The organism is Stenotrophomonas sepilia, assembly GCF_003244875.1.
GTDB classification, from domain to species: domain Bacteria; phylum Pseudomonadota; class Gammaproteobacteria; order Xanthomonadales; family Xanthomonadaceae; genus Stenotrophomonas; species Stenotrophomonas sepilia.
On the sequence record NZ_LXXZ01000076.1, the window covers coordinates 1 to 54,332 of the forward strand.

Genomic DNA, 54,332 nt, shown 5'->3' on the forward strand with positions numbered 1-54,332 from the left:
TGGAAGTGCTGACCGACGGCGCGTCGGCCGTGTACGGTACCGACGCGGTGGCCGGCGTGATCAACGTGATCACCAAGCGCAACTTCCAGGGTGCCGAGATCAGCTTCACCAACGACACCTCCTCGCGCATCGATTCCTACGGTGAGCGCCAAGCCAGCATCACCGCCGGCTTCGGTGACCTGGCCGAGAACCGCTTCAATATCTATGGCGCGGTCAACATGTACCGTCGCGACGCGATTCCGCTGAGCGATTTCTACGACAAGCGTCCGGACCAGTACTACGTCAACAACCCGAACTACCTCAACAACCTGCGCCTGGGCGTGGGCAGCAAGCCGGGCGAGTTCAACCCGGGCACCTACTTCGCCTTCGATCCCGTTACCGGCCGCCGCGTACAGGAAGCTGCGCCGGGCTGCAGGAACGTGCTGACCAGTGAAGCGGCCGGCCCGCGTTGCGTCTGGGAAACCTGGATGAACAACGAGATCGATGCCGGCGCCAAGTCCGAGCGCAACACCGCCTACCTCAACGGCACCTTCCTGGTCGGTGACAACACCGAGATCTTCGCCGAGGCGACCTATACCGACATCGACCTGCGCGCCAACGGCGGCACGCCGCGCACCTATGGCACCACGACTGGCAACCCGACCAGCTGGTTCTCGCGCAACACCGGCAACACCGTCAACCAGTTCCTGTACCCGTTCCTGGGCCCGAACAACGAGTACAACCACGCCAGCCCGCAGTTGAAGGCCATGATGGGCGGCGTGGTCGGCCTGAACTACCTGCTGCAGGATGCCGGCCCGAACTACTTCGGCCAGCGCAATACCGACAAGAGCTATCGTGTGCTGGCGGGCGCACGTGGCAACGCGGGTGACTGGAACTGGGAAACCGCATTCGCCAGCGCTGGTACCCACTCCACCACCTACCAGACGATCAACGTCAACACCAAGGGTTTCGAGAAGGCGTTCGGGCCGTACACGATCGATCCGGGCACCGGTCGGGTGATCATCTCCGACCACCCGGCGTACAAGTTCGGCGAGATCAGCGAAGCCAACGCCGCGTTGATACGTGAAGCGTTCCCGACCTTCGACATCCAGTCGTGGACCCGCCTGCATACCCTGGACGGCAAGATCGAAGGACCGCTGTTCCAGCTGCCGGCGGGCGAGATGCGCGCCGCGTTCGGCTTCAACGCCAGCCGTGAGACCTTCTACACCCCGGGCAATGCCGATGCGGCCAATGGCCTGATCACCCAGCAGGGCGGCTCGTGGTTCGACGGCAAGCGCAACACCTACGCGCTGTTCGCCGAGACCGTGGCGCCGATCACCGACAAGCTGGAACTGGATGCGGCGGTGCGCGTGGACAAGTACCCGAACTTCAGCGCCAACATCGCGCCGAAGATCGGCTTCAAGTACCAGGCGTTCGATCAGCTGATGCTGCGCGGCACCTATTCCACCGGCTTCCGCGCACCGAGCCTGGCCGAGTCCGGCAACGGCGGCGTGTTCGCCCAGCTCGGTGGCTTCCGTGACGAACTGCGCTGCGGCGAGACCAACGCCATCGCCAACCTGCTGCTGAAGTCGCAGCGGCCGGGTGACGTCGACCTCGGCAAGACCCTGCTGAACGTCGACTGCAGCCGCACCGTGGCGCGCATGACCCAGCCGAACAAGGACCTGAAGCCGGAAAAGGCCAAGATCGCCACCCTCGGCTTCGTCTACGAGCCGGCAACCTGGCTGTCGGTGTCGGCCGACTACTGGTTCATCTACCGTGACAACGAAATCGTCGCGCCGGACTATCGCCGCATGGAAGACATCATCTCGATGTCGCGCTCGCCTATCACCGACAGCGACCGCGCCAACCTGGCGCAGCTGGCGGCAATGTGCGCCGATCCGGCCAGCGGCGTGAGCTGCCCGGCCACCCTGCCGGGCTACTCCGCCGGTAACGTGGCCAGCGTGGTCGGCCAGTACAAGAACCGCGGCAAGACGCTGATCGACGGCTTCGACATCGACGCGCGCAGCCGCTTCTCGCTGGGCGACTGGGGCAACCTGAACATCGGCCTGGCCGCCACCATCGCCAACCGCAACCGCTTCTACATGGACGCCGAGAACGGCTGGTACTACGGCGACGTGGTGGGCTACTACAACAACCCGCGCCTGCGTGCCACGCTCAATGCAGACTGGACCTACAAGCAGGTGACCACCAGCATGTTCGTCAACTACGTGGGTGGCACCAAGTGGGCCACCGACCAGATCGACGAAGAGAGCAACAACAAGGAAACCTGCACCGGCGGCTACCTGGCCCTGCAGAAGAGCAAGTGCGATGGTGCACCGTCGTGGTGGACCGCCAACATGAGCGTCACCTGGCGCCCGGATGATGCGTGGAACCTGAGCTTCACCGTCAAGAACCTGTTCAACCGCCTGCCGTTCTACGATCCGAACAGCTTCCTGGGTGACTCCAGTGACTACGCCACCATCTTCGGCCGTGGTTACAGTGTGACCATCGGCTACCGGTTCAAGTAATTCCGTTTGCGTGACCTGGCGTGCCGGCTGCGGCCGGCACGCTGCCAAGAGGAGAGATGTTTGCCATGAAGCGTAGGGAATTCATCGCGGCCAGTGCCGCTGTCGCCGCCAGCAGCCTGCTGCCGCAGACCCCGGCATGGGCACGCGGGCGCAAGGTGCGCCTGGCCATGATCGGTACCGGCATGCGCGGGCTGGTGCTGCTGAAGGAGCTGGTACGTCGCGACGACGTCGAAGTGGTTGCCCTGTGCGACATCGAGCCGATCATGCTGGGCCGTGCCACAGAGATGGTGGCGAAGGCCGGCAAGCCCACGCCGAAGACCTATGGCCAGGATCGTGATACCAACGCGTGGAAGCGCCTGCTGGAACAGAAGGGCATCGATGGCGTGATCATCGCCACGCCGTGGGAGTACCACGCACCGATGGCGATTGCCGCGATGCAGGCCGGCGTGGCCGTGGGCTGTGAAGTGGTGGCCGGCATCACCCTGCAGGACCACTGGGACGTGCTGAAGACCCAGCTGAGCACCGGCACCCCGTACATGCTGCTGGAGAACGTCTGCTACCGCCGCGACGTGATGGCGGCGTTGCAGATGGTGCGCCAGGGCCTGTTCGGCGAGCTGGTGCATCTGCAGGCCGGCTACCAGCACGACCTTCGCGGCGTGAAGTTCAATTCCGGCGATCCGAACCAGCCCTACGACAGCGGCGTGGAGTTCGGTCCCAAGGGCTGGAGCGAAGCACGCTGGCGCACCGAGCATTCGGTGCAGCGCAACGGCGAGCTGTACCCCAGCCACGGTATCGGCCCTTGCGCGATGTATACCGGCATCAACCGTGGCAACCGCTTCACCCACATCAACGCCTTCGCGACCAAGGCACGCGGCCTGCACGAATACACCGTGGCCAAGAGTGGTGGCACCACCCACCCCAGTACCCAGGTGAAGTTCAAGCTGGGCGACATCGTCACCACCACGCTGGCGTGCGAGAACGGCGAGACCATCCTGCTGCAGCACGACACCTCGCTGCCGCGCCCGTACTCGATGGGCTTCCGCGTGCAGGGCACCAAGGGCCTGTGGATGGACGTGAACCATTCGATCCACATCGAAGGCCGCAGCCCGCCGCACCAGTGGGAAGAGTTCAAGAAGTACCAGGACGAGTACGAGCACCCGCTGTGGAAACAGAATGCCGACACCGCCGCCAGTGCCGGCCACGGCGGCATGGATTGGTTCGTCATCCATGCATTTGTGGAAGCACTGAAGGCCAAGGCACCGATGCCGATCGACATCTATGATGCGGTGACCTGGAGTGCGATCACGCCGCTGAGCGAGCAGTCGATCGCCAACGGCTTCCAGACGCTGGAGTTCCCGGACTTTACTGCTGGTGCGTGGAAGACGCGCAAGCCGATCTTCGCGTTCGACGGGAAGTACTGATCTGCTCTTGTAGAGTCGAGCCATGCTCGACTGCTTTGAAGCCAACGCCGGGCCATGCCCGGCGTTACTGCATCGGCCGTATGCTGTGGCAGCCATCAGGAAGAGGAACGGAGGCTGCGCATGCAATGGATGACCTTCAGCTGTCCGCTCTGCGGCGCTGCCGGGCAACGGTTTCCACTGCGCTCTGCAGGCAAACGCCAGGCGAGGACGGCATGCCGCGGGTGTGGCGTGGTGCTGCGCTCGGACCCACGCCTGGGCATGCATTCGCTCTATCTGCTGTACACACAGTTCATCGCCATGCTGGCTGTATTTCCCATGATCTGGGCCTACACCCTGGGTCGATGGTTCTGGCTGACGGCGATCTGGGCCCTGGTATCGGCGCTGTGCTGGCTGCCCGGCATGATCAGGCATGCACGCAGCCGGATCTGCCGCGCCACGCCGGATCCGAATCGAAGCTACGCTCGACGCAGGCCCTAGGGACCGGAACGGGGGGATAGAAAGAACATGGCGCGCCCGGAGGGATTCGAACCCCCGACCAATGGCTTCGGAAGCCACTACTCTATCCGGCTGAGCTACGGGCGCGTTGTAGAACCGCCGCGCCGTCGGCCAGTGCCGGGGCGGGCATCGCACCGCCATGAAGCGGTGCGGGACGGGCATTCTATCCAGTTTCGCCGAACAAATCTCCCCCCACCGGCAAAGCCCTGCCAGAGGGGCAGGAGTATCCTATCGCCATGGCTGATACCCCCCTCACTTCGCCGCAGTCGCCGGCGACGCCGCGTTGGCGGCATTACTGGAGTCTGATGCGCGCTGATCGCCCGATCGGCACGTTGCTGCTGCTGTGGCCCACGTGGTGGGCGTTATGGCTGGCTGCCGGCGGCCTGCCGCCGCTGTGGACGCTGTTCGTGTTCACCGCCGGCGTGTGGCTGACCCGCTCGGCCGGTTGCGTCATCAACGACTACGCTGACCGCTGGCTCGACCCGCATGTGGAGCGCACCAAGGCGCGGCCGCTGGCCACCGGCGCGATCAGCGGCCGTGCCGCGCTGGCGTTGTTCGCCGTGCTGATGCTGGTGGCGTTCGGCCTGGTGCTGACCCTGAACGGGCTGACCATCGGCCTGAGCTTCATCGGCGTGTTCCTGGCCGCCAGCTATCCGTACCTGAAGCGCTACACCCATCTGCCGCAGGTCTACCTGGGCATGTCGTTCGGCTGGGGCATCCCGATGGCGTTCGCCGCCGTGCAGGGCGAGGTGCCGATGCTGGGCTGGCTGCTGTATGCCGGCAATATCCTGTGGTCCACCGCCTACGACACCTGGTATGCCATGGTCGACCGCGAGGACGACCTGAAGATGGGCTCGCACTCCACCGCGATCCTGTTCGGTGATCTCGATCTGGTCATCCAGGGCGTGCTGTACGCGCTGTTCCTGGCCACCATGGCGCTGGTTGGCGTGCGCGGCGGGCTGGGGGGCTACTACCTGGCCGGCGTGGCCGTGGCTACGGTACTGGTGGTGTACGAATTCTGGATCTGCCGCAACCGCGAGCGCGGCCCGTGTTTCAAGGCGTTCCTGCACAACAACTGGGTCGGCGCCGCGCTGTTCGCCGGTATCGCCGTGGACCTGGCGTTGCGTTGAACCTACGGTGGGGTAGAGCCGGCCGCTGGCCGGCTGCACCCGTGTGTGATTCCGAGGTTGCCGGCCAGCGGCCGGCACTACCCTTCTCCGCCACTACGACCAATAGGTGGCAGACAGCCCACACCCCACCGCCCAGAATCGGTCCATCGAACCTGGGAGGGTAGGCGATGGCCTCGACGGCAGCAGTACAGGACGGCTGGATGGCGCGCGCAGCGCTGCGCTCGGCCGCCTGGGCGGAAAAGTGGTTCCCCGATGCGTATGTGTTCGCGGTGCTGGGCGTGGTCATTGTCGCGCTGGCCGCGATGGGCTTCGGTTCGACCCCGCAGGCCACCGCCAGCGCCTTCGGTGACGGCTTCTGGAGCCTGATTCCCTTCACCATGCAGATGGCCTTCGTGGTCATCGGCGGCTACGCCGTGGCCACCGCGCCGGTGGTCGCACGCTTCATCGACTTCCTGGCCCGGGTGCCGCGCACCGGTCGCGGTGCGGTGGTGTACGTGGGCCTGGTCAGCATGCTCGCCTCGCTGCTCAGCTGGGGCTTCTCGCTGGTGTTCGGTGGCCTGCTGGTCCGCGCGCTGGCCCGTCGCACCGAACTGCGCATGGACTACCGCGCCGCCGGTGCGTCGGCCTATCTCGGCCTGGGCGCAGTGTGGGCGATGGGGCTGAGCTCGTCGGCCGCACAGTTGCAGGCCAACCCGGCCAGCATGCCGCCGGGCCTGGTGGAGATCACCGGCGTATTGCCGTTCACCGAAACCATCTTTCTGTGGCAGTCGATCGCCCTGACCGCAGTGCTGATCCTTGTCTCGCTGCTGATCGCCTGGCTGACCGCGCCTGCAGCCGGCAGTGCGCGTACCGCCGAGGAATTTCCCGGCGCTGCGCAGGCCGAGCCGGAACCGCTGCAGCGACGCACGCGCCCGGGCGAATGGCTGGAATACAGCCCGCTGCTGACCGTGCTGCTCTCGCTGCTGGCGTTCGGCTGGCTGTTCAACGAGTTCGCCAACAAGCCGGTGGTCACTGCCATCGCCAACCTCAACACCTACAACTTCCTTTTCATTTCGCTGGGCCTGCTGCTGCACTGGCGCCCGCGCAGCTTCCTCAACGCGGTGGCCAAGGCGGTGCCGAGCACCACCGGCGTGCTGATCCAGTTCCCGCTGTACGGCGGTATCGCGATGATCCTCACCCACGCCGCCGGTGGTGACGGGCAGACCCTGGCGCACCGGCTGTCGAGCCTGTTCGTGCACGTGGCCAGCACCGATAGCTTCGCGCTGGTGATGGGCATCTACTCGGCGGTGCTGGGCTTCTTCGTGCCGTCCGGTGGCGGCAAGTGGATCATCGAGGCGCCGTACGTGATGCAGGCCGCCAACGAGCTGAAGGCGCACCTGGGCTGGGCAGTGCAGGTCTACAACGCGGCCGAAGCGCTGCCGAACCTGATCAACCCGTTCTGGATGCTGCCATTGCTGGGCGTGCTGGGGCTGAAGGCACGCGACATCGTGGGCTTCACCTTCATCCAGTTGCTGGTGCACATCCCGCTGGTGCTGGGCCTGTTATGGGTGCTGGGCATGACCCTGGCGTATGTGCCGCCGGTGATGCCGTGAGTGCAGGGCTGGCGTCCGTGCGCGAGCAGGACGCCAGCTCCGTTCAGCGCGTGTTTCCAGCAGAGCACGCCATGAATGCGCGCAGTCGGGCTGACGGCATGAGCACATGCCGAACCCATATGAATCCTTCATCGGCTTGTGCCGCAAGGGGCTTTGCCCGTTCATTCACGCGCGTACACACCAATGTAGCCGCCCACCAACGCGCGATTAACTCTTCGCTGCAGACGATGGTCCCGTCCACCGCATTCCGCGTGTGGCTTTGGAGATCGGACATGGCACAGCAGAACCAGAACCCGAACCAGAAGCAGCAGGGCCAGCAGAACCAGCAGGATCAGCAGCAGGGTCGTGGCCGCGACCAGCAGCAGCAACAGCAGCAGGAACAGCAGCAGCGCAACCAGCGCAACCAGCAGCAGGGTGGGCAGGACGAGGAAGAGTGACTTCGGCACCCACTTCCTGTGATGCGCGAAGCCCCGCCCCGTGCGGGGCTTCGCTTATTCCAGCACGCCGATACGGTGCAGCACCGGTGCCGCCGACATGTCGTTCGGATTGGTGCCCGGCTGATCCTGCGGCACCTCCATGCCCATGGCGCGGTAGAGATCGACCCAGTGCTGTGCGATCTGCCCGGTCTGCGGGTTGCGGAAGTTCATCGGCTGCAGTGCGAACACATGGTGCGCACGGAACGCGCGTTCGATGAAATCCGAACAGTAGTAGCTGTCCTCATTCAACACATACGACGTGTTGTAGGGCTTGCCCAGCATCGTGCGTGCGGTCGCGACCGCATCCTTGATGGCAGCCTGCTGCGATGCGCGCAGTCGATAGACGACGAGCTGCCGCTGCTTGCCTCGGGCGTCCTCGCGGAACTGATCCAGCGTCTGCCGGCGCGAGCCTTTCTCATCCGCATGCAGTACCTCCCAGCCGTCTGGCGCCGCAGCGACCAGGGCCACGTGATCGAAGCTGGGTGCGCCCTGCTTGCCGGTGGCATCGTCGATGGCCGCGCTCAGGCCGGCATGGCCGGCGGTGACGAACAGCAGATCGCCTTCCCGGACCTCCAGCGCGGCCGCACCACCAGGCCACAGCGTTGGCAGCAGCAGGGAGAGGGCAAGCAGGAATGCGCGCATGGGGCCAGGGTCGAAGCGTGTGCGGCGTAGTCTAACGGCTGCTGCGATGACGTTGATTTCAGTATTAGTGTGATATTAGTCTCAATTCAGCATGTCGGGATATTCCTGACAGCGGATGTTGAAACTGAATTGACCGAGGCATGGCTATCCTTGCCTCCCTACCGCGCCGGAACCGCGCGCGACCGCCCGGAATCAGGAGGATCCCGTGAACCAGCTCCGCCCCGTTGCCCTGCTTGCGCTTGCCCTGGGGCTTGCGCTGTCCGGCTGCAAGCCTGCGCCCCAGGCAGCCCCCGCTGACGCCGCCGTACCGGCTCCGACCAGCACAGCCGCCGCCACGGCGCCGGCCACGCCGGTTGCCGCAGTCCCGGCAGACGCGTCTGCCAGTTGCCCCCATCCGGTCTTCGACGACTTCCTCAAGCATTTCGGCAACGAGATCGCGCTGCAGGAAACGTCCACTGCCGATCCGCTGCTGGACAGCCACATCGACAGCGAAGCCGAGCCGGAGCCACGCAAGGTGGAGGAGAAGGTGCCGCTTGCCAAGGTCGAATGGCCGGTGATGCCGGACCCGGCCACGCTGCAGCGCCAGGGCCGCGAGATGCAGGTCACCCGCCTGCCCGATGGCCAGGTACAGGTGCAGATGCGCACTCCCGATACCAGCGACCAGCAGATCTACACCTTTGCCCAGAAGCCGTGCTGGCAACTGGTCAAGCGTGAGGACGAATCGATCTGACCCCTGAGCAACCGCCTGCGGGCGGTCGTGTGATTCACCCAAGGAGCCCCGCATGCGTCTGTCTCCCGTTGCCCCCGTACTGGCCCTGATGCTTGCTGCCTGCAGCGGCCCTGAGGCGGCTGCACCGGCGGCCCCTGCTTCCACTGACCCGGCAGCGACGCCGGCCGCACCTGCGGCTGCCGTTGCGGACCATTCCACCTCTCTTACGCGCGACGAGACCGGCATGCATATCGATTGCCAAGGCACCCGCCTGCACCTGGCGGCCCAGCCCACCCAAGACACGGACGCTTCCCGGCTGACCACGCTGGAAATTGAAAAGGACGGCGCACGCCAGGCCATTGCTGCGCCCAAGGAGATGGACGGCTATACCGCCGTTGGCCTGGCCTGCGTGCAGGACCGCAGCGGTACGCCGTACTTCGTCGTGCAGTACGGTGAACTGCCGTTCGGCTGCAGCTTCTGCGAGTGGTACTACCTGTACGACGCCAGTGGCCGCCAGTTGACCCACAGCACACCGCCGCTGCGCGGCGCGGAAGGCGAAGAGCAGGAGCCCAACAACGACGAGTACGAGAAGTTGATCGACTCGCTCGGCATCAAGCACCCGGAGGTGAACTACATCGAAGACTGAGCGCAGCGGCAGGACGTCGCACGCGCGCTGTGAACGCAGCACCGCAGTACCGCAGTACCAGAAGTACCAGGAGCAGTACCCCTTAAGGAAATTCCCTTTTTCATAGAATGGATAGCACAGAAATGGCAGACATCTACCAGGACATGGTCCAGCCCCGCGGGGCGGCCTACAGCAGTGACCGCATCAAATCGTGGAGCCACTACCGCGAGCCGATCGACCAGAGCGACGGCCGCCTGCATGGCAACTCCCGCCGGTGGGGCGATGCGACTCCGGAAGTACAGTCACGGGTGATCGACACGATCATCGAGTCGGCGCGCGAGAAGGGACTGACCCCACGCGAAACGGCGCACGTACTGGCCATCGCCCGCGTTGAATCGGGTTTCAACCCCGATGCCGCCGCTGGCACCACCTCGGCCTCGGGCCTGGGCCAGTTCATTGACAAGACCGGCAACCACTACCACCTCAACAACCGCAACCGCTTCGACGTCGGCGCACAGTCCGACGCACTGGTTGACCATTACATCGATAACCGCACGCTGGCGCACAAGCGCGGCCAGGGTGAGGAGTACATCTACAAGTACCATCACGACGGCCCGACCCGTGATTACGGCGGCCTCGCCCTGTCTGAAAAGAAAGTGATGCCGTACGTGGACAAGTACGAGCGGTTCGTGGAGCAGCGCCTGGGACTGACCCACGGCCAGTCCCAGGGCAGCCACGCGGCCCCCGCCGTAGCTGCGGCCACGCACGCGCAGGCCAAGCCGGCAGCGGTGCATGCCGAAGGCCAGACCCGCACCTTCGAGCAGACGATGCAGGTGATGCTGCCCCCGCAAAACGGGGTCAAGCCGCACATTACCGGTGAGTTCGGCGAACACCGCGCGCACAAGCCGCACGGTGGCACCGACTTCAACTATGTCGGCGGCCAGCACGGCCGTAATCTGCAGCACCCGACCGTCAACGCGCCGATCTCCGGAACGGTGACGTTCGTCGGTGGCGACTACGGTACGGTGAAGATCAGGGATGCACAGGGCAACTCGCACGAGATCCTGCACCTGCAGTCGACCCAGGTGAAGGAAGGCCAGCCGATCAAGGCGGGTGAGCCGATCGGTACCATGGGCGGCCGTGGCCCGGGCGGTGCGGGTCAGTATGCCCAGCACGTGCATTACCAGTTGAAGAATCCGCACGGCAAGCTGATCAGCCCGCAGGACTTCTGGGACCACGGCAAGCTGAAGGAAACCGGCAAGGGTGGCCATTCGCATGACGCCGACCACAACGGTGTGCTGCGCCAGGGGGCCAAGGGCGAGGAAGTGACTGCGCTGCAGAAGGAACTCAACCGCCTGGGCGTGCGCGACGGCCAAGGCAACCCGCTGAGCGAGGACGGCAAGTTCGGTGCCAATACCAGGGACGCACTGATCGCCTACCAGAAGCAGCACGGGCTCTCCGCCGATGGCGTGGCGGGTCCGGCGACGCTGGGCAAGCTGGCCGAAGGCCGCAGCCATGCCGAGGCGGCGCCGAAGGGGCCGCAACTGGGCGACAAGGCGCATCCGGATACGCCGCTGCACAATGCGATCCGCGGCCACATGCCGGGCATGATCTGCAACGAGATGAGCGCGCATGTGACCGCCCAGGCCAAGGCCGCCGGCATCGATTCGCCGGAAAAGCTGCAGGGCGTCACCGTGCAGGATGGCAAGGCCTTCGTCGTGGGCACCGTTCCCGGCTTCCGTACTGCGGTGGACATGACCCAGACGGCACCGAGCCTGCAGGAGACCAGCGCTGCAATGCTGGCCAAGCACGAGCCTTCGCAGCAACACGTGCAGGACGAGCAGCAGCGGGTGGCCATGGGCCGTTGACCACTGCGTGTGAAGAAGTGTGTGGTAAAGGAGGCCGGCCGGAGTAATCCGGCCGGCTTTTCCGTTCATGGGGCAAGGACATACACGGATGCCGTTTCGCATGATGCACAGCACCGCCATTGCAAGGCACGGCGTCCACATGAGCCGTGTGCTGCGGTGGCGCAACGCATGGCAGTGGGGAGGGCTGGCACTGCTGCTCTGGCTGTTGCCACTGCCAGTGCTGGCGGCGGTCCCGATTCCGGCACTGGACGACCCGGTGGTGGACACCGCCAACGCGCTGTCCGCCAGCACCCGCGCAACGCTGCGCGAGCAGGCATTGCAGCTGCAGGCACGCAAAGGCGCGCAACTGCAGGTGCTGGTGGTGCCCAGTGTTGGCGATGACGGCATCGAAGCCTTTGCACAGCGTGTCTTCGACCAGTGGCAGCTGGGCCGCGCCGGTGTCGATGACGGGGTGTTGCTGCTGGTGGCGGTGCAGGACAGGCGCGTACGCATCCAGACCGGCTATGGCCTGGAAGGCACCATTCCCGATGCCTATGCCGCGCGCATCATCGACGAAGCGATCGTGCCGCGCCTGCGCGAAGGAGACCTGGACCAGGGCATGCTGGATGGCAGCAAGGTGCTGGTGGCGCTGATCGATGGCGAGCCGCTGCCGGCCCAGGAGGATTCATCCGCACGCAACCTGTTGCCAGCGGATTGGCGCACAGGGGATTCGGTCGTTGCCCTGACGTTGCTGGTGGGGTTCCTGGCCGGTCTGTGGCGATCACCACCGCGCCTGCTGGCCACCAGGACCGAGGCCGAGTCCAGCGGTAAACGCCGTGAGCGGCGGCGCAAGGCACTGGCAGCCAATGCGGCAATGCCCAGGCCGAAACGGCCGACATTGCCTGCCTGGGTCAGGCCGTTGCTGGTAACGGCGGTGATGGCCGCTGGGTTGGTTTCGGCGACGCTGCTGCTGCCGCGGCATGTGCTGCCTGCGCTGTTCTTCGTGCTGTTACCCGCCGTACCGGTGGCGGCGCTGCTGGGGTGGTGCTGGCGTCGCAGCCGTGGTGTGCGCATCGTGCTGTGCGGCATGTTGGCCGTCAGTATCGGATTCTTTGTGGTGATGCTGGTCCGTGGTCAGTTGCCGCCCAGCCTTGCCCTGCACACGTTGCTGAACCTGGCGGTCGCCATTGCCGCCATGCTGGTGTTCTTCCTGGTGCAGGCCGGCCGCGCGCGCTGGCGGAAGAACCGCAACAGCTTCGCCGTGCGCCTGGTGGTGCTGGTGCTGTTGACCGGCGGCTATGCGCTGGGCGCGCTGCTGGCCATCGACCGGGCCAACGATGAGAACGCACGCGTGTTGGCGACGATCGTGTCCAGCGTAGGCTCGCTGTTCCTGTACTTCATCTGGGTGTTCACCCTGCTGCCCGGCGAAAAAGCACGCAGCGGACGAAGGTCGTCCCAAGGCTACCGTTCCTCGTCCAGCACCTCGTCGTCGAGTTCGTCCTCAAGCAGTTCCGGCGGCTGGTCCGGTGGCGGTGGCCGCAGCGGCGGCGGCGGCGCTTCGGGCAGCTGGTAGCTCAGGCCGTCCACACCCGCCAGCCCAGCGCGGCATCGCGCAGTTCGCCGCTGCCGCTCACATCACCCACCTGCAGCTGCACGCCCTGCGCACTGGGCAGGTCCTTCTGCTCGGGGAACCAACGACGGTCGGCGGCGACGATGATCAGCAGGCCCTCGTCGTCGCCCATCGGCGCGAACTGCGGCGACGGCGGGCTGATCGGCTGCAGGCCGAAGCGCTGGCTGGACTGTTCGCGCACCGCATCGACATCGTGGCTGGGCAGGCCAACCTCGCTCAGGCAGGTCAGCTCGCTGCCATGGAACACGCCTTCGCGCGCGCTGGCCGGCAAGCGACGGCGGCCGATCAGTTCAAGGATCAGGCCGTCCGGGCCGGTGAAGTACACCGACTGCGACTGCCAGCTGCTCTCCAGCGCGAAGTAATCCAGGCCCTCAGGATTACGTTGCAGCGGGGTACGTTCGCGCAACCAGGCCATCGCCTCGCCGAAGCGGTTGTCCGGTACGTTGAAGGCCAGGTGCACGCCACCGACGGGGTGATCACCCGCCGCCTGCAGTTCGATCGTGCTCCAGCCGATGTGCACATGGTTGCCGACCACGCGCTGCTGCAGCACATCGTGGAAATACGCGGCGACGGTGGCGACGTCGGACACCGGCAGGGTGAGGTGAAGCAGGCGCATGACCGATTCTCCATGGACGCGCTCACTGTAGCGCTGGGGACTGCCCGGCGGCCACTAGCGCAGTGACTGGTTGAAGAATCGTATTGCGGCGTCCACTGCCTGCGCGTGGGTCTGCGCCTTCGGCACCGATGTGCTGCACAGGTCCTGCAGCCGCTGTTGTCCGGTCGGGGTGCATGCGGCGAGGAAATCGTAATGGCCGACACCGGGCAGCACCTGCAGTGCAGCGCCCGCAATCGCCGCACGCGCAGCCTCGCCATTGGTCTGTGGTGGCGCGACCGTGTCCGCTTGGCCCAGCACGACCGACACCGGCTGTTTCAGCGAGGAGAGCTGCTCGGGCGCAAAGGCCTGCACGATTGCCGGCGCCAGCAGGAACACCGCGCGCACGCCGGGAATGGCGCGTGCGTCGTTGGCGTGGGACATCCATGGCGATAGCTCGGGCGACGCCGCAGCGGCAACGCGCGCCTCCATCGTGTGCGTTGCCGCCTCCTGTTGGGGCCGGCAGACGCCGTCATCCGGATGTGCGGTACAGAAGTCCCGCAATCGCTGCAGGTCCGGTCGCGCACCGGCTGCCAGCAGCGCGGTGTAGCCACCGGCCGAGAAGCCGGCGACCCCCAGGCGCTCAGGATCGACATGCGGGCCCAGCACCGGATCAGCTTGCACGGCCGCCAGTGCGGCACGCAGGTCATCGGCGCGCAACCAGGTCAGAAGGCTGCCGGGCAGGGTCATGGTGTCAACGCCGTTGTTGCCTGGATGATCCACCGCAATCACCAGATATCCGGCCCGCGCCAGCGCCGTGCCCAGCCAACCCATCATGCGCGCGCTGCCGCCGTTGCCATGCGAGAGCAGCAGGGTCGGCAGGCGATCTCCCGCGACCGGCGCATCCTTGGCCGACCGGCCGACGTGGAACAGCGGCGCGTCGGGTGGACCGATGGTCAGCGCGCTTTCGCGGCTGCCGGCCTGTGCCGGATACCAGACCGTGTAGCGCAGCGCGTCGCGGTGCCCTGCGTCGCGCACGGCGGCGCTGGCCAGCGTCGTCGTGCCGTGGCGCTCGCCGGCGACGCCGCTTTCGCGGGCGGCGCCGGTGATTGTAAACGCCATCAGCATCGCTCCCAGCACAGCAGCGGTCATGCGCATCTTCAACTCCTCGTCAGTGGTGACGTTCTTCCACCGGCAGCCAGATCTCCACGCCGCCGTTGCCGCTGTGCTCGTCGAACCGGGCGTCGTAGCGCTCCAGGTCCGGCGCATCGGCAAGGCTCAGGTTGGACGCAGGGAGATAATGATCCAGCAACCAGAACCAGGTCGAGCGGATGGCCGAGATGTGTCCGCCGTGCCAAGCCACCAGGTAGCGGCGCGCCGGGATGTCCACGCGTCGCCAGTGCGCAGGCACGCTCGGCACCGTGCTTGCCGGTAGTGCCGCAATGTAGTCGAAGCCACCATCGTCATCACTGTTGCAGCACACGCCGAAGCTGACCGGTGCCGACGTCGGCCACTCGCGGTTGAGCTGGGCCCATTGGCCCGGAATCGCGCCGCTGCTGTCGCGGGTATGCCGCATGCCGACGCCTGCCAGCTGGAACGCGGGCGTATCGAGCAGCCGGGGGGCTTCAATGCAGGCTGACGGGGCCTCGTCCAGGCGGATCGCCTGCACCAGCGTCAGCCCATCGGTGCCCTGTTCGCGTACCCGTTCCGGTGTCTGCCCGAACTGTTCGCTGAAGGCACGGGTGAAGGCAGCATGGGTGGTGTAGCCGGCCCCCAGCGCCACCTGCAGGATGTCGCCCGCGCCGTTGGCCAACCGCTGCGCGGCAGCGGTCAGGCGGCGCCCGCGAAGGTAGCGCACCACCGAGGTGCCGGTGCGGGCCTGGAACAGGCGTGACAGATGAAACGGCGACAGGCCGGCCGCAGCGGCGATGTCGGCCAGCGCCAATGGCTGGTCCGCATGGGTTTCGATGTACCACAACGCCTTGCCTGCCGCGCTCATCCTGCCGTTCCCCGCATCCAATGCCGGCACAGTAGCGGATCGGCAGGCGCGGCGTTTAGCAGTTCTTGCGCTGCCGGGGCTTTGCGTCTGCCTGCGTACCGGCAACAATGCGTGCTTCATGGACGTGATGGGGGGCAGGGAGATGCGATCGACGACGGGGGATGCCAGGCCAGCGGAGCCCGGCCGATGATCGAGATGATCGAAATGCTGCTTGCCCTCTGGGTACTTCCCAGTCTGTTGACCCTGGCGCTGATGCTGCTGATGTTGTTCGGCGCGCCACGGTGGCGCGGCAACCCCTGGGTGTACCGTGTCGGCTTCGCGTTGCTGGGTGGGTTTCTGACACCGACGTTGTTGGGGGCCGGTCACGGTGGGTTGCCGTGCGCGACTATCGGCGGGCTGGTGATGATACTGACGCAGCTGCAATGGATCGGCGATCTGCAGGTCGACTTCATGGGGATCGGGATTCGCAACAGGGGCATCTGGATCATGTCCACCCCCGCCTTGGTGGTGTTCGCCGCCATGATGTTCGTTCCGCTGCGAACGGCACGGCCGGCCCGATTCGGCTTTGGCGACGACGCCAACGGCTAGCCGCTGTGTGCGGGGTGGGGCGTGGGTCTGCATTGCCACCCATGCATGGCGTGGATCTACGGATGAGTCCTGGCAGGGGCCAACCTTGGTTGGCGCATCAAGCTGTCGTACTGACGTCATGCCTCCTTCACACATCGCGCCGAGACTGCGCGCCTTGTCCAGGCCTGTTGTGTGCGCACAGGTGCTGGCCCTGTCGCGCCCTCCCGGAGCCCTGCCGTGCATCGTTCGAAGCTTTCGCGTTCCATCCTCCTTGCCCTTTGCATGGCCAGCGCAGGAGGCGCGATTGCAGCGGAGGCCGATGCGGTCGATGCCGCCGGCGGCAGCCGCGCCGTGCCCACCCAGCTCGATGCGATGCTGGTCACCGGTACCCGCGCGTCCAACCGCACCCAGTTCGAAACGCTGGCGCCGGTGGACGTGTTCACCAAGGAAGACATCAGGTCCGTTGAATCCACCGACCTGAAGGACGTGCTGGCCCAGCTGGTGCCGTCGTTCGTGGTGCAGCGCCTGCCGATGGCGGACGGCCAGGTGTTCGTGCGTCCGGCCACGCTGCGTGGCCTGTCGCCGGACCAGACCCTGGTGCTGGTCAACGGTCGCCGCTTCCATCGCAGCGCGCTGCTCGGCAACCGCGGTGCGCAGGCCGCTGATCTGGCACAGATTCCCACCAGTGCGATCAAGCGCATCGAAGTGCTGCGCGATGGTGCGTCGGCGCAGTACGGCTCGGATGCCATCGCCGGTGTCATCAACATCATCCTCGAGGATGGCCCGGGTAGCGAGATCACCGCCGGCTATTCGCAGTACGCGCAGGGCGACGGTGCCTCGCGCGATTTCAGTGTGCGCACCGGTTGGTCGCTGGGCGACTATGGCAGCCTGGTGCTGTTCGCCGAATCGTCCAACTCCGACGCTACCTCGCGCACGCGCCAGCGCCCGGACGCGATCGCCTTCCAGGCTGCACATCCGGAGCTGGACGTGCCCAATCCGGTACAGCGCTGGGGCCAGCCGGAACTGGAAAGCCGCCGCGTCGGCTTCAACGTGAAGGCCCATGCCAACGACACGCTGGAGCTGTATGCGTTCGGCCTGTACAGCCACAGCGATGGCGTCAGCGATTTCAACTGGCGCAACCCGGACACCACCACCGGCGCCTATCGCACCACCGCCATCTTCCCGGGCTGGAACCTGCGCTCGCTGTATCCGGTCGGCTTCAGCCCGCAGTACGGCAACGTGCAGAACGACCTGCAGCTGGTCGGTGGCCTGCGCGGCGAGATCACGCCGAAGCTGCGCTGGGATGTCAGCGCCTCGTATGGCCGCAACGCCATCGACTATCGCCTGAAGAACTCGATCAATGCCTCGCTCGGCCCGGCCAGCCCGACCGACTTCGATCTCGGCCGCCTGACCCAGACCGAGAAGAGCGCCAACGCCGACTTCAACTACGAATGGGACGTGGCTGCGCTGTCCAAGCCGATCAACGTCGCCTTCGGTGGCGAGTTCCGCCAGGAAACCTACCAGGTGCGCGCCGGTGATCCGGCCTCGTACGCGGTGGGTCCGGGCGCGGCCGCGGGCCTGGAGGCCAACTCCAATGGCGCGCCGGGCTTCTCGGCCAGCCAGGCCGGGCAGTGGAGCCAGCGCAGCAAGGCCGCCTACGTGGACATGGAAGTGCCGCTGGGCGAGCGCTGGAGCATCGGTGCAGCCAGCCGCTACGAGGACTTCTCCAGCTTCGGCAGCACACTGGACGGCAAACTGTCGGCGCGCTTCGCGATCACCCCGGACGTCGCCCTGCGCGGCACCGTGTCCAGCGGCTTCCGTGCACCGACGCCGGCGCAGCTCAACACCACCAGCACCACCCAGGGGTTGGATACGCGCACGCTGCAGATCTTCACCAGTGGCCGCCTGTCGCCGAACGATCCGCTGGCGCAGCTGCTCGGTGCCAGGCCGTTGAAGCCGGAAGAATCGCGTACCGCATCGCTGGGCCTGACCTGGCGCACCGACCTGGGCCTGTCCGGCTCGGTGGATGTCTACCAGATCAAGCTCACCGACCGCTTCAGCCAGTCGGCCAGTTTCGCCATTCCGGCCGGTACGCCCAATCCGCTGGGCTATGCCTCGGTGAACTACTTCACCAACGACTTCGACACCACCACCACCGGCGTGGACGTGGTCGGCAACTACCTGCGCGACCTCGGCGCGGGCCGCATGACGCTGACCCTGGCCTACAACTACAACCGCACCCGCGTGGACAACGGCAGCACCTCGGTGGCCACCAACGAGACCCAGCGCGTGCTGTTCGAGGATCGCCTGCCCGAGCACAAGGGCAGCCTGACCGGCAGCTGGGACATCGGCGCCTGGTCGCTGATGGCACGCATGCGCTACTACGGCGCCTGGACCGATTCCAGCGGCAATGCAGTGGGCGATATCTACCAGCGCTTCGGCGCGATGAGCTTCCTCGACCTGGCCGTCGGCTATCGCATCAACGAACATCACAGCCTGCGCGTCGGTGCCGACAACGTATTCGACCGCTATCCGGACGAAGCCACCTTCCAGGCCAGTCGCGGCCTGGTCTACTCGCGCAACGCGCCATACGACACCGACGGTGCCAACCTGCACGCACAGTACCGGCTGAGCTTCTGATGGACCCGGCCCGCCGCTCCCTGTTGCGTGCCGGCACCTTGCTGCCGGCCGCAGCCGCACTTTCTTCACTGCCAGCCATGGCTGCCACGCGTTACGCTGCGTCCATGCAGATTCCCGCAACGACCGCGGCGCCGGACGTGCTGGCCCGCGATGAAAACTACTGGGCCGCCGTGGCCAGCCACTTCGATTTCACCGACGAAGTGAACCATCTGGAGAACGGCTACTGGGGCGCGATGGGCCGCGAGACGCTGGCCAGCTACCAGCGCCACACCGCGGAAGTGAACCGAGGCAATGCCTGGTATGGCCGCCGTGAGTTCCCGGCGCAGTACATGGCGGCGCAGCGGCAGGTGGCCGAACTGCTGGGCGTGGGCGCCGACGAGATCGCACTCACCCGCGGTGCCACCGAGGCGATGCTGGCGCTGATCGGCGGCTACAACCGCCTGCAGCCTGGCGACCAGGTGCTGTACGCCGACATCGACTACGACAGCATGATCGGCGCGATGCGCTGGCTGCAGCAGCGCCGCGGCGTGCAGGTCGAGCGCATCGCGCTGCCGGCCGTGCCCGACCATGCGCAGATCCTGCAGGCCTACGAGGCCGCGTTCGCGCGGCTGCCACGCCTGAAACTGATGCTGCTGACCCAGGTCAGCCATCGCCATGGACTGGTGCTGCCGGTGGCCGAAATCGCCGAACGTGCGCGCGCACGCGGCATCGACGTGATCGTTGATGCAGCACACGGGTTTGGCCAGATCGACTACGCGGTGCCGCAGCTCAAGGCCGACTTCGTTGGCATCAACCTGCACAAGTGGATCGGTGCACCGGTCGGCGTCGGCGCGATGTATGTGCGCAAGGGCCGCGTTGCGGACCTGGAGCCGTACATGGGCGAGACCGACGATGGCCGCGTGGGCAGCCGTGTGCACACCGGTACGGTCAACTTCGCCGCTTACCTGGCGCTGCCGGAAGCGATCGCGCTGCACCAGCGCATCGGCGCGGCCAACAAGCAGGCGCGCCTGCGCTACCTGCGCGAGCGCTGGACCGTGCCTGCGCGGCAGATGGCGCATATCGAAGTGCTGTCTTCGCCTGATCCGGCGCTGGCCAGCGCATTGGCCAGCTTCCGCCTGCGCGGCCACACCTCGGTAGAACAGAATCAGGCACTGCAGAAGCGCTTGCTGGATGAGCATCGGATCTTCACCACCCATCGCGATGGCCTGGAGTCGGGCGCCTGCGTGCGGGTGACACCGTCGGTGTTCACCCGGCCGGCGCAGATGGATGCGCTGGTGCAGGCTCTCGCGGCCCTGGTCTGACCCTGCTTTGGTAGGTGCCAACCTTGGTTGGCACATTCCCACTGTGCGGTGAAACCTTCCGCCGGCCAGCGGCCGGCACTACCGACCGGGTGGGGGCCGACCGTGGGACGACACATCACCCTGCTTTGGTAGGTGCCAACCTTGGTTGGCACATTCCAACCGCACCGGGGAATCGTCCGCCGGGCAGCGGTTACCGCTCGATCGCCGGCAGCGCGTTCGACAGCAACCGGTCAATCCTTCCGTTGATGCAGAACTGTAGTGCCGAACATCGTCTGAGCTCTACAGTCGCAACGCACACCAATCCCCCGGCCGGCCAGGAGAGCCAACCGGCCAGGGGCACCACTCAACGCCTTACTTGGTCTCTTCCCACTGCACCACGTCCGGCTCGGTGGCGCGGATACCGGCGGTGGACAGCAGCCTGGTGGTCGCATCCAGCGCAGCGTTTACCGACGGGTACTCCACGATGGCCTGGCCCGAAGCCTTCGACACCTTCACCACGGTGCCACCGGTGGCCGTAGCCGCGCGCTGGGCCGAGGCTGCATCGGTGAAGAACACCTTGACCCGCGACGTCGCCACTACCGGCGCGCCGTCACGGGAGACCGCTGCGGCGAACTTGCCGGCGCCGGCATCGGCAGGTGCCGCCGTTGCGCCATCCAGCGAACGCTTGGTGCGCGAACTGGTGGTCGCCGCCGCCTGCGGGGTGATCGTGAACTGGCCGCCGCTGGCCTGCTTCACGGTGGCCGAGGGGGACAGTTGGAATCGCGTGCCGCCCACATCGAACGTGCGGCCGGTAGCGGACGCCTTCAGTTCCTGCGCATCCACGGTCGACAGGGTCCTGGCTGGAGGGGTCTGCCCCGAGCTCTGCGCCCAGGCAGGGGAGGTCATCGCCGCGAAGGCGAGCGTGCTCAACAGAATGGTGGTCTTCATCATCAGTGCCCCAGAACGCGGATCTTGAAGAATTCGAGGTTGCCGCGCGATGCTGCGGTCGCGGCCTGCCCCATGTCGGTGACTTCCAGCGTCCAGGTGCCGCTGGCATTCTCATCCAGGAAGGCATTGCTGGACAGGAGGTCCCAGCTGGTGAAATTGCTCTGCGCGCCACCCGTGCCCGAACCGATCGCGGTGAACGCCGGTTGCACCACGCTGCGGGTGCCGCTGGGCGACACCAGCACGAACTGCAGCTGGCGCGTGTTGCGGTGGTTGACCCGGAAGCCCAGCTGCACGCTTTCGATGTTGCGCGCGCCGTTGGCCAACTGGAAGGTCAGGCGTGCGGCGGCAGCCGAGGTGTTGCCGATGGCCACGGTACGCGTCGTGTTGCGCCAGCCGCTGTCGACCAGCGGGCCCAGCGACTGGAAGTTCTCGGCCACCTGCACTGCACGCGCAGCGTTGACCACGCCGAAGCCATACCAGTTGCTGTAGGCACGGCCGGCAGCATTCACCGTCCAGCCCGGCACCAGCGTGCGCCCGTCGGCCAGCGTCACCGCCGGCTGGTTCGGGTGGTTGCGGGTGGCGGTGGTGGCCAGGATGTACTTCACATCGCGATAGGACAGGTTCGGATTGGCTTCCAGCACCAGTGCCGCCACGCCCGATACCATCGGCGCCGACGCCGAGGTGCCGTTCATCTTGGCGGTGTAGTTGCAGGTGCTGTCGATGGCCGACAGATTGCTGTCCAGGGTGTTCTGGCGGTTGGTGTTCTTGTTGCTGCCCTGCGCGCACCCGGTCACGTCGGTGGTGACGATCGCCGGGTCGTACGCGCGCGCCACCAGGCCGGGCGCAAACTGTGCCTGCAGGCCGTACTCACCACCAAAGGCCGACACCCACAAGGCCGAGCCGGTGGAGGAGTAAGACGAGCGCACGCCATCGGCGCGCACCGCGCCTACCGTGATCACGTTGAACAGGTTGTTGCGCGGATCACGGCCGGCCGGCACGCAGCCGGTGTTGCGGTTCTTGGTGTCGGTGGTGCAGACATCCTGGGTCTGGCTGATGGAGGCATTGTTGAAGTTGTTGCCGGCCGACTTCACGTAGATGCCGCCGCGGCCACCGCGCGTACCCGACAGTGCCTGCTCGTACGACCGTATCGTGTTTTCGCTGTACGCCAGCGGCAGGTTCGGATTGCCCGGGCCGGCGCCCCAGCTGTTGTTGAACACCTGCACGTCGGCCGATTCCGCGCCGTCCCACCAGGCGTACTCGATGTTGCTCTGCTGGTTGCCCAGGGCCGAGCGCGAAATCGGGTTGAAGCCCTTCAGCGTCGCCGCCGGGGCTACGCCGCGCACGCCCAGGTTGTTGGCGCCCACCGCACCGGCGATACCGCCGACCATGGTGCCGTGGTTGTCGACATCGGGATTGGTCGGGGTGGGGTTGTTCGAGCCATTGGTGAAGTTCTTGCCGGCTACAGCGGCCACGTTGGCCGCAAGGTCCGGGTGCGCGATCTGCAGGCCGTCGTCGACGATGGCGATGGTGACGCCCTGGCCACGGATGCCATTGCGGAACAGGCCATCCACGTTCAGGTCGTTGCCTGCCACCGGCAGTGTGTCAGCCGGGACCGTCTGCCCGGTGTTGAGCAGGTGCCACTGTATCCCCGCCAGTGGATCGGCCTGTTGGGCCTGGGCGGTGACGGCCAGGCTGCCCAGTACCAGGGCAGTGGCGAGGGCCAGGCGCGCAGAGCGCGGTGGCGCGGAGCGTTGCGTGTGTCGCTTCATACACGAATCCTTCTGTTGTGAATCGGCATGGCAGGACGGCGGGGCGGAACTGCCCCATCGCAACGAGCCAAACGCGACACAACGAACAACCCCCTACCTCTTCACACCCGCAATGTGCGAATGTGCCAATTGCGTCACAAACGCTTAGTACGTCAAGTTATGACGGGGCACTCGAATGCCTTCACGCCATCATCGCGTGCTTGCTTCGAGGTACGGGAAACCTGGGTAATCGCATGCAGGTGAAGTCACACATGAAGAAGGCACGCCAGCGTGCCCGTGCACGCGCGGACCAGACTCCGCTCTCGGTTGCCGTCATCCGCAAGGTGGTGCTGTCCGTGCATACGCGCAGCCACGACTATGGCGACGATGCCGATATCGCCGAGTTGCTGCCCGAACTGGCAGCATTCGGCATCACCACGGTGAAACCGCTGCGCCTGCTGATGAAGAAATACCGTCGCGCACTGCTGCAGGAGGAACGGATCGTCATGCGACGCGCAGAGACGCTGCATCTGCGCACCGAGTGGCGGCCCGGTGGCATAGACGTGCATGCCAACACCAGCCGCTACGCCATCGGCGGCCTGGTCCGCACCAGCATGGAACACGAATTCGGCTTCGAGACGATGCTGCCCTTCCACGAGGTGCGCGAGGACGAGCCCGCGTAGCGCGGTGCCTGCCCGGTGGGTGTGGAAGCCCCGCCGGGGCATCATCGCGCGCCCTCACATCGCGCTGTGCTACTACAGCCCGTGCACCCTTCCGCACGGAGCACGATGATGGTCAATCCGCTCGCCCAGGCCCATCGCGGCCTCGGCACCACACTGTTCAGCCTGTTGAACCCGATACCCTTCGGTTTCTTCGTCGGCGCACTGATCTTCGACGCGATCTACCTCAACAGCGCCGAGGTGATGTGGGGCAAGGCAGCCGCCTGGCTGATCACCTTCGGCCTGCTGATCGCCATCGTGCCGCGCCTGATCAACCTGTTCGCGGTCTGGCGCCGCAACGGCACGGCCACCCGCATCGACCGCATCGACTTCTTGCTCAACCTGGTCGCGGTGGTGCTGGCCATCTGGAACGCCTTCGTGCACAGCCGCGATGCGTACGCCGTTGCGGTGCCGGGCACGATCCTGTCGGCGCTGACCGTGGCCCTGATTGCCCTGGGCCTGATCCTGCTGTCACTGCAGCCGCCGGTGCTGCAGGGAGGTCGTCATGGCTAAGCACATCCTGCCCACCATGGGCGCCCTGGCGCTGGCCGTGATGCTGTCGGCCTGCGCCGGCAAGGCTGAATACCATCCCGCCGACCAGTCGGGCCCGCAACCGCCACTGCCCAAGCCGGCCAACTTCCTGATGCCGCCGATGCAGGTGCCCAAGGGCGTCGGCTGGGCTGATGGACAGACCCCCACGGTGGCCGAGGGCCTGAAGATCGAGCGCATCGCCGCCAACCTGCAGCATCCGCGGCGCCTGCTGACCCTGCCCAATGGCGATGTACTGGTGGTGGAAGGCAACGGCCCCGGCGAAGAACCGGTCACCACGCCCAAGCAGTGGATTGCCGGCAAGGTCAAAGCGCGCTCGGGCAAGGCCGGCAAGGGCGGGAACCGGGTCACCCTGCTGCGCCGCACGCCGGGAACGAACACCTGGACCCAGCATGTCTACATCGAGGGCCTGCATTCGCCGTTCGGCATCCAGCTGATCGGCGACACGCTGTACGTGGCCAACACCGGCAACATCATGCAGTACCACTATGTGCCCGGCGAAACCCGCATGTCCGACAAGGGCCGCGAGTTCACCGACCTGCCCAGCACCATCAACCACCACTGGACCAAGGAACTGCTGGCCAGCCGCGATGGCAGCAAGCTGTACGTGGGCGTCGGCTCCAACAGCAACATTACTGAAAATGGCCTGGCCGTCGAATACCGCCGCGCGGTCGTGCTGGAGGTGGACGTAGCCACCCGCGGCAGCCGCATCTTTGCGTCGGGCATCCGCAACCCGACCGGGCTGGACTGGGAGCCGAGCACTGGCCAGCTGTGGGCCGTGGCAAACGAGCGCGATGAGATCGGTGCCGACCTGGTGCCGGACTACCTCACCTCGGTGAAGGAAGATGGCTTCTACGGCTGGCCCTACAGCTACTACGGCCAGCACGTGGACGAACGCGTGCAGCCGCAGCGGCCGGACCTGGTGGCCAAGGCGATCGTGCCGGACTACGCCATCGGCTCGCACGTGGCACCCCTGGGCCTGTTGTTCTACACCGGACAGGCACTGCCGGCGCAGTACCACGGCGGTGCCTTCATCGGCGAGCACGGCAGCTGGGACCGTTCACCGCTGAGCGGCTACGAAGTGGTGTATGTACCGTTCAAGGACGGCAAGCCGACCGGGCGCCCGCAGACCGTGGTGAGCGGCTTCGCCTCAAAGGACGAGAAGACCCTGATGGGCGCACCGGTGGGCATGGCGATGGATGCCGAAGGCGCATTGCTGGTGGCCGACGACGTGGGCGACGTGGTGTGGCGGGTGTCGGCCAAGTAGCTGTGTAGCGTCGAGCCACACTCGACTGCTGTGGATCCGGCCTTTGTAGAGCCGAGCCCATGCTCGGCTTACGCGCGCAGCGCGCGGGTTTCCGTGCACCGAGCGAACAGCAGCCGAGCGTGGGCTCGGCTCTACAGTTCCGCGGTACTGCTGCGGAACCCGCTGAACACCGATTCCGCAGCAAATCCCACGCCGCCCAGCAGCACGCCGAAATACACCACCGTTGCCACCACGAAACCATAACCGGCCGCCACCGCCGCGCCATCGCGCTGGATGAAGCCAATCGCAAACGACATCAGCGCCAATGCCGGCAGCGTGTTGCTGAAGGGTATCGGCCCGGCCGGCGCCATCAACAGCAGGGTCGCGAACACCAGCATCAGGTTGTTCAGGCGCATCATCTTCTTCGAGCGCACCATCACCGCCAGCCGCATCGGCCGCGACAGCCGCTCCATGCGGTGCACCCATTTCAGCGCACGGCCGAGGTTGGTCTTCAGCTTGTCGGTGGCGATCTCGCGGCGGGCCAGCTTCTGTGGCACCCACAGCGGGCGGTTGCGCACCCGGCTCAGGCCGATCAGCAGGATCGAGGCGCCAAACACCGTACTCAGCCCGGGAATCGACACCGGAATGATGAAGATGGCCGAGAGCAGGATCACGATCAGCAGCAGGCCCTCATCGCCCAGCGCGCTGAGCAGGGTGCCGACGCTCACCTGGTCGCCGGGCAGCTCGTCGATCATCTGTTCGATCTGCTGGGCCAGGGGCGCGCTGTCATTGGTTTCGGGGGCACGGTAGGTCATGCGTCGCAAGGTTCTTCAGGGAAGGGCGGTCAACGGGCCGTCCTGCGGTGGGGGACGCACAGGCTCCCGCAGTATCCCGGCCAACGTGGGCAAAGAGGTGAACCGGGCATGAGGGGGTAAACTGGCGTGCCCCGCACGAGTTGAACGCAATGGACATGGGCCGCCGGCAATCGACCATCGAACTGGTCGCCATCGACATGGATGGCACGCTGCTGGACACGTCGCACCAGCTCACCGCACGCGCTCGGCAGGCCATCGCGCAGGCGCGCGCACTGGGCGTGCACATCGTGCTGACCAGTGGCCGCCCGGTCCCCGGCCTGGCGCCGTACCTGCACGAGCTCGGCATCAACGGCAACGACGACTACTGCATCGCCTGCAATGGCGGCCTGGTGCAGCGCATCGGCACGCGCGAAACCGTGGTCGAGTATCCGCTCAGCTTCGACGACTTCCTGTTCTGCGAGCAGGTCGCCCGCGACCTGGGCGTGCACTTCCAGGCGCTGGACAGCCGGCGCATGTACACGCCCAACCAGGACATCAGCTACTACACCGTGGCCGACTCGCATCTCTCGCGGATGCCGCTGTCGTACCGCCGCGTGGAGGACATGGATCCATCGATGTCCTTCATCAAGCTGATGATGATCGACGCGCCGGACGTGCTGGATGCCGCCATCGCGCGCCTGCCGAGCGAACTGACCGAGCGCTTCGCGGTACTGAAGAGCGCGCCGTTCTTCCTGGAAGTGTTCGACCACCGCGCCGGCAAGGGCCCGAGCCTGCAGAAGCTGGCCGAGCACCTGGGCATCGACCGTGCCAACGTGATGGCCATCGGCGACCAGGAGAACGACCTGACCATGCTGCAGTACGCCGGCACCAGCGTGGCGATGGGCAATGCCATCGACGCGGTGAAGGCGGTGGCGCGGTTCGGGACCACCAGCAATGCCGACGAAGGCGTGGCACGTGCCATTGAGCGCTTCGTCCTGCAATGATCGGACGCACATCATGAGCTGGACTTTGATGATGTTTGCTCAGTCCTTCGCCAACGAGCGGTTGTCGGCGCAAGTTTTCTCCGAGTCCTACATCGAGCTATGGAAGATCGAGCGGGATCTCGACTTGCCGGCTTTGGATGACGTAGCGCTTTCAACGTGCCTGTCCAGCATCTTCTGTGCTGCTGACATGTATTGCGACGAAGATGTAGATCGCCATGCGTATGAGCTTGATGCCGCCCAGCTGCATGCTGCCGTTGTGGCTCTGATCGATGAGTGGAAGCAGTCCACGACTGCTCGCTAGCCTGGCTTGGATGTATACCTGCGTATAGCCCATACATCCCCATCACCATCTGCGCTGTACCACGGTGCAATGGCGGATGCGGCAGTGCGATGCAAGAATTTCGCACGTCGAAATCACTCCATCGAATTTTGAGGCAGAGGATCGTCTTCCTCTGCTGACCGTCGCGCACCGCGCCGTCACTCCCTCAACGCAATCGCACCGCCAGCCAGGGTACCGACACCGGTGCTGCAACGCGCTGGGCGTGCGCCTGCGCCGCTCTCTCCCTGCACCTGGATCTGCCCATGAACACCCCACCCACGACGCGCCTTGCCCTGGCCATCATCGCGGCCATCACCACACCTGCGTACGCCGCAGAAACGCACGACGCCGCGCTCGACACGCCCACCACGCTCAACGCCCTGCAGGTCATCGCCACACCGCGCGGTGCGGCCGTGGCACCGACCCAGGTGGTTGGTCCCAACCGCTACATCATCAAGGCCGAAGACCTCGACGCGATGGTCACCGGCAACAACGGCTTGGCCATGCTCAAGCAGGTGCCGGGCGCCAGCTACACCGCCACCGACGGGCTGGGCCTGGATATCTCGGCCACCAGCCTGTTCGTGCGCGGCTTCCGCATGAATGAAATGGGCATCACCTTCGAGGGCGTGCCGCTGAACGACAACGGCTTCCTCTCGCTTACCGGCACCAGCGTGGTGAACGTGGGCGTGCCCGATGGCATCGGCGCGATCACGGTCAGCCCTGGCGGCGCACCGGTCGGCGTGTTCTCCAGCAGCGTCAACGGCGGCAGCCTGGAATACCGCCTGCGCGACCTGCAGGACACGCCCAGCCTGCGCGTGAAGCAGGGTGTGGGCAGCAACAACACGTTGGTCACCACCGTATCGGGGCAGACCGGCCAGCTCGGCGAGCAGGGCCCGAAAGTGCTGGTCGACCTGCAGCGCGTGTCCGCCGACAAGTATCAGGGCGAGGGCACGCAGAATTTCCTGCGCGGTGACCTGAAGCTGCAGCAGGACGTCGCCTGGGGCGATGTCACCGTGTTCCTGTCCGACAGCAAGGCCAAGGTCTGGGGCTACAACAACATCTCCTTCGACATGATCCGCAAGCTGGGCTGGAAGGCCGACATCTTCTATTCCGATTATGCGTGGGCGTGGTACGTGGCCTCGCCGGAAAACGCGGACAAATCCTGCGGCGCCTACACCTGCGGTGAGCTGTCCGAACTGATTCCGTACGACACCGGCCAGACCACCCGCGACCGCGTGTCATCGATCAACCATCGCTTCCAGATCACCCCGGCGCTGAGTGGCAACGTGCAGCTGTACAACGCCAACAGCCACACCCAGGCCACGCTGACCGACCCGACCGTACCGTCGCCCAACGGCGCACCGTTCTCCGAACAGGTACAGACGCCGGGCCTCAACCGCCTGGGCAGCATGGTCAACCTGCAGTTCGAGACCGGCGCGCACACCTTCACCGCCGGCTTCTGGCAGGAGAAGAGCAAGGCTGCGGCCAAGACCGAGTGGTACCAGCAGCCACTGCTGGGCGAGGGCCCGCCGCTGAAGGCCACCGGTCCGTTCGATGTGTACGGTCCCGCGTTCAAGACCGACAACGCATCGAGCTGGGTGACCCGCTCGCGCCAGTTCTACCTGCAGGACGACATCGTGTTGAACGACACGCTGAAGCTGGGTGTCGGCTTCAAGGCCGTGGACTTCCGCACCCGCGGTGGCGGCCTGGGTGATGCCAAGGACCGGCCGGTGAACGGCACGCTGCGCGCGAAGAGCAACTTCCTGCCGCACGTCTCGCTGTTCTGGAGCCCGACCGAATCCACCGATGCCTTCATCGACCTGGCCAATACCATGAACGGCTATCGCGTCGCTCAGCGCGGCAACATCGGTTACACCGCCTCGGCGTGGACCATCACCGACCAGGAAGAGTTCGACCGCGTAGCGGGTACCCTGCGTCCGGAAAAGAACTGGAACCTCACCGTGGGTGCATCGCATCGCTTCGACCGGCTGACGATCACCGGCGACGTGTTCTACAACGACATCCGCAACCGCCTGCTGTCGGCCGCCATCGGCACCCAGTTCGCACAGATCAACACCGTGCGGTTGATGCCGAAGATGCACGTGATCGGTGCCGACCTTGGCACCACCGCCGACCTCACCGACCACCTGCAGTTCTACCAGGGCGTGGCCGTGGCCCGTTCGTACTACGACAGCGATTTCGCGGTGGGTGACACGGTGTACCCGATCAAGGGCAACGCCCAGCCGGGCTACCCACAGATCTCGCTGGTCAGCGACCTGTCCGCCCACTTCGGTGACTGGCGTTTCGGTGCCACCAGCACCTCGTACCTGCGCCAGCCCTTCACCTACGAGAACGACATCCGCGTGCCCACGTTCTGGCAGGTCAACACCTATGCTGCGTATCGATTCGGTGCGGACAGCCCAGTGCCCGGGCTGGAGCTGCGGCTGGACGTGAGCAACCTGTTCAATCGCCACAACATCGGCACCGCCACCATCGCCGGCTCGTCGTTCTCGGGGGACTACCAGACCCTGCAGCGCAGCGCGCCACGGCAGCTGATGTTCAGTACCTCGATGGCGTTCTGACCCCCTAGAAACGCCCAAACCCCGCCTTGCGCAATCAACAGGGATTTTCTGGCGGCGACGCAAGGTTCCCACAATGTTGCTGGGTCATCCTGTGCGCATGGCACAGCAGACCCCGCCAACCCGGTTGTTCGGCATCCGAGGCCCAGGACGGCCCCGGCAGGCGCCGTCCGTGGCACCTGTGATCGACCTGCAGGCCGAGTACCAGTTCTGGCACGTCTACGAACGCGTGGTCCGCCCGCTGCCCGGCGGTGGGCTGCGCCGGGCCTGGCTGGTGTGCCAGAAGGTGTACCGGGACCGGTGGCAGCACCCGCACGACAGCGACGAGGCGGCGTTGTCGCGGGTGTTGTTCGGCGGGAACATGACGGCTGGCCGGGCATCGGAGCTGGCGGAGCTGCACGCGCTGGTCAGCCGTCGGGTGGCGTCGCTGGCGAGGCGGGGACGGGTGCATTCGGCAGCCTGATGCCTGCCCTTGGTGGGGTCGACTGTTAGTCGACCGCTCTTCGCATCTACCTCTCAGAAGGCCGCGCTTCGCGCGAGAGTCGACCAACGGTCGACTCTACCAATAGCCAACCCGACCGGCATTTCTAAGGCTTTCCCCGGTCCAACTGCCGATAGCCGATCGCTTCAGCCAGATGCGCCGTCTGGATCACCTCGCAACCCGCCAGATCCGCAATCGTGCGCGCCACCCGCAGAATCCGGTGCATCGCACGTGCGGAAAGCTGCAGACGCTCGATGGCCTGCTCCAGCATGTCCTGATCACCCTCGCTCAGTCGGGTACACGTCCGCAGCGCCGCTGGCGGGAGATGCGCATTGAGCCCGCCACGCGCCTGCTGCCGGGCATGGGCGGCTTCCACCCGTGCACGTACCGCAGCACTGGGCTCACCCAGTGGCGTGCTCTCCCGCAACTCCACTGCGTCCATACGCGCCACACTGATATGCAGGTCGATGCGGTCCAGCAGCGGGCCAGAAACCCGCGCACGGTAGCGGTTGATGCGATCATCACTGCACAGGCAGCGGTTACTGCGGTCGCCGGCCCAGCCGCAGGGGCAGGGATTCATCGCCGCCACCAGCTGGAATCGCGCCGGATACTGCACGCTGCGTGCCGCGCGGGCGATGCGGATGTGGCCGGATTCCAGCGGCTCTCGCAGGGTTTCCAATGCACTGCGGTTCCACTCTGGAAGCTCATCCAGGAACAGCACGCCGTGATGGGCCAGCGAGATCTCACCGGGGCAGGGCGGGTTGCCGCCGCCCACCAGCGCCGCCGCACTGGCACTGTGATGTGGCGCCCGGAAGGGCCGCTGCCGCCACCGTCTTGGGTCCAGCCCTTCGCCACTCACCGACGCAATCGCGGCCAGCTGCAACGCCTCGGCTTCCTCGGTGTCCGGCAACAGACTGGGCAGGCGTGAGGCCAATAGCGTCTTGCCGCAGCCAGGGCTGCCGATCAGCAATAAATGGTGCCCACCGGCGGCCGCCACTTCCAACGCGCGCCGCGCATGCGCTTGCCCGCGCACGTCGGCCAGATCGGGCAGTGGCAACGGCGTCGTGTTTACGCGCTCCACGGACGGCAACAGGCGCGGATTGCCCAACCCGGCGCAGCACTCCAGCAGCGTGCGCGCCACACGTACATCGGCGTGCTCGGCCAGGGCCGCCTCGGCGGCATTGCCCGGCGGCACCACCAAGATGCGCCCGGCATCAGCCGCCGCAATCGCCGCCGGCAGCGCGCCGGCCACCGGCCTCAGCTCGCCGGTCAGGCCAAGCTCACCCAGGAACTCGTATTGCAGCAGCGACTGCGGATCGATCTGGCCACTGGCTGCCAGAATGCCCAACGCGATGGCCAGGTCGTAACGCCCGCCTTCCTTGGGCAGGTCAGCGGGCGCGAGGTTGAGCGTGATGCGTCGCTGCGGAAAGTCGAAGCGCGCGCAAAGAAGGGCGGCACGCACGCGCTCACGGGATTCACGCACGCTGGTCTCGGCCAGGCCGACAATCTGGGTGGCGGGCAGGCCACCGGAGAGATGCACTTCCACCCGCACCAGCGGGGCATCGACCCCGGCGCGGGCACGGCTGTGGACCAGCGCCAGGCTCATGTGTGGTTTCCTGCGGAGGGGCGCTTGATGGTGCGGCAGGCGTTCCGCGTGGGATATCGGGGATTTCAGGTGAAGCGGCTAGGGGGATTCCGGCAGACCGTTGGAGTGCGCCTGCGCGCTTCATAGCGGCCGGTGTCCGCGATCGAGTGTCGGAACTCAACCGATATGACGTGGAACAACGCCGGGGAATAGGCCGTTGCCGCTCGCCCGGGCCGGCCTTTCACCTCACTGGATCTGCGCCCAGGAGACTGCGGAAATCCAAGAAAATTCCCCATGAAGTGCTTTTCGTACAGGCATTTACATTTCACCAGAACTACACACATTTACTTGAAGGTAAGCAAAAGGGGCGCTAAAATTCACCCAACACACCCGCCAAGCCTCTGACGCGCTAGTTCGCGACATGCTCAAATTGGCGGGTTTTTTTTGCCTGCTGATTGGAGTCGGGATGACCCGCTACCGCAAACCGCCCCTGTCGATTCAGGAACAGTTGGATCTGCTCCAGCAGCGCGGGCTTGCCATTGGTGATACCGCCAATGCCAATCGATACCTGCAGCGTGTCGGCTACTATCGTCTTATGGGCTATCTCTACACACAGCGCATGCCCGGTAGCGACAATTTCCGCGATCAAGCGACATTCGAAGAAGCGATAAGCCTCTATGAGTTCGATAGAGCGCTTAGAGACCTGGTGATGGAGGCCGTCGGCCATATCGAGGTCGCAACGCGGACCGTGCTCACGTACCACTTTGCGCATGCGAGCGGCGCCTTCGGCCATCTGGAAGCGTGTAATCTGACCTTCGCTGGACAGGAGCATGCAGATTGGCTGGATGGCGTCGAAAGTGAAGTGGTGCGCTCCAGGGAGACGTTCATTCGGCACTACCGGGACAAGTACACCTCACCGGCGTTTCCCAAAGTACCGGTTTGGATGGCAACGGAAGTCATGTCGCTGGGGTCGCTCTCCCGCCTCTACAAAGCGCTTCGTACCCGTGAGCAGAAAGCTGTTGCGGGTGAGATGGGCCTGGCAGCCCCCGTCTTCGCGAACTGGCTGCATGTCACCAGCGTGGCGCGAAACGTCGTTGCACATCACAGCAGGCTTTGGAACAAGGAGCTCGGTGTTTCGGCGGTTCGTCCTCGGTCGGCGGGATGGTCTGAACATGAGGCACCGTATGCGCCGAACCGCTCCTTCTTTCTGTTGCTCCTGCTTCGCAAACTTCTGGAAGCGACAACCGCTGATTCCAAGGATTGGCGTGAACGTGTCGATGCCCACCTCGCGGCTGGCCTGACGAACGAAGTTCGAGTGAAGAGCCTCGGGGCTGCGGCAGGATGGCAGGGGCACCGCCTGTGGCGCGGGTGAGACCAGGAGTCGCCTTTGCTGTCGAGAGAGCTTTCGGTGGCTTCGTGTTATGGATGGCCGGTCGGGGGGATTCTCGTCAATCGCGGTGCGGCGCCCCAAGTAGACACCGCTGCTCATCAGGCATCGCCCCATTGAAGCGCCCAAACCGCGCCTCAACCCACGAAGGCCCCGCACCTTCCACCAGCAACCGCCCCTGGCTCTGATGCAGATCCAGCCAGCGCTCGAAGCTGGTGCGCAGACGCTCGATGTCCGGCGCCCGCCACCGTGCATCGGCGGGCATGCGGATCAGCACGCGCGAGGGCGCATTCTCCACCTCCATCACCAGCACGCCCTTGCATCGGATCTCGAAGGACGTTGCTCTGGCATGGCGTGTATGCAGTTCAAAACCCTCGTGGGCCTTCGCGGTCACGAAGCCGAGCGCATCACTGTGCAGCAGGCGGTAATCGGCCGGCTGCAGCTTCTGGTAGGCCCACACCTGATCGCTCGCAGGCTCAGGCCACTCCACCCACATCGCGCCGATCACCGCGATGCACACCGCCGCAGCGGCAAGGCCGTGCATCTTCATTCGTCACCCCGCACACAGGCAGATAGGTCCGCGCCATAAGCGCGCTCAGTCCTTGGGTCGCATCCGCTCGTGGATGAAGGCGGTCAGCGCCAGATCGGCCATCACCAGCCCCTCCATCACCCGGTCGCCGACGTACTGCTCCGGCTCACCGTTCTGGCGCGTGCGCTCGGCCGCCAGCAGGATCTCCTGCACGATGCGCTGGCCGGTGAGCGCGCAGTCGGCGTCGGACAACGCCATCTGCCGGCTGCGTAGATGGTGCCGCTCGGGCCAAGGCTGGCCGTCGGCCGCAGCGCCCGCGCCGATGGCGTGCAGGATGGCGATGAGGCTGTTGGGGGCCAAGGCCGCAGCGGCCGAGGGCGCTTGCGGGATCGGGCGCGGGGGCGGGGAGTGCGGTGTGGTCATGGCGGGCTCCGTGCATGCAGGCAGAAGCCGCCACCGATAAAGGTGGCGGGCAGAGCGTGGCTCGAAAACCGGTGTGTGATGATCGCCGGTGGGCACGAGGCCCCCACGCCCCGCCCGCCATAGCCGGCAGACGGATTGCCAGCCGGCACCACGCAAGGTGATGCCGGCTGGCAAGCGCAAACTTCATCACAACAACGGGTTTTCGAGTCCCGGCCACCGATGCACGGTGGCGCAGTAACGATTACCTGCTGTTGTGCGGAATGCCAACGGGTAGGGGTCAATGCCGCCAAAACCCGAGACGCTTTTGGCATTGTCGCATAGCGTCGGATGGGGCGAGAGCCTTGGCGTGCTTGGCGCAGCGGCACTTCTGGGACGGAGTCGTCAGAACCTTCCGTTGGAGATGCAAGGCGCGGCAAATGCGACAGCACTCGCCCATCGGATATGTGTGATCGCTCATGTAACCTAACCGCTGCGAGACCCGCTAGATGGTTTAAATGACCTCCTTCCTATTGAACCCACCGAGTGCCGCGCGCAATCTGGCTACTGCTGCAGTGACTCAAGATCGTCCTGCCTGCAGCAGGAGGGTTCGGCAGCGTTCAACTGGATTCCACGCACTGGCGCAGGCCAAACAAGGACCACTGCACGTGTCACGCCGCAGCCGACTGCTTCTCTGCGCGGGTCTGGTCCCGCTTCCGTGGTTCCTGTTCTGGACCAGCGTTGCCGCCGTGTTTGCGCCGGGCTACAGCCCGCTTGCACAGCACGCCAGCGAGTTGCTGCAGGCGCCAACGCTTGCAAGCATCTGCGGCAGGATCGCGGCTATCGGCTCCGGTATGGGCTTCGTGGCGTTCTCCATCGGGGTATGGCGAGAGTCCGGTCGCCGGATTGCAGTCGGTGCAATCTGCTGGTTAGTTTTTGGCATTTCCATGCTGACCAATGGGCTCTGGCCCATGGGTCATCCGATGCATGGCTTCTACGCCATCGGTATCGCAAACATCATTGCACCGGCGATGTCGCACATCGAACTGAGCGCGTGGTCTGCCAACCGAAGGGCGTACGCCGTGACTGCTATGGTGAGCATCGCGAGCATCGTCTATCTCTGGTTGAACGTGGTGGGGGCGGATCCGGAAGGCTTCCGGGGGCTGACACAGCGCCTGTTCTCGTCGATCAACTCGCTGTGGCCGTTCCTGGTTGCACTGTATCTGCTGCGAAGGGGTTCAAGCGCGTTGAAGGCGGAGCCTGCGCATTGATGCTGGCACCTCGGTGGCAAGAGCGGAAGGGGCGCGCGCCTTCTGCTATAAGTAGGGCAACCGCGCCCAGAGGGCCTTTTGGAAGATTGTGGGCTCATGGAGTTGTACTGGCGCTTGTTCACCAGTTGCACATCGCAGCAGGCGGCTGTCAAGGTCGCGGCGCGGATGTTTGAGCAAGCAGGTCTTGAAGTCAGCAATCTCCACGCCGAGCCATATCACAAGGGCGGCTTCGTGGTGAGTGCCTGCTCCCGTCATGCTGCGCAATCGTGGCCTGAGTTTGTGGTTCTTGCCCTGGCTTCGGCACAGTGCACCGGCCGCGGATGGCTCCTGAGTGGTTCAATTGCGGAAGAGCTGGATGCTTGGTCCAGCCATTCCTTGGTTTCCGGTGTTTCGTCTATCCATATCCAGACAGAAGGGCGGGAGTGACGAATCGCTGGAGTAGATGCCTGGTTCCGGCATGGAACTGCTCTAGAGACCACGGCCGCTAGCCGGTTATCATCTTGCGGTAGCGCGGCAAGAGTCGAGCTTGAGAATCTTGCATCGCCTATCCAGCCGGCCTGACGGGGCTCACACTTTCGTGTCGGTGCTCCACGATATGGAAGGCTCTTGCGATTGATGCCCGCTCTTGGCTGAATGCAAACGTGCCGGCGCCAGACAACGCGACCCGGAATGCTAGAGGCCGCTCTCGATCCGAAGCGGACGTTCGTCCCCTTCAGCCCTACGCGACACCTGCCAGTCCAGTGATTCGTCTACCTGAGGTTCTTGGTTCTCAATGATCGATTTGCCTTGTCCATCGTGTGGCTTCCTGACCCTGGAAGACGTCTACGGGTCCCACGCCATATGTCCGATCTGCAACTGGGAGGATGACGGAGTGCAACTTGCCAACCCCACATCCACCGGCGGAGCCAACGGCGAGTCTCTGGCGCAAGCGCAGCAGAATGCTCTTTCCAGTTTCCCCCTTGGCGTCGAGGTCGCAAGCGGCTTTCGCCGCGGATCTGGCTGGCGCCCTTTGTCCAGCACGGAGATCGGGCACTACGAAGCTCTAAGGGGCGGCAATCACTGGCACAGCAAGAGTGTCTCGTACGAGAAGGAGGCTTACTGGTCGATGCTGGGCGTTCTTTCGATCTGAAGCACTTCGCGGCCCAACTCATGGCGTTCGCGAATGTCCACCACTGGCCGAGAGCGGACATTGGCTCGCGCAGGGTATTTCCTGTGGATCACTGACCGGCCAGCGACCCGTAGCGGACATGGCCCAGGTGTGTTGAACGTGGATTTGGCGGGGCGTCTGATGCTATGCCTGCATCTGGTCATGCGCCGGCTTGATGGCCGAACCCAGCCGCCCTAGGATCGCGCTGTATCAGGCGAAAGCACGCCGCATGGTGCTTTGTGGGCAGGTCGGCCGTAATCTGACATCAACGATGCCGACGCACTGGATTCCAATGGCCGCATTCGATCATTCCCTGGTAACCCTCCGATTCTTCGGAGACGACCTCCTGCCCGAAGAAGTCAGTGCCTTGCTCGGGGCGACCCCGACCGCTTCGCATCACAAGGGCCAGGAACTCAGAGGCAACCAATCAGGTACCCTGCGCATCGCCAGGACTGGCAGCTGGCAACTTGATGCGGAGCGTCGTGAGCCTGAAGATCTGGACGCTCAGATCTTCGAAATCCTCGATCAGCTCACCGGCGATCTCGCCGTATGGCAGTCTCTGGCACGCTTCCGACCTGATCTGTTCTGCGGTCTTTTCATGGGCAGCAGCAACGGTGGTGTCTCGCTTTCGCCTCGCGCGCTGCTCGCCTTGGGTGAGCGCGGCATTGAGCTCGGGCTGGACATCTATGAAGCCGATGAAGAGGTGTGCAACGCCCAACGCCAGTAGGTCATCAATTGATGATCTCCCCACTGCCCGAAGCAACAAACGCCTTCAACTGCCGAACGAACTCCGAGTCATACAGCTCCCACTCCACAATCTCCCCCACAATCCGCAACGGCTCCGCACTCCGATACGACCGCGTCGGGTTCCCGGGAAACTTCTTGTTGGTCACATTCGGATCGTCCTCAAACGGCCCGGTCGGCTCCACCACATACACGCGCGGCCGCCCCTCACCGCGGGCCATCTCCGCAGCCAGCCCAGCGCCCTTGGCAATGGTGGTGAAGTAGATGTGGTTCATCACCACGCTGTCGCGATAGTTGGAGCGGAAGCCCGCACTCAGCAGCTCGCCCACCGCCAGATCAGCGCGGGTGCCGTGATAGAACGGCCCGGCGACCTGGCCGCAGGTGTCATGCGAAACGGGTGTCCAATCGGTGTCCTGCGCCATCGCTGCTGCCCCTCTCTGTGCTGCCGGATCGACAGGCCGGCGAGTCTAGGGCGCCCGGTGGGCCTTGCTGCAAGGCCCCATCCGGGAAATAATCTGTAAACGGGAGGCGCAGTGCGCCTCCTTTTTTCATTCTGCGGCGCCGCGCCCTTCCAGCTCGCGCACGGCGGTTTCCAGTGCGTCCAGCTTCTGGCGGGTCTTCAGCAGCACGGCGCGCTGCACTTCGAACTCCTCGCGGGTGACCAGGTCGAGCTTGGCCAGGCCGGCGTGCAGCGCGCTCTTGAAGGTGGCCCGCAGTTCCTCGCGCGACTCGCGCAGGCCCGGCGGCACCAGGTCGCTGAGGCGACGGGCGAGATCATCGAGTTGATTCAGGTCGATCATGGGGAGGGGGCCGTGGGGTAACAGCCGGTTCGATCTTCAGCCCGCCGAGTTAAACCACGCATGAAACCTTGTGATGGCTTCCTCAGTCCATTCCCTAGGACTTTTCGAGCACAAAGGCAGTGGCTGGCGGGGCTTGTTAGGAAAAGGGCTACAGCTCATTGACCGGGCGTACGATGCGCGCAACAGGATTTCGACGCTAACGTTCCCCGATGGGAACGGAAGCCAGACTTGGAGTTACGCCGCAGATGGGCTTCCAACACAGGTAGTCACGCTCGCCAATACCAATCAGAAGGGGACAGTCACTGTCGATCTCAGCAAGGTCGACAGCCCAAAGACGGGGGTGCAGGTGATCGCCCAAGAAGATCAGCACGATATTGATACGGCGGAGCGTGGACGCGCCGCGGCCACCAGTGATGAGGTTCGTGCCACAGAGCGGAGTGCTTACGGCACGGAGGCGGTTGTTGCTAAAGGCCTTGGGATCAACATCAGCAAGGGTGAACAGGCCAAGGGGGGAGGGTTCTGTTGCAAACTGGGAAGCGCGTCAGCCCAAGACCGAGAAGGACAAATGACTATGAAATCTGCGTCATTGGTGCCCATGCTGGGCCTGCTGCTATCTGCATATGCCAGTGTAGGGGCGGCAGCGGTAAAAGACGATCCTCATGAAGAAGTGCTGTGTGCCATCACTAAGAATCCCGGCAAATATGATCGGGATGAGGTCGTGTTGTCAGCTCGATATGTAACGGATAACCGCCACGAAGAGGTTCTGCGCAACTCCCGCTGTAGCGATGGCGCACGAATCCTCGATATCGGCAAGCATGGGGCCGCCAGTTCGGTCGCACGTTTTTACGCCGAACAGAAGCGCATATGCCTGGAGCGTAACAGTCCTGGCCTGTGCAATGTCTCTGCCAGCGTGCAGGTGTCCGGCCGGATTCGGCTGACGCAGGATCGTGCCGTGTTCGATCTCGAGGACGTGAGGCACTTCGCGTTTGACGATGAGCGGTAGTCTGCTTTTCGCCTCGCTGTCTGGCGAAAGTGGCGTCAACTCAAATCTGATGTCGAGCGCCTTTCCAGCTCACGCACGGTCGCTTCCAGTGCATCCAACTTCTCGCGGGTCTTCAACAACACAGCACGCTGCACTTCAAACTCTTCGCGCGTCACCAGGTCCAGTTTGGCCAGCCCCGCCTGCAGCGCGCTCTTGAAGGTGGCCTGCAGTTCCTCGCGCGACTCGCGCAGGCCCGGCGGCACCAGGTCGCTGAGGCGACGGGCGAGGTCATCGATTTGGTTCAGGTCGATCATGGGGTGCTCCGTGGGGGTGGGCCCGTGCATCCGGCGCGGGCAGGCCGTTCGCACACAAGGATACTGCTGGCACCCACTGCCCGGACAGGCCGCAGCGGCTTCGCACGGGCCACGTTCAGGCGCTATCCTCCACGCCGGAAGACAGGAGATAGACGATGAAGATGGTCATGGCGGTGATCAAGCCGTTCAAGCTCGACGACGTGCGCGAAGCACTGGCCGAGCGTGGGGTTACCGGCATCACGGTGACGGAAGTGAAGGGCTTTGGTCGCCAGAAGGGCCATACCGAGCTGTACCGTGGCGCGGAGTATGTGGTCGATTTCCTGCCGAAGGTGAAGCTGGAAGTGGCGGTGACCGATGACCAGGTGGAGGCGGTGGTTGAGGCCATCGTGAAGGCCGCCGGCACCGGCAAGATCGGTGACGGCAAGGTGTTCGTGTACGACCTGGGCAGCGTGGTGCGTATTCGTACCGGTGAACTGGACGCTGACGCGTTGTAACCCGTTTGGCGGGATGTTGTAGAGCCGAGCCGATGCTCGGCTGCATTTCGCGCGATGCAGGAACAGCAGCCGAGCGCGGGCTCGGCTCTACAAAGAGCGGTAACGCGGTCGAGCGAGCTCGACCCCTACCGGCGCTTCGCCCACTTGTAGAACCGCTTCCAGCCCTGCCGCACCGCGGCCACCCAGCCCGGGTCGGCCACCAGTGCAGCCTGCGCGGCACTCGGGGCCTGGCCGGTTACGCGCTGGCGGATCTTCAGCAGGTTCTTCATGTCGCTGCGGCGCATCTGCCGGCTCAGTGGATTGCGGCGCAGCCAGCGCGGGGCGCGCCAGGCCGAGGTGAAATCCAGCAGCACCGGCACGCCGCCGCTGACCACCACGTTGGTGCCATGCAGGTCGTTGTGGGTGATGCCGGCGGCATGCAGGCGACTGAGCGCGTGCTGCAGCTGCTCGAACACTTCATTGCCGACGGCCTGCGCGGTGCTGAGCGTCTGGCCGGGGATGAACTCCATGCCCAGCGCCAGGCCGCCCAGGGTGCCGAGCAGTGCGGGGGCATGCTTCCAGCCGCCGAGGCGCTGCAGCATGCGTGCTTCACGGCGCACCATCAGCCGCGCGATCAGCGAAACGGGGGTGCCGCGGTAGCGGGAGTAGTCCTTGATGACCGCCTCGCGCCCGTCCAGGCAGGTGCGGTAGACATCCGGGGCCAGGAAACGCTCGCCGCGCTTGAGCAGCAGCGGGGAGGCGGCGTCATCGCCGCAGGAAGAGGATGGCAGGGCAGGAAGGTGCATGTCGGGGTCTCGGACGACCCGGTGGGTGGCGCAAAGCGTCAAGCGAACCGGTGTTACAGGGAGTTACTAAGTTTTCGTTAATTTTAGTACTCGCCAGTTCGCTATTCCACGATTTGTCGGAGAAATGTCGGGGCCGTGGCTGGAACAGTTCGTCGCGCAGAATCGGACAATTCTGTCTCACTTATTCCAGTTGTGCTTTAGTATCAACCGCTTGCGCGCTCAGCCCTGCGCCTCGTCCACAACCGGCTGAACGCGGCGCACGGGCAACTTGACCCCGGCGCACGGCCTGCCGACCATAAGCTGTTAGCCCGCGACATCGGCGGCCGCCCCCCTCCGGCACGTCCCCGTCCCCTGCCGCGTTCCCCACCGGTGCTGGCCGCCTGGCCGTGCATCGCCCCGTTTCCCGTTCCGGCCGCGGCTGGAGGAAAGTGCTTTGATCATCAAAATCGTCATTGCAGCGCTGTTCGTGGCCTGCGTGCTGTACATCCACTTCCGTGGCAAGGTCCGCGCGCGCTGGTCGCGCCAGCTGCTGGACCACTCCAGTTTCATGGCCCCGATCAACGTGGTCATGTACATGTTCTCGAAGGTGCCGACCACGCCGTTCCTGGACCCGGGCAAGGAGTTCCCGCAGCTGGAGCCGCTGCGCCAGAACTGGCAGATGATCCGCGACGAGGCGCTGGCGCTGCGCGACGCGCAGAAGATCGCCGCCTCCAGCACGTTCAACGATGCCGGCTTCAATTCGTTCTTCCGCCGAGGCTGGAAGCGCTTCTACCTGAAGTGGTACGGCCCGTCGCACCCGTCGGCGAAGACGCTGTGCCCGAAGACCACGGCGCTGATCGAGTCGATCCCGGATGTGCGTGCGGCGATGTTCGCGCAGCTGCCGCCGGGCAGTGAGCTGCGCCCGCACCGCGACCCGTTCGCCGGCTCGCTGCGCCTGCACCTGGGCCTGAGCACGCCCAACGACGATGCCTGCTACATCGAAGTGGACGGCATCAAGAAGAGCTGGCGCGACGGCGAGTGGATGATGTTCGACGAGACCTACATCCACCATGCGCACAACGAGACCCAGCAGGACCGCGTGATCCTGTTCTGCGACATCGCCCGCCCGCTGCGCTTCGGCCTGCCGGGGCTGTTCAACCGCGCGGTGGCGGCCACACTGCTGGCCGGCGGCGCCTCGCCCAACCTGCCGGGTGACCCGACCGGTGGCGTCAACAAGGCATTCGGCAGCGTCTACAAGGTGCGCCTGAAGGCCAAGGCACTGCGCGAGCGCAGCGTGGTGGCCTACCAGCTGATCAAGTGGGGCCTGGTGGTGGCGGTGATCGCGGGTATCTGGGCGCTGTAACTGTAGAGCCGAGCCCATGCTCGGCTTGGTTTACCGCAACCTGTCCGAAGAGCAGCCGAGCGTGGGCTCGGCTCTACAGAAAGCAGAAAACCCGCGCTGTCGCCAGCGCGGGTTTTTCTTTGGATCAACCCTTCAATGCAGCCTGCACGAACGGCGGGGTCACCAGTACGCCGGTGTGCAGCGCGGCGGTGTAGTACAGGGTGTTGAAGGCCTTGGCGGCCGAGTCGGCCTGGCGGAAGTCGAAGCTGCTGTCGCCCTTGCGCGCCATGGTCACGCTCCACCAGCCGGTGGGGTAGCACGGCTGCGGGAACGGCAGGGTCTTGAACGAACCGAAGCCGGCCTTGCCCATCTCGGTGCGCATTTCGTTGATCAGCGCCAGCTGCATCAGCGGCGACTCGGACTGCTGCACCAGGATGCCGTCGTCCTTCAGGGCCTTGAAGCAGCTCTCGTAGAAGGCCTTGTTGAACAGGCCCTCACCCGGGCCGACCGGGTCGGTCGAGTCCACGATCACCACGTCCACGCTGCCGGCCGGGCAGTTGGCCATGTAGGCCACGCCGTCGTCGAACAGCAGCTCGGCGCGGGCGTCGTCGTTGGAGTCGCACAGTTCCGGGAAGTGCTTGCGCGCCATCACGGTGACCTGCTCGTCGATATCGCACTGGGTCACGCTCTCCACGCCGGTGTGCTTGAGCACTTCGCGCAGGGTGCCGCAGTCGCCGCCACCGATGATCACCACGCGCTTGGGCGCGGCGTGGGTGAACAGCACCGGGTGGCTGATCATCTCGTGGTAGAAGAAGTTGTCCTTGCTGGTCAGCATGATGGCCCCGTCGATGGTCATCAGGTTGCCCCAGTCGGTGGTCTGGAAGATCTCGATCTTCTGGAACGGCGACTGCACCTCGTCCAGCTTGCCGGTGATGCGGTAGCCGATGGCCGAGCCGGTGCGCTCGAAGTGTTCGATGTACCAGTTGTTGCTGTCAGTCATGGGAAAACAGTCCTGTTCGGAGGGGTGGAGCCGGGCTGGCGGGCGGGGCCGCGTGGCACAGATGCCACATCCGGACGGATCGGCCCGTTCAGGTTGGAACCTGTCACGGGCGCGGGCGCGCATGATAACGAACCTGTGGGCACATAGGCGTTATCATGCCCCCCCTTTTATTGCCAACAAGGCCGACTGAAATGACCGATTGGTCCCTCGACCAAGCCCGCAAGACCTACTCGATCCCGCATTGGGCGGACGGTTACTTCGACGTGGATCAGGCCGGGCACATGGTGGTGAGACCGACCGGGGCGGACGGCCCGGTGGTGTCGCTGCCCAAGGTGGTCGACGCGGCGCGGGCGGCGGGCGCCAAGCTGCCGCTGCTGGTGCGCTTCCCGGACATCCTCGGCCAGCGCCTGGGCAAGCTGCAGGCGGCCTTCGCCCAGGCCCAGCAGGACTGGGAGTACAGCGGCGGCTACACCGCCGTGTACCCGATCAAGGTCAACCAGACCCGCGGCGTGGCCGGCACCCTGGCCAGCCACCACGGCGAGGGCTTCGGCCTGGAAGCGGGCAGCAAGCCCGAGCTGATGGCCGTGCTGGCGCTGTCGCGCCCGGGCGGGCTGATCGTCTGCAACGGCTACAAGGACCGCGAGTACATCCGCCTGGCCCTGATCGGCCGCAAGCTGGGCCTGCAGACCTTCATCGTCATCGAGAAGCCGTCCGAGCTGAAGCTGGTGCTGGAAGAGTCCAAGTCGCTGGACGTGAAGCCTGGCCTGGGCGTGCGCATGCGCCTGGCCTCGCTGGGCGCCGGCAAGTGGCAGAACAGCGGTGGCGACAAGGCCAAGTTCGGCCTGTCGCCGCGCCAGCTGCTGGACCTGTGGAAGTCGCTGCGTGACACCGAGTACGCCGACTGCCTGAACCTGCTGCACTTCCACATGGGCTCGCAGATCTCCAACGTGCGCGACATCGCCAACGGCATGCGCGAAGCCACCCGCTACTTCGTGGAGCTGTCGCGCCTGGGCGCGAAGATCACCCACGTCGATGTGGGCGGTGGCCTGGGCGTGGACTATGAAGGCACCCGTTCGCGCAGCTTCTGCTCGATCAACTACGGCCTGCATTCCTACGCCAGCAACATCGTGCAGCCGCTGGCCAATGCCTGCGAAGAGTTCGGCCTGACCCCACCGCGCATCGTCACCGAGTGCGGCCGCGCGATGACCGCGCACCACGCGGTGCTGATCGCCAACGTCTCGGAAGTGGAAGAGGCGCAGGAAGGCCGCGTGCCGGACCAGCACGACGACGAGCCGGCGGCGATTCGCCACCTGCGCGAGATCCATGACGAGCTGGACGTGCGCCCCGCGGTGGAACTGTTCCAGGAAGCCCAGCATTTCCATGCCGAAGGCCTGGCCAGCTACGCGCTGGGCCAGATCGACCTGCCGCAGCGTGCGCGCATCGACGACCTGTTCTATGCCATCGCCCATGGCGTGCGTGCGCGCCTGAGCTATGACGAGAAGAGCCATCGCCCGGTATTGGACGAACTGAACGAGCGCCTGGTCGACAAGTATTTCGTCAACTTCAGCGTGTTCGAATCGATCCCGGACGTGTGGGCGATCGACCAGGTGTTCCCGATCGTGCCGATCGAGCGCCTGGATGAAACCCCGGACCGCCGCGGCATCATCGCCGACATGACCTGCGACTCGGATGGCATGGTGGAAACCTATGTCGAGAACGAGAGCCTGGACAGCTCGCTGCCGCTGCACAAGATGAAGCCGGGCGAGAGCTATCGCATCGGTTTCTTCATGGTCGGTGCCTACCAGGAAATCCTGGGCGACATCCACAACCTGTTCGGCGATACCGACGCGGTGGAAGTGCTGGCCGATGCCGATGGCTATGCCATTACCCAGCAGCGCCGTGGCGATACCACCGACGTGATGCTGGACTACGTGGGTTACCGCCTGGACGAACTGCGGGCGACCTATGCGCAGCGCGTGGCTGCAGCGCAGCTGTCGCCGGAACGCGCGCAGGAACTGTCGGACGCGCTGGAAGCCGGCTTGACCGGTTACACCTACCTGTCTGACGAACCGCTGGTGTGATGGACGGCACCGGGCCCGCCCGGTGCCACTGTTGCCGATGAGCGCGCGCGCGATCTTCCACCTGTTCCTGCATGCCGCCGTGCCAGCCCTGCTGGCATGGCTGTTCTGGCGCAAGCGCTTCGCCTCGGCGTGGTTGTTGATGCTGCTGGGCTGGATCATCGACCTGGACCATCTGCTGGCCGACCCGATCTATGCACCGAACCGCTGCAGCATTGGTTTCCATCCGCTGCACACCGCACCGGCCATTGCGGTCTATGCCGGGCTGTGCGTGCCGAAGAAAACGCGTTTGTTCGGCATCGGTCTGATCATCCACATCGTGCTGGACGCAATTGATTGCTGGTGGATGCACCACCGTTGATGCTTGCTGCACGGCGACCGGTCGGATTGGCGCTTGGTAGAGCCGGCCGCTGGCCGGTTTCCGCAGGGTGTTCCCGGTGACCACGTGGTTGCCGGCCAGCGGCCGGCACTACCCACCGTCAGGTTGGTCGTTTCACCCCACCGGCAGCCACAACGTCGCGCGCAGGCCCGGCTGTACATTCTCCAGCGCCACGCGTCCGCCATAACTGGCGGCGATATCTCCGACGATCGCCAGCCCCAATCCACTGCTGCCCACGCGCTCATCCAGCCGCACGCCACGCTGGGTGACCCGTTGCAGGGCGTCCGCGGCCAGGCCGGGGCCGTCGTCGCGGACCTCAATGCGCAACTGGCCGTCGTCGGCTTCCGCGCTGACCTGGACCTGCCGCTGTGCCCAGCGCCCGGCATTGTCCAGCAGGTTGCCCAGCATCTCTTCCAAGTCCGCACTGGCACCGGCGAACTGCAGCGTCGGGTCGATGCCCGCCGCCGTGAACGCGATGCCACGTTCGCCATGCACGCGTGCCATCAGCCGGCACATCGCCTGAGCGACGGCCGCCACGCCGGTCCGCTGGCGATGGTCGGCGGCCAGTCCTGCAGCCAGGTAACGGTCGACACTGGCCTGCATACGCGCACTCTGCTCGCGCACGGTGGCCCGCCAGTGCGCGCCATCGCCGTCGGCTTCGGTGGCCAGTACGCTCAGCGGGGTTTTCAGCGCATGCGCCAGATCCTGTGCACTGGTGCGTGCGCGTGCGACCATGCGTTGCTGGTGGTCCAGCAGCGCGTTGAGTTCTTCCCCCAGCGGTGCGACTTCCGCGCCCAGCCCTTGGGTTTCGATGCGCTGCGCATCGCCGCGCCGTACCCGTTCCAGCTGCGCACCGAGGCGATGCAGTGGGCGCAGGCCGAAGTGCACCTGGCTGGCCAGCACCGCCAGCCAGGCGGCGACCAGCACGCCCAGCGCGATGGCGGTGCGCTTGCGGAATGCAGCGACATCCGCATCCAACGCACTGCGATCAGTGGCAACCACGGCCACGAACGGTTCGCTGGCGCGTGGCAGGCGCACCTGCTGCACGCGTGCGCGCAGGGATTGCTGCAGCGGCCCGGGCAGGTTGCGGGTGGCCGGCTCGGCAACCGGCGCCGGCAGGGTTTCATCCCACAGCGAGCGTGACTGCAGCAGCACGCGGCCATCGGCACCGGCGATCTGCCAGTAGGCACCGGAGAACACGCGCTGGAAGCGTGCGTCATTGGGTTCCTGGCGCAGGCGCAGCTGTCCGTCCGCATCCACTTCGGCCTGCGCCAGCAGGGTCAGCATGTCCTGCTGCAGTTCGTGGTCGAGGCGGTCGCGCGCGCTGCGCTTGAACAGCTCGCCCAGCAACGCGCTGGCCAGCAGCGAGACCAGCAGCAGGCCGACGCCGCCGGCCAGCAGCAGGCGCCGTCGCAGCGATGGTTGCCGGCTCACGGCGCGGCCAGCCGCCAGCCCTGGCCGCGCACGGTCTGGATCAGGTCGATGCCGAGCTTGCGTCGCACGCGTCCGAGCAGCACGTCCAGTGCATTGGAGTCCGGGTCGTGGCCACCGTCGAACACCTGATCGCCCAGCCGGTCGCGGCCGATCACCTGTCCGCTGTGATGGATGAAGTAGCTGAGCAGGCGGAACTCCTGCGGACTGAGCGGCAGCGCCTGCCCATCCAGCTCAAAGCGGCCGGCGTTGACGTCCAGCTGCAGCGGGCCGCAGTGCAGGCGCGGGCTGGCGTGGCCATGGCTGCGACGGATCAGTGCACGCAGCCGCAGCACCAGTTCGTCGGCCTGGAACGGTTTGGTCAGGTAGTCGTCGGCGCCGGCATCGAAGCCAGCCAGCTTGTCGTGCCAGCGCGCCCGCGCGGTCAGCACCAGCACCGGAAAGCTGCGGCCATTGCCGCGCCAGCGCTCGATCATGCTCAGTCCGTCCAGCCCGGGCAGGCCCAAGTCGACGATGGCGGCCTGCAGGTCTTCGACCTGGCCGATCTCCTCGGCCTCGCGGCCGTCAGCGACCACCGCCACCACATAGCCGGCCTGTTCCAGCAGGGGCACCAGGCGCTGTGCCAGTGCGGCATCGTCTTCGGCCAACAGGATGCGCATCAGTCGTCGAGCTCCGTCTTCAGCAGCTTTCCGCTGCGCGCATCATAGTCCAGCTCCACTACTACGCCGTCGCCGCGCAGGATCTCCACTTCGTAGACGCCGTCGTCCAGCTCCACTTCCAGGAGCTGGCCCGGGTAGCGCTTGAGCGCATCGCGCACCACGCTTTCCAGCGGCACGTAGCGGCCCTGCTGCACGGCACGGCGCGCGACCTGCTGCGCCGGGTCCTGTACGGGCGCAGCGGCGATCGGGGAGCCGGCCAGGGCCAGCAGCAGGGGCAGGGTGGGAAGCATGCGGGTGCAGAAAGAAAGAAGGAGGGGTTCAGGCGCGAGTGTGCCGGGGATGACTAACAGCCGGCTAACAGCCACGGCTAAGGCGCTGTTAACCGAGGCATGCATCGTGGCGTTGCCGGGATGGTCCGGCCACGAACACGAACAGGAGAACCCCCATGTTGAAGTCGCTCACCCTCGCCACCGTTGCCCTGCTGGCCATTGCACCGGCCGCACAGGCCGCACCGCTGGGCATGGCCCAGGTCGAACAGACCCTGCGCAAGGCCGGCTACACCCAGATCCACGAGATCGAACGCGATGACGGCCTGTGGGAAGCCGACGTGAGCCGCGCCGATGGCCGCTTCAGCGAAGTCTACGTGGACCCGAAGACCGGCGAGATCTTCGATGAGCACAGCGGCCGCGCGCTGCTGACCACCGAGCAGGTGCTGGCACGGGCGCAGTCGCATGGCCTGCGCGAGATCCATTCGCTGGAACGCGATGGGGCGACCTGGTCGCTGGAAGCCCGCAATGCCCGCAACCAGAAGGTGGAGGTGCGCCTGAGCGGTTACGACGGCCGCATCCTGCACAGCGAGCGCGATGGCTGGCTGGATTGACGTTGGCCTCTGTAGAGCCGAGCCCATGCTCGGCTTTGCGGCCAACCGTAGCCGAGCATGGGCTCGGCTCTACAGAGGCTGGCTTACCAGCCGTACGGCGGCGGGTAGTCCCAATAGCCCGGGCCGCGGCCGTAATAGCCGCCATACGGGCCGAAGAAGCCCGGGCCCTTGCCCTCGCTCACATGGATGTTGACGTTGACCCCGTGGGTCTTGCCCTCATCGGTGGTGTAGTTCTTGCTCAAATTCAGCGTGGCCGCGTTGTAGTGGCTGTTGCCGCCGTTCTTGGAATAGCCGATGCCAGTGGTGAAGCTGCCCGACACCTTGACCTTGTCGTCGGTGACGTCGGCGATCTTGGCGTCGTCGTGCACGCGTGGGCCGCTCTTGTCACCGTAATAGGTGCCGGGCGGGTCCTGCTGCAGGGCCGGGTCGTTGAGGTAGCGCAGCGGCGCCTGCGGCAGCGTCAGGTCCAGGCCGGCAGCCTGCGGCGCGGTGGCGCCAGCGGCGGACTGGGCCAGCACGGTTCCCGGCAGGGCCAGGCACAGCAGCAGGGTCAGGGGGCGGATCATGACGGCGCTCCAGCGGACAGGTGGCCACGCAACACGCGGCGGTACAGGCCGACGCTAGCAGGGGTTGCTTGAATGATGCCTGTCGGCGCCCGCTTGCGGTAGAGCCAGGCCATGCCTGGCTGCACGCTACAACCGTTCGAACCCGAACAGCCCTTCCAGCGCATGCCTGCGCCGCTCGATCCGGGCCCGCAGCAGCTGGGCGCCGATCATCGAATAGGTGATGCCGTTGCCACCGTAGGCCATGGCGAAATGCACCCGCGGCCCCCACTGCGCGTGCGGGCCGAAGAAGGGCAGGCCGTCGGCGGTTTCGGCGAAGGTGCCGGCCCAGGAAAAGGCGGGCACCGGGTCCAGCCGCGGGAACCAGTGCAGGAGCTGATCCATCAGCTTTTCGGCCTTGCGCTGCACGCGCCGGTCGCGCCGCGCCGGGATATCGATGGCGTCGTCCAGCCCACCCACCAGCAGGCGGCGGTCGCCGGTGGCGCGCAGGTACAGGTACGGGCGTGCGCTCTCCCACACCATCGTGCGCTGCAGCCGGCCCAGCGTGTCCGCATCGACCGGGTCGGTGATGAAGGCGTAGCTGCTGCGGTTGCGCGCGACCCGCTGTTCAAGCCAGCGCTGGTTGGCGTAGCCCATCGCCAGGACCACGTGGCGGGCGCGGACCGTGGCGCCGGCCTCGGTCATCGCGGTCACGCCCTGCGCGCCAGGCTTCAGCGTGTGCAGCACGGTGCGGTCGTGCACATGGCCGCCGCGACGGCGCACTCGTTTGAGCAGGCCGTAGGTGAGGCAGTAGGGATCGACCCGCGCTGCCTGGCGGGTCAACAGGGCGCCGCCGGCATCCACGTCGAAGCGTTCGCGCAGGGCTTCGCGGTCCAGCCAACGCGCGTCCAGTCCAATATCACGGCGTGCAGCTCCTTCGGCCATCAGGCGCGGCACGTCGCGCCGCCGGCTGGCCAGGTACAGGCTGTCCATCTGCCGGAAGTCCACCTCCTTCAGCCCGCGTGCCACTTCAGCCAGTGCCGGGATCGCGTCAGCACAGGCAAGGTAGGCCAGGGCGGCGGCATCCTTGCCATAGCGCTCGGCCAGTTCCAGCAGATGGGTATCGATCTCATACTGCAACAGCGCGGTGCTGGCCGCCGTGCTGCCCCAGCCGATGTCGCGCTGCTCGATCACCGCCACCTCGTGGCCGTGGGCGGACAGTTCGTCGGCGATCAGCGCACCGGTGATGCCGCCACCGACCACCAGCACGTCGCAGCGCAGATCCTGCTTCAGCGGGGGAAACGCCTGCAGCAGTCCGTTGCGCACTGCCCACCAGGGGTAGCCACTTTTCAGGTCCATGCGTGGTCGTGCTCAGGCGGTGGGGTGGCCGGTATGCGGGGTCTGGATCAGTTCGGACAGATCGAAGCCCTGCAGGCGGGCCGCGGCCAGATAATGGTCCTGCACGGTCGCGTCCAGGCGTGGCTCGCGCGCCAGCAGCCACAGGTACTTGCGATCCGGGCTGCCGACCAGCGAGACGCTGTAGTCCGGGGCGACCTGGATCACCCAGTAGTCGCCCTTGGCGAACGGCAGCCAGCGCAGGCCCTTGGGCAGGAAGCTGACTTCCAGGCGCGCGCTGTCGTTGTCGACGGCGCAGGCCTCGCCGGTGGCCTCTTCGATCTCGCCATCCATGCGGCAGCGGTTGGTGACGCCGACGTTGCCGTTGTCGAGCAGGGTGTAGTGCGCCGATACATCGGTGCAGCCTTCCGGCTCGTGGCGCATCGGCAGGCGCGCGATCTCGTACCAGGTGCCCAGGTAGCGCGGCAGCTTGAGGTCGGCGACGGTCTTCAGCGGCGGGTGCTCGGTCATCGGTCATCGTGGCAGGGGCGGGCCTCCACGATGCCGATGGGCTCGCCATGGGCGGGTGAAGCCGGGGCGATGGCCGCGTCCAGAACGATCCGTCGCCGATGCGACGTGCCTGTTGTCACCGGCATGGCGGTATCCTGCCGCCAGCGCCGTGTTTTCCTGATCCAACCGAGGTGGAGGTGCCGATGTACCAGGTGATCCTGTTGAAGAGTGAATCCGCGTTCGCGCGCGAACAGTGGCCGCAGGTCGACGACCTGGTCGACTACGAGGGCGTCAGCTACAGCCTGCGAGCCGGCCCGCGCCAGCCACTGCCGACCGACCACGAGTGGCACCCGGTGGCGGTATATGCGCCCGATGAGATCACCGAGGAAGAGTTCCAGGACTGGTACGCGCTGCAGCAGCCGACCGTGGAAGAGCTGCGCCTGAAGTACTGATACTGCTGCACGTCCCCCATCCGCCGTTTACCGCCTGTGCCGTATAGTCGCGCGCAGGCGCGGTGGTCCGCGCGAACCGGTGTGGCTGCGTGTCTTCTTTCCTGCGATCGATCCGTGCACGGGGGCCCTGGTGGGTCCTGCTGCTGTGCACTGCCTTCCTGCTGTCCGCGCCGGTGCTGGCACAGGAGGAGGACCCCACGCCCAAGCAGCAGCTGGCGGACATCGATTCGCGGTTGAAGGATGTCGAGCGCAAGCGTGGCGATGCGGAAGCCACCGAGACGCTGGCGATGCTGTCCGAGAATGCCTCGCAGGCACGGCGTGACGCCGAGGCGCTGGAAAAGGCACTGCAGCCCCAGCTGGATCGCATCAACGAGCAGCTGGCGCAGCTGGGGACGCCTGCCGAGGGCACCACGGAGCCGCCGGAGCTGGCAGCGCAGCGACGGGCCATAACCAGGCAGCGCGACGGCCTGGCCGCGTCGGTGGCCCAGGCCAAGGCCAGTGCCGTGCGTGCACAGCAGCTGGCGACCGACATCGAACAGCAGCGCACCGCACAACGCACGGAAGAACTGGGCCAGAAGGTCGCCTCGCCGCTGTCGCCTGCGTTGTGGAGCAAGGTGGCCGAGCGTCTGCCGATCGATATCGCGCGCGTTGCGCCGTTGGCCGAGCAGGGGCGTGACGCGCTGGTCGCCGGCATCCGCGCCCATGGCTGGGGCACGCCGTTGCTGGGCCTGCTGGCCGCGCTGGTGATGATGTTCCCGCTGCGGTTGTGGCTGCGCAGGCTGGGGCGGCAGTTCGCCGCGTCCGAGCGCGCGCCTGATGGACGACTGCGCCGGTCTGGCCTGGCGATGTGGCTGCTGCTGGTGGGCACGCTGCTGCCCGGTTATGCGGTAGTGGTGCTGATGGCGGCGCTGGATGCGATCGATGCCATCGCGCCGCGCCTGCAGGTGGTGGCTGACGGCCTGGAGACCGCCACCTTCCGTGCGGCCTTCATTGCCGCGCTCAGCGCCTGCCTGCTGGTGCCCAAGCGCCCGTCATGGCGGCTGTTGAACCTGGACGACACCGCCGCGCTGAAGCTGCGCAAGTATGCCTGGGGCGCGGCGGTGCTGGCCTGGCTGAGCACGGTGCTGGTGGCCCTCGACCAGGCTACGCGCACCAGCGACGTCACCACGGTGGCGTTGGACGGCCTGATTGCCCTGACCTACCTCGGCCTGATCATGGCCATGCTGGTGACCCTGGCGCGCCTGCATCGGCGGCAGACCGCCGAGGCCGAGGCCAAGCTGGAAGCACAGGCCGATGGCGTGGGAGCAACCACGCCCGTGCGCCGCAGCAGCTGGCTGGTACTGGCCCGGGTAGCGGGCAACATCGCGGTGGTGGCCGCCATCGTTGCCACGTTGCTGGGCTACCTGAATTTCGCCAAGTTCGTGAACCAGCAGCTGATCGGCGGCAGCATCGTAGTGCTGGCCGCAACCCTGCTGTTCAAGTTCGTCGATGACCTGAGCACCTGGATGCTCAACGCCGACAGCAAGGTCGGCCAGACCATCCTGCTCAGCACCGGCCTGAGCGTATCGCGGCTGGAACAGGCGGGCGTGCTGCTGTCGGCGGCGTTGCGCACCATCGTCGTACTGATCGCGCTGCTGGCGTTGGTGGCACCGTTCGGCAACATCGGCGCGGTGGTGGAGCGCTTCTCCTCGCTGTTCACGTCTGGATTCGACATTGGCGGAACCAAGCTGGAGCCGGTGCGCATCGTGCTGGCGGTGCTGGTGCTGCTGGCTGGCCTGGCCGTTACCCAGCTGGTACAGCGCTGGCTGACCGACACCTACCTGCCCAAGACCGAGCTGGACCTGGGCGCGCGCAATTCGGTGAGTACCGTTGCCCGCTATGTGGGGATCATCATCGCGGTGATCTGGGCGCTGAGCGCGATGGGGCTGCAGCTGAGCAAGCTGGCCCTGCTGGTCAGCGCGCTGTCGGTGGGTATCGGTTTCGGCCTGCAGGTGATCACCCAGAACTTCGTCTCCGGCCTGATCCTGCTGGCCGAGCGGCCGGTGAAGATCGGTGACTGGGTGAAGCTGGGTGACCAGGAGGGCGACATCCGCCGCATCAGCCTGCGTTCGACCGAGATCCAGGTGGGCGACAAGTCGACGTTGATCGTGCCCAACTCCGAGCTGGTCACCAAGACCGTGCGCAACATGACGATGGGCAACAACCAGGGCCGCATCCAGATCCAGTTCGCGGTGCCGCCCAGCACGGATGTCGGCAATCTGCGGCAGGCGCTGCTGGATGCGTACACCGCGCACACGAATGTGCTGAATCAGCCGGCACCGACGGTCTACATCGACAGCATTGCCGGTGGCCAGATCACCATCAACAGCTTCGCTTACGTTGCCAGCCCGCGGCAGGTGTACGCCACCCGCAGCGACCTGTACTTCAGCCTGCTGCAGATCCTGGCCGAGCGGAACATTCCGCTGTCGACCCCGACCGACATCCACATCATCCGCGATCCGCAGTAGTGCCGGCCGCTGGCCGGCAAGCTCAGTAGCAACAGCAACAGCAACAGCAACAGCAACAGCGTGCATTCCGTGGGATGGCGGGGCGGTGCCGGAGTGCGGGGACGCCGTGAATCCTTCCATGGAGGCTTGGCAGCCGCATCCATGCGGCTGACACCCCACACTCCGGCACCGCCCCGCCTTCGACAGATTTCCGGGTAGGTGTCGACCTTGGTCGACACATCTGTCAGATATCGAAATCGATCTGACCCCACGCCATTTCAAC

General features: G+C 65.7%; 54 protein-coding genes and 1 tRNA gene. 33 read left to right on the plus strand and 22 right to left on the minus strand.

Annotated elements, in window-relative coordinates:
• The 3 genes from A7X97_RS15875 to A7X97_RS15885 all read left to right on the plus strand — a co-directional run.
• Positions 1–2,507, plus strand: a 2,507-nt coding sequence (locus A7X97_RS15875) for a TonB-dependent receptor domain-containing protein (protein WP_111008170.1), incomplete at its 5' end; no start/stop codon positions are given.
• A gap of 65 nt (positions 2,508–2,572) precedes the next feature.
• Positions 2,573–3,928 carry a Gfo/Idh/MocA family protein gene (locus tag A7X97_RS15880; protein ID WP_111008181.1) on the plus strand — a complete coding sequence of 452 codons (1,356 nt, stop codon included), beginning with the start codon at positions 2,573–2,575 and terminating at the stop codon, positions 3,926–3,928.
• 120 nt (positions 3,929–4,048) lie between these two features.
• A complete protein-coding gene (locus tag A7X97_RS15885; protein ID WP_072167989.1) occupies positions 4,049–4,405 on the plus strand; it encodes a hypothetical protein in 357 nt (118 codons plus the stop codon).
• Between the two features lie 28 nt (positions 4,406–4,433).
• Here A7X97_RS15885 and A7X97_RS15890 read toward each other — a convergent pair.
• A tRNA-Arg gene (locus tag A7X97_RS15890) sits at positions 4,434–4,510 on the minus strand.
• 149 nt (positions 4,511–4,659) lie between these two features.
• Between A7X97_RS15890 and ubiA the strand changes: the two genes are divergently transcribed.
• The 3 genes from ubiA to A7X97_RS21935 all read left to right on the plus strand — a co-directional run bounded on the left by ubiA (position 4,660) and on the right by A7X97_RS21935 (position 7,582).
• A complete protein-coding gene (ubiA, locus tag A7X97_RS15895) occupies positions 4,660–5,553 on the plus strand; it encodes a 4-hydroxybenzoate octaprenyltransferase (RefSeq protein ID WP_049461703.1) in 894 nt (297 codons plus the stop codon).
• Between the two features lie 167 nt (positions 5,554–5,720).
• Positions 5,721–7,145: a short-chain fatty acid transporter gene (locus A7X97_RS15900; RefSeq protein WP_176698787.1), complete on the plus strand. Its 1,425-nt coding sequence runs from the start codon at positions 5,721–5,723 to the stop codon at positions 7,143–7,145.
• 272 nt (positions 7,146–7,417) lie between these two features.
• The gene (locus A7X97_RS21935) at positions 7,418–7,582 is read left to right on the plus strand and encodes a hypothetical protein (protein ID WP_005414774.1); all 165 of its coding nucleotides are present in this window, start codon (positions 7,418–7,420) and stop codon (positions 7,580–7,582) included.
• 54 nt (positions 7,583–7,636) lie between these two features.
• On the opposite strand, the gene A7X97_RS15905 is transcribed toward A7X97_RS21935, so the two are convergent.
• On the minus strand, positions 7,637–8,263 hold the full coding sequence (locus A7X97_RS15905) for a YiiX/YebB-like N1pC/P60 family cysteine hydrolase (protein WP_111008171.1): 627 nt from the start codon (positions 8,261–8,263) through the stop codon (positions 7,637–7,639).
• A gap of 205 nt (positions 8,264–8,468) precedes the next feature.
• Here A7X97_RS15905 and A7X97_RS15910 point away from each other — a divergent pair, with 205 nt between their 5' ends.
• The 4 genes from A7X97_RS15910 (at position 8,469) to A7X97_RS15925 (ending at position 13,017) form a co-directional block, all read left to right on the plus strand.
• A complete protein-coding gene (locus tag A7X97_RS15910; protein WP_072167986.1) occupies positions 8,469–8,993 on the plus strand; it encodes a hypothetical protein in 525 nt (174 codons plus the stop codon).
• A 52-nt stretch (positions 8,994–9,045) separates the two neighbouring features.
• Entirely contained in the window at positions 9,046–9,618 is a 573-nt protein-coding gene (locus A7X97_RS15915; protein ID WP_227836791.1) for a hypothetical protein, read from the plus strand.
• 122 nt (positions 9,619–9,740) lie between these two features.
• The gene (locus A7X97_RS15920; RefSeq protein ID WP_072167985.1) at positions 9,741–11,465 is read left to right on the plus strand and encodes a peptidoglycan-binding protein; all 1,725 of its coding nucleotides are present in this window, start codon (positions 9,741–9,743) and stop codon (positions 11,463–11,465) included.
• Between the two features lie 139 nt (positions 11,466–11,604).
• Positions 11,605–13,017 (plus strand): TPM domain-containing protein, encoded by a 1,413-nt coding sequence (locus tag A7X97_RS15925; RefSeq protein WP_111008182.1) that lies wholly within the window; start codon positions 11,605–11,607, stop codon positions 13,015–13,017.
• A 1-nt stretch (position 13,018) separates the two neighbouring features.
• Here A7X97_RS15925 and A7X97_RS15930 read toward each other — a convergent pair whose 3' ends face one another.
• The 3 genes from A7X97_RS15930 to A7X97_RS15940 are packed head-to-tail and all read right to left on the minus strand — an operon-like array spanning position 13,019 to position 15,665.
• The gene (locus A7X97_RS15930) at positions 13,019–13,690 is read right to left on the minus strand and encodes a VOC family protein (protein ID WP_111008172.1); all 672 of its coding nucleotides are present in this window, start codon (positions 13,688–13,690) and stop codon (positions 13,019–13,021) included.
• A 54-nt stretch (positions 13,691–13,744) separates the two neighbouring features.
• The gene (locus tag A7X97_RS15935) at positions 13,745–14,824 is read right to left on the minus strand and encodes an alpha/beta hydrolase family protein (protein ID WP_088497385.1); all 1,080 of its coding nucleotides are present in this window, start codon (positions 14,822–14,824) and stop codon (positions 13,745–13,747) included.
• Positions 14,825–14,837: 13 nt separating this feature from the next.
• Positions 14,838–15,665, minus strand: a complete 828-nt coding sequence (locus tag A7X97_RS15940) for an AraC family transcriptional regulator (RefSeq protein ID WP_111008173.1) — start codon at positions 15,663–15,665, stop codon at positions 14,838–14,840.
• 186 nt (positions 15,666–15,851) lie between these two features.
• Between A7X97_RS15940 and A7X97_RS15945 the strand changes: the two genes are divergently transcribed.
• From A7X97_RS15945 to A7X97_RS15955, 3 genes are all read left to right on the plus strand, one after another.
• Complete coding sequence (locus A7X97_RS15945) at positions 15,852–16,253, plus strand: hypothetical protein (RefSeq protein ID WP_014648738.1); 402 nt, start codon at positions 15,852–15,854, stop codon at positions 16,251–16,253.
• Between the two features lie 216 nt (positions 16,254–16,469).
• Positions 16,470–18,872, plus strand: coding sequence for a TonB-dependent receptor plug domain-containing protein (locus A7X97_RS15950; protein WP_088497384.1), 2,403 nt, complete (start codon positions 16,470–16,472; stop codon positions 18,870–18,872).
• On the plus strand, positions 18,872–20,173 hold the full coding sequence (locus A7X97_RS15955; protein ID WP_088497383.1) for an aminotransferase class V-fold PLP-dependent enzyme: 1,302 nt from the start codon (positions 18,872–18,874) through the stop codon (positions 20,171–20,173). The genes A7X97_RS15950 and A7X97_RS15955 overlap by 1 nt, the downstream gene beginning before the upstream one ends.
• A gap of 351 nt (positions 20,174–20,524) precedes the next feature.
• Here the strand turns inward: A7X97_RS15955 and A7X97_RS15960 are convergent, their stop codons facing one another.
• Complete coding sequence (locus A7X97_RS15960) at positions 20,525–21,103, minus strand: DNA breaking-rejoining protein (RefSeq protein WP_088497382.1); 579 nt, start codon at positions 21,101–21,103, stop codon at positions 20,525–20,527.
• Positions 21,103–22,869 (minus strand): S8 family serine peptidase, encoded by a 1,767-nt coding sequence (locus A7X97_RS15965; RefSeq protein ID WP_088497381.1) that lies wholly within the window; start codon positions 22,867–22,869, stop codon positions 21,103–21,105. Before A7X97_RS15965 ends, A7X97_RS15960 begins: the two co-directional genes overlap by 1 nt.
• Before the next feature lie 251 nt (positions 22,870–23,120).
• Here A7X97_RS15965 and A7X97_RS15970 point away from each other — a divergent pair, with 251 nt between their 5' ends.
• From A7X97_RS15970 to A7X97_RS15980, 3 genes are all read left to right on the plus strand, one after another.
• Positions 23,121–23,531, plus strand: coding sequence for a hypothetical protein (locus tag A7X97_RS15970; RefSeq protein ID WP_227836799.1), 411 nt, complete (start codon positions 23,121–23,123; stop codon positions 23,529–23,531).
• A gap of 108 nt (positions 23,532–23,639) precedes the next feature.
• A complete protein-coding gene (locus tag A7X97_RS15975) occupies positions 23,640–24,080 on the plus strand; it encodes a DUF2231 domain-containing protein (RefSeq protein WP_021201954.1) in 441 nt (146 codons plus the stop codon).
• Complete coding sequence (locus tag A7X97_RS15980; protein WP_088497380.1) at positions 24,073–25,383, plus strand: PQQ-dependent sugar dehydrogenase; 1,311 nt, start codon at positions 24,073–24,075, stop codon at positions 25,381–25,383. The genes A7X97_RS15975 and A7X97_RS15980 overlap by 8 nt, the downstream gene beginning before the upstream one ends.
• Before the next feature lie 131 nt (positions 25,384–25,514).
• Here the strand turns inward: A7X97_RS15980 and A7X97_RS15985 are convergent, their stop codons facing one another.
• A complete protein-coding gene (locus A7X97_RS15985) occupies positions 25,515–26,177 on the minus strand; it encodes an exopolysaccharide biosynthesis protein (RefSeq protein ID WP_088497379.1) in 663 nt (220 codons plus the stop codon).
• Positions 26,178–26,326: 149 nt separating this feature from the next.
• Between A7X97_RS15985 and yidA the strand changes: the two genes are divergently transcribed.
• The 4 genes from yidA to A7X97_RS16005 all read left to right on the plus strand — a co-directional run bounded on the left by yidA (position 26,327) and on the right by A7X97_RS16005 (position 30,521).
• Positions 26,327–27,160, plus strand: coding sequence for a sugar-phosphatase (yidA, locus tag A7X97_RS15990; protein WP_088497378.1), 834 nt, complete (start codon positions 26,327–26,329; stop codon positions 27,158–27,160).
• A gap of 13 nt (positions 27,161–27,173) precedes the next feature.
• Positions 27,174–27,461, plus strand: coding sequence for a colicin immunity domain-containing protein (locus tag A7X97_RS15995; protein WP_065197195.1), 288 nt, complete (start codon positions 27,174–27,176; stop codon positions 27,459–27,461).
• A gap of 281 nt (positions 27,462–27,742) precedes the next feature.
• The gene (locus tag A7X97_RS16000; protein ID WP_111008174.1) at positions 27,743–30,061 is read left to right on the plus strand and encodes a TonB-dependent receptor; all 2,319 of its coding nucleotides are present in this window, start codon (positions 27,743–27,745) and stop codon (positions 30,059–30,061) included.
• Positions 30,062–30,134: 73 nt separating this feature from the next.
• Positions 30,135–30,521, plus strand: coding sequence for a hypothetical protein (locus A7X97_RS16005; protein WP_088497376.1), 387 nt, complete (start codon positions 30,135–30,137; stop codon positions 30,519–30,521).
• A gap of 124 nt (positions 30,522–30,645) precedes the next feature.
• Here A7X97_RS16005 and A7X97_RS16010 read toward each other — a convergent pair whose 3' ends face one another.
• On the minus strand, positions 30,646–32,145 hold the full coding sequence (locus A7X97_RS16010; RefSeq protein ID WP_088497375.1) for a YifB family Mg chelatase-like AAA ATPase: 1,500 nt from the start codon (positions 32,143–32,145) through the stop codon (positions 30,646–30,648).
• A gap of 445 nt (positions 32,146–32,590) precedes the next feature.
• Here A7X97_RS16010 and A7X97_RS16015 point away from each other — a divergent pair, with 445 nt between their 5' ends.
• A complete protein-coding gene (locus A7X97_RS16015; protein ID WP_049440011.1) occupies positions 32,591–33,496 on the plus strand; it encodes an Abi family protein in 906 nt (301 codons plus the stop codon).
• A gap of 76 nt (positions 33,497–33,572) precedes the next feature.
• Here the strand turns inward: A7X97_RS16015 and A7X97_RS16020 are convergent, their stop codons facing one another.
• Entirely contained in the window at positions 33,573–34,061 is a 489-nt protein-coding gene (locus tag A7X97_RS16020; protein WP_088497374.1) for a cold-shock protein, read from the minus strand.
• A gap of 45 nt (positions 34,062–34,106) precedes the next feature.
• Complete coding sequence (locus A7X97_RS16025; RefSeq protein WP_088497373.1) at positions 34,107–34,463, minus strand: hypothetical protein; 357 nt, start codon at positions 34,461–34,463, stop codon at positions 34,107–34,109.
• A 644-nt stretch (positions 34,464–35,107) separates the two neighbouring features.
• Between A7X97_RS16025 and A7X97_RS16030 the strand changes: the two genes are divergently transcribed.
• The 4 genes from A7X97_RS16030 (at position 35,108) to A7X97_RS16045 (ending at position 37,584) form a co-directional block, all read left to right on the plus strand.
• Positions 35,108–35,710: a DUF998 domain-containing protein gene (locus A7X97_RS16030; protein WP_088497372.1), complete on the plus strand. Its 603-nt coding sequence runs from the start codon at positions 35,108–35,110 to the stop codon at positions 35,708–35,710.
• A 96-nt stretch (positions 35,711–35,806) separates the two neighbouring features.
• The gene (locus tag A7X97_RS16035) at positions 35,807–36,136 is read left to right on the plus strand and encodes a hypothetical protein (RefSeq protein ID WP_088497371.1); all 330 of its coding nucleotides are present in this window, start codon (positions 35,807–35,809) and stop codon (positions 36,134–36,136) included.
• Positions 36,137–36,482: 346 nt separating this feature from the next.
• The gene (locus tag A7X97_RS16040) at positions 36,483–36,839 is read left to right on the plus strand and encodes a CPCC family cysteine-rich protein (RefSeq protein ID WP_032958808.1); all 357 of its coding nucleotides are present in this window, start codon (positions 36,483–36,485) and stop codon (positions 36,837–36,839) included.
• Positions 36,840–37,149: 310 nt separating this feature from the next.
• Positions 37,150–37,584 (plus strand): DUF4279 domain-containing protein, encoded by a 435-nt coding sequence (locus tag A7X97_RS16045; RefSeq protein ID WP_088497370.1) that lies wholly within the window; start codon positions 37,150–37,152, stop codon positions 37,582–37,584.
• A 4-nt stretch (positions 37,585–37,588) separates the two neighbouring features.
• Here the strand turns inward: A7X97_RS16045 and arr are convergent, their stop codons facing one another.
• A complete protein-coding gene (gene arr / locus A7X97_RS16050; protein ID WP_088497369.1) occupies positions 37,589–38,023 on the minus strand; it encodes an NAD(+)--rifampin ADP-ribosyltransferase in 435 nt (144 codons plus the stop codon).
• 126 nt (positions 38,024–38,149) lie between these two features.
• Positions 38,150–38,401 (minus strand): ubiquinone biosynthesis accessory factor UbiK, encoded by a 252-nt coding sequence (gene ubiK, locus A7X97_RS16055; RefSeq protein WP_088497368.1) that lies wholly within the window; start codon positions 38,399–38,401, stop codon positions 38,150–38,152.
• A gap of 73 nt (positions 38,402–38,474) precedes the next feature.
• Here ubiK (A7X97_RS16055) and A7X97_RS16060 point away from each other — a divergent pair, with 73 nt between their 5' ends.
• Positions 38,475–39,404 (plus strand): hypothetical protein, encoded by a 930-nt coding sequence (locus A7X97_RS16060; protein ID WP_111008175.1) that lies wholly within the window; start codon positions 38,475–38,477, stop codon positions 39,402–39,404.
• Positions 39,405–39,439: 35 nt separating this feature from the next.
• Here the strand turns inward: A7X97_RS16060 and ubiK (A7X97_RS16065) are convergent, their stop codons facing one another.
• Positions 39,440–39,697: a ubiquinone biosynthesis accessory factor UbiK gene (ubiK, locus tag A7X97_RS16065; protein WP_069138732.1), complete on the minus strand. Its 258-nt coding sequence runs from the start codon at positions 39,695–39,697 to the stop codon at positions 39,440–39,442.
• 155 nt (positions 39,698–39,852) lie between these two features.
• Between ubiK (A7X97_RS16065) and A7X97_RS16070 the strand changes: the two genes are divergently transcribed.
• The gene (locus A7X97_RS16070) at positions 39,853–40,191 is read left to right on the plus strand and encodes a P-II family nitrogen regulator (RefSeq protein WP_005411374.1); all 339 of its coding nucleotides are present in this window, start codon (positions 39,853–39,855) and stop codon (positions 40,189–40,191) included.
• A gap of 125 nt (positions 40,192–40,316) precedes the next feature.
• Here A7X97_RS16070 and A7X97_RS16075 read toward each other — a convergent pair whose 3' ends face one another.
• Positions 40,317–40,976, minus strand: a complete 660-nt coding sequence (locus A7X97_RS16075; protein ID WP_100478874.1) for an RIO1 family regulatory kinase/ATPase domain-containing protein — start codon at positions 40,974–40,976, stop codon at positions 40,317–40,319.
• A 436-nt stretch (positions 40,977–41,412) separates the two neighbouring features.
• Here A7X97_RS16075 and A7X97_RS16080 point away from each other — a divergent pair, with 436 nt between their 5' ends.
• A complete protein-coding gene (locus A7X97_RS16080) occupies positions 41,413–42,318 on the plus strand; it encodes an aspartyl/asparaginyl beta-hydroxylase domain-containing protein (protein WP_032954620.1) in 906 nt (301 codons plus the stop codon).
• 124 nt (positions 42,319–42,442) lie between these two features.
• Here the strand turns inward: A7X97_RS16080 and speE are convergent, their stop codons facing one another.
• Entirely contained in the window at positions 42,443–43,297 is an 855-nt protein-coding gene (gene speE, locus A7X97_RS16085) for a polyamine aminopropyltransferase (RefSeq protein ID WP_111008176.1), read from the minus strand.
• Positions 43,298–43,488: 191 nt separating this feature from the next.
• Here speE and speA point away from each other — a divergent pair, with 191 nt between their 5' ends.
• Together speA and A7X97_RS16095 are read left to right on the plus strand one after the other, a co-directional pair.
• Complete coding sequence (gene speA, locus A7X97_RS16090) at positions 43,489–45,378, plus strand: arginine decarboxylase (RefSeq protein WP_111008177.1); 1,890 nt, start codon at positions 43,489–43,491, stop codon at positions 45,376–45,378.
• Positions 45,379–45,415: 37 nt separating this feature from the next.
• Positions 45,416–45,736, plus strand: coding sequence for a DUF6122 family protein (locus A7X97_RS16095; protein ID WP_005411369.1), 321 nt, complete (start codon positions 45,416–45,418; stop codon positions 45,734–45,736).
• Positions 45,737–45,868: 132 nt separating this feature from the next.
• Here the strand turns inward: A7X97_RS16095 and A7X97_RS16100 are convergent, their stop codons facing one another.
• Genes A7X97_RS16100 through A7X97_RS16110 form a run of 3 tightly spaced genes read right to left on the minus strand, consistent with a single transcriptional unit; the run spans position 45,869 to position 48,134 of the window.
• Positions 45,869–47,188: a sensor histidine kinase gene (locus A7X97_RS16100; protein WP_111008178.1), complete on the minus strand. Its 1,320-nt coding sequence runs from the start codon at positions 47,186–47,188 to the stop codon at positions 45,869–45,871.
• On the minus strand, positions 47,185–47,844 hold the full coding sequence (locus A7X97_RS16105) for a response regulator transcription factor (RefSeq protein WP_072167932.1): 660 nt from the start codon (positions 47,842–47,844) through the stop codon (positions 47,185–47,187). Before A7X97_RS16105 ends, A7X97_RS16100 begins: the two co-directional genes overlap by 4 nt.
• A complete protein-coding gene (locus A7X97_RS16110; RefSeq protein WP_072167931.1) occupies positions 47,844–48,134 on the minus strand; it encodes a PepSY domain-containing protein in 291 nt (96 codons plus the stop codon). The genes A7X97_RS16105 and A7X97_RS16110 overlap by 1 nt, the downstream gene beginning before the upstream one ends.
• A gap of 155 nt (positions 48,135–48,289) precedes the next feature.
• Here A7X97_RS16110 and A7X97_RS16115 point away from each other — a divergent pair, with 155 nt between their 5' ends.
• A complete protein-coding gene (locus A7X97_RS16115; RefSeq protein WP_072167930.1) occupies positions 48,290–48,724 on the plus strand; it encodes a PepSY domain-containing protein in 435 nt (144 codons plus the stop codon).
• An 83-nt stretch (positions 48,725–48,807) separates the two neighbouring features.
• On the opposite strand, the gene A7X97_RS16120 is transcribed toward A7X97_RS16115, so the two are convergent.
• From A7X97_RS16120 to A7X97_RS16130, 3 genes are all read right to left on the minus strand, one after another.
• Complete coding sequence (locus A7X97_RS16120) at positions 48,808–49,290, minus strand: hypothetical protein (protein WP_065178855.1); 483 nt, start codon at positions 49,288–49,290, stop codon at positions 48,808–48,810.
• Positions 49,291–49,416: 126 nt separating this feature from the next.
• Positions 49,417–50,625, minus strand: coding sequence for an NAD(P)/FAD-dependent oxidoreductase (locus A7X97_RS16125; protein WP_111008179.1), 1,209 nt, complete (start codon positions 50,623–50,625; stop codon positions 49,417–49,419).
• A gap of 12 nt (positions 50,626–50,637) precedes the next feature.
• A complete protein-coding gene (locus A7X97_RS16130; RefSeq protein WP_005419954.1) occupies positions 50,638–51,132 on the minus strand; it encodes a lipocalin family protein in 495 nt (164 codons plus the stop codon).
• Positions 51,133–51,314: 182 nt separating this feature from the next.
• Between A7X97_RS16130 and A7X97_RS16135 the strand changes: the two genes are divergently transcribed.
• Positions 51,315–51,563, plus strand: coding sequence for a hypothetical protein (locus A7X97_RS16135; protein ID WP_005419952.1), 249 nt, complete (start codon positions 51,315–51,317; stop codon positions 51,561–51,563).
• 89 nt (positions 51,564–51,652) lie between these two features.
• Complete coding sequence (locus tag A7X97_RS16140; RefSeq protein ID WP_111008180.1) at positions 51,653–54,070, plus strand: DUF3772 domain-containing protein; 2,418 nt, start codon at positions 51,653–51,655, stop codon at positions 54,068–54,070.
• Positions 54,071–54,332: the final 262 nt, after the last annotated feature.

Bases quoted from the DNA above. Each gene is read 5' to 3' on its own strand.
- A7X97_RS15920 (WP_072167985.1), top strand. From the start codon at position 9,741: ATGGCAGACATCTACCAGGACATGGTCCAGCCCCGCGGGGCGGCCTAC.
- A7X97_RS15915 (WP_227836791.1), top strand. From the start codon at position 9,046: ATGCGTCTGTCTCCCGTTGCCCCCGTACTGGCCCTGATGCTTGCTGCC.
- speE (WP_111008176.1), bottom strand. From the start codon at position 43,297: ATGACTGACAGCAACAACTGGTACATCGAACACTTCGAGCGCACCGGC.
- ubiK (WP_088497368.1), bottom strand. From the start codon at position 38,401: ATGATCGACCTGAATCAACTCGATGATCTCGCCCGTCGCCTCAGCGAC.
- A7X97_RS16010 (WP_088497375.1), bottom strand. From the start codon at position 32,145: ATGAGCCTGGCGCTGGTCCACAGCCGTGCCCGCGCCGGGGTCGATGCC.
- A7X97_RS16075 (WP_100478874.1), bottom strand. From the start codon at position 40,976: ATGCACCTTCCTGCCCTGCCATCCTCTTCCTGCGGCGATGACGCCGCC.
- A7X97_RS16000 (WP_111008174.1), top strand. From the start codon at position 27,743: ATGAACACCCCACCCACGACGCGCCTTGCCCTGGCCATCATCGCGGCC.
- A7X97_RS15975 (WP_021201954.1), top strand. From the start codon at position 23,640: ATGGTCAATCCGCTCGCCCAGGCCCATCGCGGCCTCGGCACCACACTG.
- A7X97_RS15925 (WP_111008182.1), top strand. From the start codon at position 11,605: ATGAGCCGTGTGCTGCGGTGGCGCAACGCATGGCAGTGGGGAGGGCTG.
- A7X97_RS16015 (WP_049440011.1), top strand. From the start codon at position 32,591: ATGACCCGCTACCGCAAACCGCCCCTGTCGATTCAGGAACAGTTGGAT.
- A7X97_RS21935 (WP_005414774.1), top strand. From the start codon at position 7,418: ATGGCACAGCAGAACCAGAACCCGAACCAGAAGCAGCAGGGCCAGCAG.
- A7X97_RS15955 (WP_088497383.1), top strand. From the start codon at position 18,872: ATGGACCCGGCCCGCCGCTCCCTGTTGCGTGCCGGCACCTTGCTGCCG.
- ubiK (WP_069138732.1), bottom strand. From the start codon at position 39,697: ATGATCGACCTGAACCAAATCGATGACCTCGCCCGTCGCCTCAGCGAC.
- arr (WP_088497369.1), bottom strand. From the start codon at position 38,023: ATGGCGCAGGACACCGATTGGACACCCGTTTCGCATGACACCTGCGGC.
- A7X97_RS16025 (WP_088497373.1), bottom strand. From the start codon at position 34,463: ATGACCACACCGCACTCCCCGCCCCCGCGCCCGATCCCGCAAGCGCCC.
- A7X97_RS15995 (WP_065197195.1), top strand. From the start codon at position 27,174: ATGAGCTGGACTTTGATGATGTTTGCTCAGTCCTTCGCCAACGAGCGG.
- A7X97_RS16130 (WP_005419954.1), bottom strand. From the start codon at position 51,132: ATGACCGAGCACCCGCCGCTGAAGACCGTCGCCGACCTCAAGCTGCCG.
- yidA (WP_088497378.1), top strand. From the start codon at position 26,327: ATGGACATGGGCCGCCGGCAATCGACCATCGAACTGGTCGCCATCGAC.
- A7X97_RS15940 (WP_111008173.1), bottom strand. From the start codon at position 15,665: ATGAGCGCGGCAGGCAAGGCGTTGTGGTACATCGAAACCCATGCGGAC.
- A7X97_RS15945 (WP_014648738.1), top strand. From the start codon at position 15,852: ATGATCGAGATGATCGAAATGCTGCTTGCCCTCTGGGTACTTCCCAGT.
- A7X97_RS16040 (WP_032958808.1), top strand. From the start codon at position 36,483: ATGATCGATTTGCCTTGTCCATCGTGTGGCTTCCTGACCCTGGAAGAC.
- A7X97_RS16115 (WP_072167930.1), top strand. From the start codon at position 48,290: ATGTTGAAGTCGCTCACCCTCGCCACCGTTGCCCTGCTGGCCATTGCA.
- speA (WP_111008177.1), top strand. From the start codon at position 43,489: ATGACCGATTGGTCCCTCGACCAAGCCCGCAAGACCTACTCGATCCCG.
- A7X97_RS16020 (WP_088497374.1), bottom strand. From the start codon at position 34,061: ATGAAGATGCACGGCCTTGCCGCTGCGGCGGTGTGCATCGCGGTGATC.
- A7X97_RS15980 (WP_088497380.1), top strand. From the start codon at position 24,073: ATGGCTAAGCACATCCTGCCCACCATGGGCGCCCTGGCGCTGGCCGTG.
- ubiA (WP_049461703.1), top strand. From the start codon at position 4,660: ATGGCTGATACCCCCCTCACTTCGCCGCAGTCGCCGGCGACGCCGCGT.
- A7X97_RS15905 (WP_111008171.1), bottom strand. From the start codon at position 8,263: ATGCGCGCATTCCTGCTTGCCCTCTCCCTGCTGCTGCCAACGCTGTGG.
- A7X97_RS16095 (WP_005411369.1), top strand. From the start codon at position 45,416: ATGAGCGCGCGCGCGATCTTCCACCTGTTCCTGCATGCCGCCGTGCCA.
- A7X97_RS15965 (WP_088497381.1), bottom strand. From the start codon at position 22,869: ATGAAGCGACACACGCAACGCTCCGCGCCACCGCGCTCTGCGCGCCTG.
- A7X97_RS15935 (WP_088497385.1), bottom strand. From the start codon at position 14,824: ATGCGCATGACCGCTGCTGTGCTGGGAGCGATGCTGATGGCGTTTACA.
- A7X97_RS15900 (WP_176698787.1), top strand. From the start codon at position 5,721: ATGGCCTCGACGGCAGCAGTACAGGACGGCTGGATGGCGCGCGCAGCG.
- A7X97_RS15930 (WP_111008172.1), bottom strand. From the start codon at position 13,690: ATGCGCCTGCTTCACCTCACCCTGCCGGTGTCCGACGTCGCCACCGTC.
- A7X97_RS16035 (WP_088497371.1), top strand. From the start codon at position 35,807: ATGGAGTTGTACTGGCGCTTGTTCACCAGTTGCACATCGCAGCAGGCG.
- A7X97_RS16045 (WP_088497370.1), top strand. From the start codon at position 37,150: ATGGCCGCATTCGATCATTCCCTGGTAACCCTCCGATTCTTCGGAGAC.
- A7X97_RS16125 (WP_111008179.1), bottom strand. From the start codon at position 50,625: ATGGACCTGAAAAGTGGCTACCCCTGGTGGGCAGTGCGCAACGGACTG.
- A7X97_RS16105 (WP_072167932.1), bottom strand. From the start codon at position 47,844: ATGCGCATCCTGTTGGCCGAAGACGATGCCGCACTGGCACAGCGCCTG.
- A7X97_RS16060 (WP_111008175.1), top strand. From the start codon at position 38,475: ATGGCTTCCTCAGTCCATTCCCTAGGACTTTTCGAGCACAAAGGCAGT.
- A7X97_RS16005 (WP_088497376.1), top strand. From the start codon at position 30,135: ATGTTGCTGGGTCATCCTGTGCGCATGGCACAGCAGACCCCGCCAACC.
- A7X97_RS15985 (WP_088497379.1), bottom strand. From the start codon at position 26,177: ATGACCTACCGTGCCCCCGAAACCAATGACAGCGCGCCCCTGGCCCAG.
- A7X97_RS15880 (WP_111008181.1), top strand. From the start codon at position 2,573: ATGAAGCGTAGGGAATTCATCGCGGCCAGTGCCGCTGTCGCCGCCAGC.
- A7X97_RS16135 (WP_005419952.1), top strand. From the start codon at position 51,315: ATGTACCAGGTGATCCTGTTGAAGAGTGAATCCGCGTTCGCGCGCGAA.
- A7X97_RS16110 (WP_072167931.1), bottom strand. From the start codon at position 48,134: ATGCTTCCCACCCTGCCCCTGCTGCTGGCCCTGGCCGGCTCCCCGATC.
- A7X97_RS15885 (WP_072167989.1), top strand. From the start codon at position 4,049: ATGCAATGGATGACCTTCAGCTGTCCGCTCTGCGGCGCTGCCGGGCAA.
- A7X97_RS15970 (WP_227836799.1), top strand. From the start codon at position 23,121: ATGAAGAAGGCACGCCAGCGTGCCCGTGCACGCGCGGACCAGACTCCG.
- A7X97_RS16120 (WP_065178855.1), bottom strand. From the start codon at position 49,290: ATGATCCGCCCCCTGACCCTGCTGCTGTGCCTGGCCCTGCCGGGAACC.
- A7X97_RS15960 (WP_088497382.1), bottom strand. From the start codon at position 21,103: ATGATGAAGACCACCATTCTGTTGAGCACGCTCGCCTTCGCGGCGATG.
- A7X97_RS16070 (WP_005411374.1), top strand. From the start codon at position 39,853: ATGAAGATGGTCATGGCGGTGATCAAGCCGTTCAAGCTCGACGACGTG.